This window comes from Rhodoferax sp. (assembly GCF_028714215.1).
In the GTDB taxonomy this organism is placed as follows: domain Bacteria; phylum Pseudomonadota; class Gammaproteobacteria; order Burkholderiales; family Burkholderiaceae_C; genus Rhodoferax.
The window spans coordinates 57,672-114,970 of sequence record NZ_JAQTMS010000006.1 but is presented as its reverse complement, the minus strand read 5'-3'; the positions used below and the strand labels follow the sequence as shown (position 1 = coordinate 114,970).

The 57,299-nt window shown below is 59.3% G+C and carries 54 protein-coding genes and 1 tRNA gene (2 of these 55 cut by a window edge); 32 read left to right on the top strand and 23 right to left on the bottom strand.

The window, feature by feature from the left end:
- The 6 genes from PHS32_RS04625 to PHS32_RS04600 form a co-directional block, all read right to left on the bottom strand.
- Nucleotides 1-1,824, bottom strand: the start of a protein-coding gene (locus PHS32_RS04625) for an Hpt domain-containing protein (protein ID WP_301077673.1). The gene continues 3,477 nt to the left of window position 1, outside the view; only the first 1,824 of its 5,301 coding nucleotides appear in the window; its start codon is at nt 1,822-1,824; its stop codon lies off the left edge, out of view.
- Nucleotides 1,825-1,871: 47 nt separating this feature from the next.
- On the bottom strand, nt 1,872-4,031 hold the full coding sequence (locus tag PHS32_RS04620; protein WP_301077672.1) for a methyl-accepting chemotaxis protein: 2,160 nt from the start codon (nt 4,029-4,031) through the stop codon (nt 1,872-1,874).
- 21 nt (nt 4,032-4,052) lie between these two features.
- Nucleotides 4,053-4,583, bottom strand: coding sequence for a chemotaxis protein CheW (locus PHS32_RS04615; protein ID WP_301077671.1), 531 nt, complete (start codon nt 4,581-4,583; stop codon nt 4,053-4,055).
- Nucleotides 4,584-4,586: 3 nt separating this feature from the next.
- Entirely contained in the window at nt 4,587-4,952 is a 366-nt protein-coding gene (locus tag PHS32_RS04610) for a response regulator (RefSeq protein WP_301077670.1), read from the bottom strand.
- Nucleotides 4,952-5,350 (bottom strand): response regulator, encoded by a 399-nt coding sequence (locus tag PHS32_RS04605; RefSeq protein ID WP_301077669.1) that lies wholly within the window; start codon nt 5,348-5,350, stop codon nt 4,952-4,954. The genes PHS32_RS04610 and PHS32_RS04605 overlap by 1 nt, the downstream gene beginning before the upstream one ends.
- Nucleotides 5,351-5,411: 61 nt before the next feature.
- Nucleotides 5,412-5,585: a rubredoxin gene (locus tag PHS32_RS04600; protein ID WP_301077668.1), complete on the bottom strand. Its 174-nt coding sequence runs from the start codon at nt 5,583-5,585 to the stop codon at nt 5,412-5,414.
- Nucleotides 5,586-5,818: 233 nt separating this feature from the next.
- Between PHS32_RS04600 and hemL the strand changes: the two genes are divergently transcribed.
- Entirely contained in the window at nt 5,819-7,123 is a 1,305-nt protein-coding gene (hemL, locus tag PHS32_RS04595) for a glutamate-1-semialdehyde 2,1-aminomutase (protein WP_301077667.1), read from the top strand.
- Nucleotides 7,124-7,660: 537 nt separating this feature from the next.
- Here the strand turns inward: hemL and purH are convergent.
- From purH to dusB, 3 genes are read right to left on the bottom strand one after another with little or no spacing between them, the layout of a single operon-like run.
- Complete coding sequence (gene purH / locus PHS32_RS04590; protein WP_301077707.1) at nt 7,661-9,262, bottom strand: bifunctional phosphoribosylaminoimidazolecarboxamide formyltransferase/IMP cyclohydrolase; 1,602 nt, start codon at nt 9,260-9,262, stop codon at nt 7,661-7,663.
- 50 nt (nt 9,263-9,312) lie between these two features.
- Nucleotides 9,313-9,549 (bottom strand): helix-turn-helix domain-containing protein, encoded by a 237-nt coding sequence (locus PHS32_RS04585; RefSeq protein WP_301077666.1) that lies wholly within the window; start codon nt 9,547-9,549, stop codon nt 9,313-9,315.
- On the bottom strand, nt 9,546-10,598 hold the full coding sequence (gene dusB / locus PHS32_RS04580; protein ID WP_301077665.1) for a tRNA dihydrouridine synthase DusB: 1,053 nt from the start codon (nt 10,596-10,598) through the stop codon (nt 9,546-9,548). Before dusB ends, PHS32_RS04585 begins: the two co-directional genes overlap by 4 nt.
- 66 nt (nt 10,599-10,664) lie before the next feature.
- Here dusB and PHS32_RS04575 point away from each other — a divergent pair, with 66 nt between their 5' ends.
- Entirely contained in the window at nt 10,665-11,135 is a 471-nt protein-coding gene (locus PHS32_RS04575; RefSeq protein ID WP_301077664.1) for a YqaA family protein, read from the top strand.
- On the opposite strand, the gene ychF is transcribed toward PHS32_RS04575, so the two are convergent.
- A complete protein-coding gene (gene ychF / locus PHS32_RS04570; protein ID WP_301077705.1) occupies nt 11,125-12,216 on the bottom strand; it encodes a redox-regulated ATPase YchF in 1,092 nt (363 codons plus the stop codon). The two genes, PHS32_RS04575 and ychF, sit on opposite strands and share 11 nt — an antisense overlap.
- A 171-nt stretch (nt 12,217-12,387) precedes the next feature.
- On the opposite strand from ychF, the gene PHS32_RS04565 reads away from it, so the two are divergent.
- From PHS32_RS04565 to PHS32_RS04540, 6 genes are all read left to right on the top strand, one after another.
- The gene (locus PHS32_RS04565) at nt 12,388-12,885 is read left to right on the top strand and encodes a hypothetical protein (protein ID WP_301077662.1); all 498 of its coding nucleotides are present in this window, start codon (nt 12,388-12,390) and stop codon (nt 12,883-12,885) included.
- A gap of 139 nt (nt 12,886-13,024) precedes the next feature.
- On the top strand, nt 13,025-14,149 hold the full coding sequence (locus tag PHS32_RS04560) for an FAD-dependent monooxygenase (RefSeq protein ID WP_301077660.1): 1,125 nt from the start codon (nt 13,025-13,027) through the stop codon (nt 14,147-14,149).
- 21 nt (nt 14,150-14,170) lie between these two features.
- Nucleotides 14,171-14,884 (top strand): DsbC family protein, encoded by a 714-nt coding sequence (locus tag PHS32_RS04555; RefSeq protein WP_301077659.1) that lies wholly within the window; start codon nt 14,171-14,173, stop codon nt 14,882-14,884.
- The gene (locus tag PHS32_RS04550; protein WP_301077658.1) at nt 14,884-16,698 is read left to right on the top strand and encodes a peptidase M61; all 1,815 of its coding nucleotides are present in this window, start codon (nt 14,884-14,886) and stop codon (nt 16,696-16,698) included. The genes PHS32_RS04555 and PHS32_RS04550 overlap by 1 nt, the downstream gene beginning before the upstream one ends.
- A gap of 13 nt (nt 16,699-16,711) precedes the next feature.
- The gene (locus PHS32_RS04545) at nt 16,712-17,491 is read left to right on the top strand and encodes an enoyl-CoA hydratase (RefSeq protein WP_301077656.1); all 780 of its coding nucleotides are present in this window, start codon (nt 16,712-16,714) and stop codon (nt 17,489-17,491) included.
- Nucleotides 17,492-17,540: 49 nt separating this feature from the next.
- A tRNA-Met gene (locus PHS32_RS04540) sits at nt 17,541-17,617 on the top strand.
- A gap of 105 nt (nt 17,618-17,722) precedes the next feature.
- Here the strand turns inward: PHS32_RS04540 and PHS32_RS04535 are convergent.
- The 10 genes from PHS32_RS04535 to PHS32_RS04490 form a co-directional block, all read right to left on the bottom strand.
- On the bottom strand, nt 17,723-20,188 hold the full coding sequence (locus PHS32_RS04535; RefSeq protein ID WP_301077655.1) for a type II/IV secretion system protein: 2,466 nt from the start codon (nt 20,186-20,188) through the stop codon (nt 17,723-17,725).
- 238 nt (nt 20,189-20,426) lie between these two features.
- Nucleotides 20,427-21,329 carry a CoA ester lyase gene (locus PHS32_RS04530; RefSeq protein ID WP_301077654.1) on the bottom strand — a complete coding sequence of 301 codons (903 nt, stop codon included), beginning with the start codon at nt 21,327-21,329 and terminating at the stop codon, nt 20,427-20,429.
- A complete protein-coding gene (locus tag PHS32_RS04525; protein ID WP_301077653.1) occupies nt 21,329-21,790 on the bottom strand; it encodes a MaoC family dehydratase in 462 nt (153 codons plus the stop codon). The genes PHS32_RS04530 and PHS32_RS04525 overlap by 1 nt, the downstream gene beginning before the upstream one ends.
- Complete coding sequence (locus PHS32_RS04520; protein ID WP_301077652.1) at nt 21,791-23,830, bottom strand: biotin carboxylase N-terminal domain-containing protein; 2,040 nt, start codon at nt 23,828-23,830, stop codon at nt 21,791-21,793.
- A 4-nt stretch (nt 23,831-23,834) separates the two neighbouring features.
- On the bottom strand, nt 23,835-25,433 hold the full coding sequence (locus tag PHS32_RS04515) for a carboxyl transferase domain-containing protein (RefSeq protein WP_301077651.1): 1,599 nt from the start codon (nt 25,431-25,433) through the stop codon (nt 23,835-23,837).
- A gap of 2 nt (nt 25,434-25,435) precedes the next feature.
- Nucleotides 25,436-26,122 carry a TetR/AcrR family transcriptional regulator gene (locus PHS32_RS04510; RefSeq protein WP_301077650.1) on the bottom strand — a complete coding sequence of 229 codons (687 nt, stop codon included), beginning with the start codon at nt 26,120-26,122 and terminating at the stop codon, nt 25,436-25,438.
- A gap of 9 nt (nt 26,123-26,131) precedes the next feature.
- Nucleotides 26,132-27,298, bottom strand: coding sequence for an acyl-CoA dehydrogenase family protein (locus PHS32_RS04505; RefSeq protein WP_301077649.1), 1,167 nt, complete (start codon nt 27,296-27,298; stop codon nt 26,132-26,134).
- 112 nt (nt 27,299-27,410) lie between these two features.
- Nucleotides 27,411-27,893 (bottom strand): D-glycero-beta-D-manno-heptose 1-phosphate adenylyltransferase, encoded by a 483-nt coding sequence (gene rfaE2, locus PHS32_RS04500; RefSeq protein WP_301077703.1) that lies wholly within the window; start codon nt 27,891-27,893, stop codon nt 27,411-27,413.
- A gap of 50 nt (nt 27,894-27,943) precedes the next feature.
- Complete coding sequence (locus tag PHS32_RS04495) at nt 27,944-28,147, bottom strand: hypothetical protein (protein ID WP_301077648.1); 204 nt, start codon at nt 28,145-28,147, stop codon at nt 27,944-27,946.
- A gap of 109 nt (nt 28,148-28,256) precedes the next feature.
- Nucleotides 28,257-28,871 (bottom strand): glutathione S-transferase C-terminal domain-containing protein, encoded by a 615-nt coding sequence (locus tag PHS32_RS04490; protein WP_301077647.1) that lies wholly within the window; start codon nt 28,869-28,871, stop codon nt 28,257-28,259.
- A gap of 96 nt (nt 28,872-28,967) precedes the next feature.
- On the opposite strand from PHS32_RS04490, the gene purB reads away from it, so the two are divergent.
- A complete protein-coding gene (purB, locus tag PHS32_RS04485) occupies nt 28,968-30,347 on the top strand; it encodes an adenylosuccinate lyase (RefSeq protein WP_301077646.1) in 1,380 nt (459 codons plus the stop codon).
- Complete coding sequence (locus PHS32_RS04480; protein WP_301077645.1) at nt 30,347-30,907, top strand: YaeQ family protein; 561 nt, start codon at nt 30,347-30,349, stop codon at nt 30,905-30,907. Before purB ends, PHS32_RS04480 begins: the two co-directional genes overlap by 1 nt.
- Before the next feature lie 44 nt (nt 30,908-30,951).
- Here the strand turns inward: PHS32_RS04480 and PHS32_RS04475 are convergent, their stop codons facing one another.
- Nucleotides 30,952-31,410, bottom strand: a complete 459-nt coding sequence (locus PHS32_RS04475) for a DUF3717 domain-containing protein (RefSeq protein ID WP_301077644.1) — start codon at nt 31,408-31,410, stop codon at nt 30,952-30,954.
- A 61-nt stretch (nt 31,411-31,471) separates the two neighbouring features.
- Between PHS32_RS04475 and PHS32_RS04470 the strand changes: the two genes are divergently transcribed.
- A complete protein-coding gene (locus tag PHS32_RS04470) occupies nt 31,472-31,825 on the top strand; it encodes a phage holin family protein (protein ID WP_301077643.1) in 354 nt (117 codons plus the stop codon).
- On the opposite strand, the gene PHS32_RS04465 is transcribed toward PHS32_RS04470, so the two are convergent.
- Nucleotides 31,793-33,292 carry a M48 family metalloprotease gene (locus PHS32_RS04465; protein ID WP_301077701.1) on the bottom strand — a complete coding sequence of 500 codons (1,500 nt, stop codon included), beginning with the start codon at nt 33,290-33,292 and terminating at the stop codon, nt 31,793-31,795. The genes PHS32_RS04470 and PHS32_RS04465 overlap by 33 nt on opposite strands.
- A 261-nt stretch (nt 33,293-33,553) precedes the next feature.
- On the opposite strand from PHS32_RS04465, the gene moaC reads away from it, so the two are divergent.
- Nucleotides 33,554-34,042: a cyclic pyranopterin monophosphate synthase MoaC gene (moaC, locus tag PHS32_RS04460; RefSeq protein WP_301077642.1), complete on the top strand. Its 489-nt coding sequence runs from the start codon at nt 33,554-33,556 to the stop codon at nt 34,040-34,042.
- A 9-nt stretch (nt 34,043-34,051) separates the two neighbouring features.
- Here the strand turns inward: moaC and PHS32_RS04455 are convergent, their stop codons facing one another.
- Nucleotides 34,052-35,572, bottom strand: a complete 1,521-nt coding sequence (locus PHS32_RS04455) for a Wzy polymerase domain-containing protein (RefSeq protein ID WP_301077641.1) — start codon at nt 35,570-35,572, stop codon at nt 34,052-34,054.
- Nucleotides 35,573-35,697: 125 nt separating this feature from the next.
- On the opposite strand from PHS32_RS04455, the gene PHS32_RS04450 reads away from it, so the two are divergent.
- The 20 genes from PHS32_RS04450 to epsI form a co-directional block, all read left to right on the top strand.
- Entirely contained in the window at nt 35,698-36,168 is a 471-nt protein-coding gene (locus PHS32_RS04450; RefSeq protein WP_301077640.1) for a hypothetical protein, read from the top strand.
- 26 nt (nt 36,169-36,194) lie between these two features.
- Complete coding sequence (locus tag PHS32_RS04445) at nt 36,195-36,836, top strand: hypothetical protein (protein WP_301077638.1); 642 nt, start codon at nt 36,195-36,197, stop codon at nt 36,834-36,836.
- The gene (bcsQ, locus tag PHS32_RS04440; protein WP_301077637.1) at nt 36,833-37,597 is read left to right on the top strand and encodes a cellulose biosynthesis protein BcsQ; all 765 of its coding nucleotides are present in this window, start codon (nt 36,833-36,835) and stop codon (nt 37,595-37,597) included. Before PHS32_RS04445 ends, bcsQ (PHS32_RS04440) begins: the two co-directional genes overlap by 4 nt.
- Nucleotides 37,570-39,777, top strand: a complete 2,208-nt coding sequence (locus tag PHS32_RS04435; protein ID WP_301077636.1) for a glycosyltransferase — start codon at nt 37,570-37,572, stop codon at nt 39,775-39,777. The genes bcsQ (PHS32_RS04440) and PHS32_RS04435 overlap by 28 nt, the downstream gene beginning before the upstream one ends.
- Nucleotides 39,759-42,074: a cellulose biosynthesis cyclic di-GMP-binding regulatory protein BcsB gene (gene bcsB, locus PHS32_RS04430; protein WP_301077635.1), complete on the top strand. Its 2,316-nt coding sequence runs from the start codon at nt 39,759-39,761 to the stop codon at nt 42,072-42,074. Before PHS32_RS04435 ends, bcsB begins: the two co-directional genes overlap by 19 nt.
- A gap of 7 nt (nt 42,075-42,081) precedes the next feature.
- Nucleotides 42,082-42,687 carry a tetratricopeptide repeat protein gene (locus PHS32_RS04425; protein ID WP_301077633.1) on the top strand — a complete coding sequence of 202 codons (606 nt, stop codon included), beginning with the start codon at nt 42,082-42,084 and terminating at the stop codon, nt 42,685-42,687.
- Nucleotides 42,688-42,765: 78 nt separating this feature from the next.
- Nucleotides 42,766-43,515, top strand: coding sequence for a cellulose biosynthesis protein BcsQ (gene bcsQ, locus PHS32_RS04420; RefSeq protein WP_301077632.1), 750 nt, complete (start codon nt 42,766-42,768; stop codon nt 43,513-43,515).
- A complete protein-coding gene (locus PHS32_RS04415) occupies nt 43,512-44,648 on the top strand; it encodes a glycosyl hydrolase family 18 protein (protein ID WP_301077631.1) in 1,137 nt (378 codons plus the stop codon). Before bcsQ (PHS32_RS04420) ends, PHS32_RS04415 begins: the two co-directional genes overlap by 4 nt.
- A gap of 36 nt (nt 44,649-44,684) precedes the next feature.
- On the top strand, nt 44,685-46,070 hold the full coding sequence (locus PHS32_RS04410; RefSeq protein WP_301077630.1) for an MBOAT family protein: 1,386 nt from the start codon (nt 44,685-44,687) through the stop codon (nt 46,068-46,070).
- 7 nt (nt 46,071-46,077) lie between these two features.
- Entirely contained in the window at nt 46,078-47,214 is a 1,137-nt protein-coding gene (locus PHS32_RS04405; protein ID WP_301077629.1) for a hypothetical protein, read from the top strand.
- 106 nt (nt 47,215-47,320) lie between these two features.
- Nucleotides 47,321-47,836 (top strand): FxDxF family PEP-CTERM protein, encoded by a 516-nt coding sequence (locus tag PHS32_RS04400; RefSeq protein ID WP_301077628.1) that lies wholly within the window; start codon nt 47,321-47,323, stop codon nt 47,834-47,836.
- Between the two features lie 202 nt (nt 47,837-48,038).
- Nucleotides 48,039-48,830, top strand: a complete 792-nt coding sequence (gene epsA / locus PHS32_RS04395; RefSeq protein ID WP_301077627.1) for an XrtB/PEP-CTERM-associated transcriptional regulator EpsA — start codon at nt 48,039-48,041, stop codon at nt 48,828-48,830.
- Nucleotides 48,724-50,244: an undecaprenyl-phosphate glucose phosphotransferase gene (locus PHS32_RS04390; RefSeq protein WP_301077626.1), complete on the top strand. Its 1,521-nt coding sequence runs from the start codon at nt 48,724-48,726 to the stop codon at nt 50,242-50,244. The genes epsA and PHS32_RS04390 overlap by 107 nt, the downstream gene beginning before the upstream one ends.
- A 2-nt stretch (nt 50,245-50,246) precedes the next feature.
- Nucleotides 50,247-51,455 (top strand): XrtB/PEP-CTERM-associated polysaccharide biosynthesis outer membrane protein EpsL, encoded by a 1,209-nt coding sequence (gene epsL / locus PHS32_RS04385; protein ID WP_301077624.1) that lies wholly within the window; start codon nt 50,247-50,249, stop codon nt 51,453-51,455.
- A gap of 12 nt (nt 51,456-51,467) precedes the next feature.
- Entirely contained in the window at nt 51,468-52,466 is a 999-nt protein-coding gene (locus PHS32_RS04380) for an EpsD family peptidyl-prolyl cis-trans isomerase (protein WP_301077623.1), read from the top strand.
- Between the two features lie 54 nt (nt 52,467-52,520).
- Nucleotides 52,521-53,342 carry a polysaccharide export protein EpsE gene (gene epsE, locus PHS32_RS04375; RefSeq protein ID WP_301077622.1) on the top strand — a complete coding sequence of 274 codons (822 nt, stop codon included), beginning with the start codon at nt 52,521-52,523 and terminating at the stop codon, nt 53,340-53,342.
- Nucleotides 53,343-53,510: 168 nt separating this feature from the next.
- Nucleotides 53,511-54,890 (top strand): chain length determinant protein EpsF, encoded by a 1,380-nt coding sequence (gene epsF / locus PHS32_RS04370; protein ID WP_301077621.1) that lies wholly within the window; start codon nt 53,511-53,513, stop codon nt 54,888-54,890.
- Nucleotides 54,887-55,753, top strand: a complete 867-nt coding sequence (epsG, locus tag PHS32_RS04365) for a chain length determinant protein tyrosine kinase EpsG (RefSeq protein WP_301077620.1) — start codon at nt 54,887-54,889, stop codon at nt 55,751-55,753. The genes epsF and epsG overlap by 4 nt, the downstream gene beginning before the upstream one ends.
- Complete coding sequence (xrtB, locus tag PHS32_RS04360) at nt 55,743-56,636, top strand: exosortase B (protein WP_301077619.1); 894 nt, start codon at nt 55,743-55,745, stop codon at nt 56,634-56,636. Before epsG ends, xrtB begins: the two co-directional genes overlap by 11 nt.
- Nucleotides 56,637-56,648: 12 nt before the next feature.
- Nucleotides 56,649-57,299 carry the 5' portion of an exosortase-associated protein EpsI, B-type gene (epsI, locus tag PHS32_RS04355; RefSeq protein WP_301077618.1) on the top strand. It continues 42 nt past the right edge of the window, so the window shows 651 of its 693 coding nt (coding positions 1-651); the start codon lies at nt 56,649-56,651; its stop codon lies beyond the right edge, outside the window.

The window sequence follows — 57,299 nt, the reverse complement described above, 5'->3', positions numbered from 1 at the left end:
CGCCGCCATTGGCGCCGGCGCTTCAGGTTCGATAGCCGGCACGGCGCTGGTCTGGGGTGCTCTTTTCTCGATTCCCATCAAGGGCGTGAATTCACTCGAATCCTCGTCGTAGACGAACAGATTTTTCGCCAGCTCGCGCTGATAGCTCAGGGTATCGATCAAAAACCCGATGGCGCCCAGACTGTTGCCAAGCTTCAAAAAAATACCGCTGCGAGCGGACTCCACATCGATATCGTCGACCAGGAATTTTTCAACCGTGTCGCGCATGCGCAGCGCCGCCAGTGCCGCCTGATCCAGTCCCAGGACCGAAAAGACGCCGCGCATCTGAGCCAGTTGGCTGGGCGCCTCATGCAGGGGTACTTTGTCCAGAGGATTGCGAAAGAACTGGTCCAGAGACTTTTCCAGCTGCCCCAATGTCTTGCGCAATTCATCGACCACGCTGCCCATGACCTGTCGATCGCTGACACGGCGATACAAGTCTTCCATCCACTTCTCAAGCGGCTCGGGCAGGCCTCCGGCATTGACACGATCCAGACGCCTGGCCAGACTGGCCCCACGCTCGGTCAGGTTCAGTTCCGTTGCATCGAGGTCTTCGTAGATCGCCTCCAGATACAGCACGACGGTGGCCACCTCCAGGGCAAGAGACGGCGCCGGTGCCGCGCCGGACTGCACCGTTGCCTCCACCGTTCGGGTCAAGGCGCGCGCCAGATCGCCGCTTTGCGGGTGCAGTTTCACCACCGAATCACCAACCAGGGCGAATTGATCGCCGGCGAGTTTCAACCGGTTGGTATCGCCGCCGGCGAGTGCCGACCAGCTCTCGGCGGCAGCCGCGATGCGCTTGCGGGCTTGCGCCAGCAGCACCGGATCAAAGCGGCCGAAGCGGGGGGTTTCGTAATCAACGGCTTGCGTCTGGGTCAAGCCGTAGGTCGAGCGCACGGCCGTGAGGACCGACGCATCGGCGCCGGATTGCGGCACCGCCTGGGCACAAAAAAACAGCAAGTCCAGCAGCAAACGCTCGGAGATTGCGGTCTCGCCACGCGCCAGCGTCCGATCCTGCAGAAGAATTTGGGATGCCGCCCGTTTGCAGTAGACATCGGGCGGGCAAAGACCCAGTGCCACGGCTTCAAAATAAGCGGCACAAAGGGTCCAGAAAACGCGCCCTTGCAGCGTCTCTTGTGCCGCCGCAAAACCCAGACTGATGCTGCGCATGGCGATGGCGGCGGCTACGTCCCCCGACTTGACGACCTTCAGAACAGACCGATCGACACGCGCTTGCAGCGCCGCGTCGCAGACCAGCGCCGGCACCTGTTCCGGCAGCGCAACCTCGATCCAGCGCCATTCCATGGGCCACAGATCGGCCGGATGCACGCGCTCATCGCCGACCAGCAACAGCAGTTCCCGGTACTGCGGAAACAAGGCCACGGGCGACGCCTCTTTGCCCTTCAGAACAGCTTCCAGATACTCGGTCAGGGCACTGCTGGCACGCTCCATCTTGCTGGCGGCTTCTTCGCTGCAAGCCTCGGGGCGTTGCACAAAACTCTGGGCCAGTGCCTCCATGGCACGCAACACCTTGGCCGGCATTGCCATCCCGACCATTTCCAGGGCCCCTACCGCCTGGTGCAGTTGCTGACGGGCGATGCGCAACTGGCTGGCATCGAGCGCGGCCAGATCTGCGCCGCGCGCCAATTCGGCATCGCGCACAAAGCGGCGCAACGATTTGGTCGCGCCATCGAGCGATTTGCGCAACTCGTCAAGTACCCAGGCCAAGGGCCCAAGATCCTTGGCCGAGCGCTCGGCACCAGTCAGGGCAGCGTCTACTCGCATGGGTTGGTGCACTCTTGCTTCATGAGAACTTCAGTCTGTCAAGGGCATCAGGCAATCTTGAAGCGCGACACCGACTGGCGCAGCTCTTCAGACATTTTGGAGAGCTCCCGGACTTGCGCCGCGGTAGCGCGGGTACCCTCGCCGGCTTGCTCGGTCACCGCAAAAATATGCTGAATATTGCCAGCCACCACATTGGCCAGGTTGGCTTCCCGTGAGGTCGAACTGGAAATCTGCTCGATCAACTCGGCCAGGCGTCGCGACACCTGGTCCATCTCGGTCAGGGCGGAGCCGGCGCTATCGGACAGCTTGGCTCCCTCCACCACCCCATGGGTGGAACGTTCCATGGCACCAACCGCATCCTGAGTGTCGGTTTGAATCGCTTTGACGAGCGCGGAAATCTGGCGCGTCGCGTCCGCCGATCTCTCCGCCAGCCGCTGCACTTCCTCGGCCACCACCGAAAAGCCGCGTCCCGCCTCACCTGCGGAAGCGGCCTGAATGGCGGCGTTGAGTGCCAGTACGTTGGTCTGCTCGGTAATGTCGGAGATCAGCTCCGTGATTTCGCCAATTTCCTGCGACGATTCACCCAGACGCTTGATCCGCTTGGAGGTTTCCTGAATCTGGTCGCGGATTGAATTCATGCCGCCAATGGTATTTTGCACTGCCTGCAAACCGACCTCGGCGGCTTGCAGCGACTGTCTGGCCACCGACGCCGATTCCTGCGCCTGCACCGACACTTCATTGATTCTGGACGCCATCTCCAACACCGAGCGCCCGGTTTCCCGAATTTCGTGCAATTGTTCGTTGGAAGCCGCTAGCAGATCGGCCGAAGTGGCATCTACCTCGGCCGTGGTCTGCGCCACCCGGCCGGCCGTGTTTTGCACGCTGCCGACCAGCGACCGCAATTCCTCCACCGTGTAGTTGACGGAGTCGGCAATGGCGCCCGTGATGTCCTCCGTGACGGTAGCCTCCTGCGTCAAATCGCCCTCCGCGACCGCCTGCAACTCGTTCATCAAACGCAAAATGGCCGCCTGGTTGGCGTCGTTCACACGGCTCACCTCCTGTTCCTGCTGCTCGGCCGTCATACGCCGCGCCTCCGCCGCCTGTTGACGCTTGCGGCTGCCCTGCAACTGGACATAGGACAGGCCACCTGCGCACACCAAGGCCAGCAAGGCTGACACCACCAACAGCGCCAGGGTAACCGCGCCGAGACCGGAATGCGAGGCCAGCATGCCTTGCAGTTCTTCCAGTTCCCGGCGCAGCGGTTCACTGTCCGCAATGATGGAAGCCTGAGCCTCGCGCGCCGAGAGCAAGACTTTTGGATTGCCCAGAATAACGGCGGCCTGGGCGCGCGTCTCTTCGAACAGCTTAAGCAGCGTCTGCAGTTGCTCATGGGTCTGCGGATCCCGGGTGGCGCTCAGGCGCAACTCGGGGCTGCCCGCCAGCAAACCCTGGGCAATTTCCTTGAACAAATTCAAATCCTTGCCAAGCAAGGACACAGCCTCTGCGCCGGCACCCTGGGGCGTCAGGAACTCACTGGCTGACTTTCCAATACGCTGCGTCAACATGACCAACTGGCCGGCCGCCGCGATCTCGGTCGCGGCGGCGCCTTGCTGCAACTTGAGGGCTGCCACGCTCTCCGCCGCTTTCAGCAGATCGGAAGACTGGCGATGGATGAGGCGCAGCGCCACCCCTGCCGGGGTCAGAATTTTCAGCTGCGACACCACAATGCCGGCATTTTTTTCGGCGCGCAGCATCAGGGGCATGATCTTGTCCAACTCCGGCTGGTAGCTTGTGCTTACCGGATCAAGATGCATTGGGGTGTCGCCGTCTTTCAGGCCGCGCACCGATCTGGACAGAACAGCCGAGCTTTCGGCGACATCGGCAAACTCCTTGTCACCCCCCACCAGCGCTTGCGAAACCAATTTCGCCAGACGTTGCGACTGCATCAGCGACTGCCCGGTAGCGCCCAGCTGCTGCGCCACCCGATCCGCCTGCTTTAGCGCAAACAAGGTTACCAGCGCCAACAAAACCAGCGCCAGGCCCAGCCCGATCGACAACCACCGCTGATGCGCCAGCACCGTTCTTTTGCCAAGCAGCGGGAGCGCGATCCGGCCACCCGCTTCTTCATCAAACTTATCGCCTTCGCCCAGTACCGACTCGGGCGCTGATTGGGTAAACAGATTCTTCAATGGGTCGACAACGGACATGATGAGGCCTTGGAGTGAAACTCAAGCGCAAATGTTGAGAAATTCGGGGAATTGAGATAGAGACTGCAGGTTGATCTCCTGCCAGCAGACCCCATGGAGGTCAACCAACCGGCTGCCAAAATAAACTGGCGAACCTTCCGCTGGCGCCACGGCGTCGGCGAACGCTTCACGCTTGCGCAGTCCCGCCAGCGTATCCACCAGCAGCGCGCAATTGAGTTCCAGCGCCGCATTGAAGGTCAGGACGCTGGCCTGTGCCAGCGTTTGTTCGGTTCTGGAGTTGAGCGCCGCGCCCGCCATGAATCCGGCCAGATCGACCACGCCAAAAAGGCCGCCACGAAGATTGGTCACCCCGACGAACCAGGGTCGGCAATAAGGCACCGCTTGCACATTGGGAAGCGGGAAGATTTCGCCCGCCTGCTCCAGGGGAAAGAGGTAATTGGCCTGGCCCGCCGTGACCGCCAGCCAGGAGGCCGACACCACCCCTGAACGAGCCGCCTGCAAGCGGCTGGCAAGGCGGGTTTGCAGTTCCCTGAGGGCTTCCCGATTGGCCATGCCTCAGCCCAGGGCCCTGATCTTGAGCAGCAGTTCGGCCGCGTCGACGGGTTTGGTGATGTAGTCGCGCGCGCCCTGACGCATGCCCCACACCCGGTCGGTCTCCAGATTCTTGCTGGTGCACATGAAGATGGGAATATCCGAGTACTCCGGGTTGCGGCTGATGGCACGTGTCAATTGAAACCCGTTTTTCCCGGGCATCACGACATCCATCAGGATCAGATCGGGTTTTTCTTCCGACAGTTGGCGCAACGCTTCGTCGCCGGACTCCGCGGTGCGGACCGCCAGTCCGCTCTTCTGCAACAAGTCGGCAAGAAACATCAACTCGGTTTTTGAATCGTCAACGATCAATACTTTTTCTATCGACATCAATCTACTCCCTGCGCTACCGCGCCAAACTGCTGCACGGCCTGCAATAGCTGGTCTTTGGTGAACGGTTTTGTCAAATAATGCTGGGCGCCGACCATGCGTCCGCGGGCGCGGTCAAAAACGCCATCCTTGGAAGACAGCATCACCACCGGCACCGCCGAGAACCTGGCATTGCGCTTGATGATGGCACAGGTCTGGTAGCCATCGAGCCTGGGCATCAGAATATCGCAAAAAATCAGCTGCGGCTGGTAGTCATTCACTTTTGCCAAGGCATCAAAGCCGTCCTCGGCAAGCATGACTTCGTGCCCCCCCTGCTTGAGAAAAATTTCCGCGCTACGCCGAATGGTGTTGCTATCGTCAACCACCAGAACCTTGAAAGTCGATCCAGTCGTATTCACCAAACAATGCTCCTGAACTGACGTTTTACCAAAGCCAAGGTGCCCAACAGAGCGCCAAGGCCTATATTTGCACCATTTCGAAATCCTCCTTGCGAGCGCCACATTCCGGGCAGGTCCAGTTGACCGGGACAGCGCTCCACGGCGTCCCGGCGGCAACCCCATGCTCCGGGTCGCCCGTGGCTTCGTCATAAATCCAGCCACAAATCAGACACATCCAGGTTTTCGTTGGGCTCACAGCTTAAAGTGCCTTCTAATAGAATGTAACCATTGAATATGGACCACGATTGCAACAAATGCAAAACTCGTAACAATCGTTACATTCTGCCTCAAGAAAAGCAACAGCAAGCTCATGGTCTCCGTCAAAAGCTTTCCCGGCAATTGAAGTCCGATCAGGGAACAGTTCAGACACCAAGCGCAACGAGCTAGACTCCAACCCCGTCCCCATCACCCTCCTCTATCGACCTCTTCATGACACACACCACTGACCACAACCTAGCTCTGTTCGAGCGCGCCAAACTGGTAATCCCCGGCGGCGTCAACTCCCCGGTCAGAGCCTTCAAGGCGGTCGGCGGCACACCCCGTTTTGTCAAGCGTGCCCAGGGTGCCTATTTCTGGGACGCCAACGACAGTCGTTACATCGACTACATCGGCTCCTGGGGCCCGATGATTCTGGGCCATGGTCATCCAGCCGTCGTCAAGGCGGTGCAGGAGGCAGTGCTGGAAGGCTTTTCCTTTGGCGCACCGACCGAACGCGAAATTGAGCTGGTGGAAGAAATTCTGCGGCTGGTGCCGTCCATGGACATGGTGCGTTTGGTCAGTTCCGGCACCGAGGCGGCGATGAGCGCCATCCGGCTGGCTCGCGGCGCCACCGGCCGCAGCAAGCTGATCAAGTTCGAAGGCTGCTACCACGGCCATGCCGACGCCCTGCTGGTGAAAGCTGGCTCCGGTCTGGCAACCTTCGGCAACGCCACCAGCGCCGGCGTGCCGCCCGAGGTGGTGCAGCACACGCTGGTACTCGAATACAACAACGTGGCGCAACTCGAAGAAGCTTTCACCCTGCATGGCAAGGAGATCGCCTGCCTGATGATAGAGCCGATTGCCGGCAACATGAACTTTGTGCGCGCGTCGGTACCCTTCGTGAAGCGCTGCCGTGAACTGTGCAGCCAATATGACGCACTGCTGGTGTTCGACGAGGTCATGAACGGCTTTCGGGTGGCGCTGGGCAGTGCGCAAAGCGTCTACGCCCGACAAATTCCGGGCTTTGAACCCGACATGACGGTGATGGGCAAAGTCATTGGCGGCGGCATGCCGTTGGCGGCCTTTGGCGCCAAGCGCAAAGTCATGGAACAGCTGGCGCCACTCGGTGCGGTGTACCAGGCCGGCACCCTGTCGGGCAACCCGGTGGCCACCGCCTGTGGCTTGGCCACTCTGCGCGAGATCAGCAAACCCGGCTTTTTTGAAGACCTGTCGCGCAAGACCCGCTCCCTGGTGGACGGCCTCAAGGCGGCCGCCGCCGCCGAAGGCGTGCCGTTCAGCGCCGACAGCGAAGGCGGCATGTTCGGCTTCTTCCTGCTCGCCGAGCTGCCGCAAAACTATCCCCAGGTCATGAAGACCGACAGCGGGCGCTTCAATCAATTGTTCCACGGCTTGCTGGACCGCGGCGTCTACATCGCCCCGGCCCTGTACGAAGCCGGGTTTGTCAGCGCGGCCCACAGCGACGCAGACATCGCCGCCACCGTGGCGGCGGCGCGCGAAGTTTTCAAACTGCTGTAACGAGAGGAGCTGCATACGCCTGCCTCATCTCGCGCAAGGCGGGCGGTGCGGCTTGCGGACTCCGGCCCACGCTCGCGGCGAATGACGTGACAGGCCGCCGTTACGACACCAACAACACGGTTGACACGCCCACTCTGTGGTGGCCGCGAATGGGGCCTGCGCTCGCAAGCCGCACCACCCACCTTGGGTTACGGGTTGCCCGACAAGTTGCCTCGAACCAGCCGGGTTGAAGCAACCTGCGCCGTGTCACCAACTACTGCTTCTGCCAAGGCGCAGTTCAGATGGCAATCTTCACCGCCCACGATGGACCTGATTTGAGTTCGGCGTACCCATCACCTTGTTGGGTGGGTGGATCGGGTGTCCGGGCGTCGGCCCCATTCGCGGTCACTACAGCGCCGGATAAGCAGCCAGTAAGTTGAGGTCGCACCGTTGGCAAACCAGGCAAGCAGGCCCGCGAGCGTGGGCCAGAGAACGGATACCCGGTCCGCCCGCCCCACCACCATTCGACCAGGATCGGGCGTTGGACTTGTTTGCGCGTCAGTGCCGGAAATGCCGCACGCCGCTGAACACCATGGCGATGCCGCGCTCATCGGCGGCGGCAATCACTTCCTGGTCGCGCATCGAGCCGCCGGGCTGGATGATGCAACTGGCACCGGCGTCCACCACCACGTCCAGGCCGTCGCGGAACGGAAAGAAGGCGTCGCTCGCCGCCGCCGTGCCGGCCAACGACAGGCCGGCGTGCTGGGCCTTGATGCTGGCAATGCTGGCGGAGTCAACCCGGCTCATCTGACCGGCGCCTACGCCCATGGTCATGCCGCCCTTGCAGAACACGATGGCGTTGCTCTTGACGAACTTGGCCACGTTCCAGGCGAACAACAGGTCCTGCAACTGTTCCGCCGTCGGTTGCACCTTGGTCACCACTTTCAAATCCGCCAGGGTGAGCTGGTGGTTGTCGGCGGTCTGCAGCAGCAGGCCGGAGCCGACGCGTTTGATGTCCACCGCATTGCGGCCATTGTCCCAGTCGCTGGCGCCGCCGGCCGGCAACGCGATCTTCAGAATGCGCACGTTGACCTTGCTCTTGAACACCGCCAGCGCCTCGGGCGTGTAGTCGGGGGCCATCAGCACTTCGACGAACTGCTTGGAGATTTGCAGCGCGGCCGCTTCGTCCAGCGTCCGGTTCAGGGCAATGATGCCGCCAAAAGCGGAGGTGGGATCGGTCTTGAAAGCCTTGCTGTAGGCTTCCAGCGGGTCGGCGCCGACGGCCACGCCGCAGGGGTTGGCGTGTTTGACGATGACGCAGGCGGCGCCGCTGCTGCTGCGATCGAAGCTCTTGACGCATTCCCAGGCGGCATCGGCATCGCCGATGTTGTTGTAGCTCAGTTCCTTGCCCTGCAATTGCTGCGCCGTGACCAGCGATCCGGGCGCCGGCTGCAGGTCGCGGTAGAAGGCGGCTTGCTGGTGCGGGTTTTCGCCATAGCGCAAATCCTGCAGCTTGACGAAGCAATTGTTCGACTGGTCCGGGAACAACTTTTTGGCAGGCGTGTTGTTGCCTTCCTCGAAGTTGAGCGACGACAGGTGATTGCTGATGGCAGCGTCGTACTGGCTGATGCGGTTGAAGGCCGCCACCGACAAGGCAAATTTGCTCTTCAGCGTCAGGCCGCCGGCTTTGAGCTCCGCCAGCACGCCGGCGTATTGCGAAGCATCGGTCAACACCACCACGTCTTTCCAGTTCTTGGCGGCGCTGCGCACCATGGCCGGGCCACCGATATCGATGTTCTCGATCGCGTCTTCCAGGGTGCAGCCGGGCTTCGCGACGGTCGCCTCGAACGGGTACAAATTAACCACCAGCAAGTCGATGGTTTCGATGGCGTAGGCTTTCAGCGCTGCCATGTGCGCCGGCACATCGCGGCGCGCCAGCAGGCCGCCATGCACCTTGGGGTGCAGGGTCTTGACGCGGCCATCCAGCATTTCGGGAAAGCCCGTCAGCTCGGCCACTTCGGTCACCGGCAAGCCTTTGTCGGCCAGCAGCTTGGCGGTGCCGCCAGTGGAAATGAGCTTGATGCCCAGGGCGTGCAGGGCTTGCGCCAATTCAACGATGCCGGTTTTGTCGGAGACGGATAGGAGTGCGTTCATGGGTATTGAAAATTTGTTCGGTGAATAAGGTCCGGCCGGCCAAGCAGCCGGCTCTGCTACTTGGCAATCTTGTGTTCCAGCAACTTCTTGCGCAAGGTGTTGCGATTCAGGCCCAGCCATTGCGCGGCTTTGGATTGGTTGTTGTCGGCATGGCGCATGACCACTTCAAGCAAGGGTTTTTCCACCACATTGACCATCATGTTGTACATGCCATCGGGCTCGGTCCCGCGCAAATCCCGGAGGTAAGTCTCCAGGCTGGTGCGCACGCACTCCTCTATGTATTTTTTGCTCATGCTGTCGTCTCCACATACTTATCTTCATGGTCTGCAAAATCAGGCGCAACGACGTCCCCGATGCGATCCCAGCGCTCATTCAACTGGTCAAAATATTCGGCCACCGCGGCCCCTTGCTGGTCGCAGTCTTCAATCGAATTCATGCGTTGGCGAAAGTCCTCGCCGCCGGGCAGGGTCTTGACGTACCAGCCAATGTGCTTGCGCGCGCTGCGCACGCCCAGAAACTCACCATACAGCGCGTAATGATCCTGCAGATGGTCCAACGCCAGGTGCTTGACCTCCGCCACCAAGGGCGGTGCCAGATGGCTGCCAGTGGCCAGAAAATGCGCAATCTCGCGAAAAATCCAGGGACGCCCCTGCGCCGCGCGGCCAACCATCAGTGCGTCGGCCCCGGTCACGGCCAGCACGGCGCGGGCTTTTTCGGGTGAATCAATATCGCCATTGGCGACTACCGGCACGCGCACGGCCGCCTTGACAGCGGCAATCGTGTCGTACTCGGCCACACCGGCATAGCCCTGCTCGCGGGTGCGTCCGTGCACCGTGATCATCTGCACCCCGGCGCGCTCTGCCGCCTGCGCCAGACGCACCGCGTTTTTGTTTGACTGACTCCAACCGGTGCGCATCTTCAACGTCACCGGCACGCCGTGCGGCGCGCAAGCGGCGACCACGGCCTCGATGATGCGCAGTGCCAGAGCCTCGTCCTGCATCAGTGCCGAGCCGGCCCATTTGTTGCACACCTTCCTGGCCGGGCAACCCATGTTGATGTCAATGATCTGCGCACCCTGATCGATGTTGTGGGCGGCGGCCTCGTACATCATCGGCGGCTCGGTCCCCGCGATCTGCACCGCAATCGGTCCGGGCTCACCCAGGTGGTTGGCGCGGCGAGCCGTTTTTGGCGTGTTCCGCAGGTCTGTCCGGCTGCTGATCATTTCGCTCACCGCATAGCCGGCCCCCAGCTTTTTGCAAAGCAGCCGGAAAGGCCGGTCCGTCACTCCCGCCATGGGCGCGACAAAGAACGGATTAGGGAGGATGAAGGGGCCGATATTCATGCGAGCTGCTGATTCTAGCTGCCCAAAATTTCAGCAATTGAAACGCAAACCTATACTCGGACACCGATGGACGCCTGGCTTGAACAACTGCTGGTGATACTCGCTCTGCCCAAGTTTGGACTGAGTACGGTGTTTGTCGTGTCCTTCATTTCCGCCACGCTGCTTCCGCTGGGCTCGGAGCCCGTGGTGTTTGGCTTGGTGACGCTCAATCCGAACCTCTTTTGGCCGGCGGTCGGAGTTGCCACGGTCGGCAACACCTTGGGCGGCGCCCTCACTTGGGCGATGGGTCTGGCCTCGCACAAAGTGGTTGATAGATACCAGCATTCGAAGCACCACCTCAGGGCGCTGGACTGGCTGGAGCGTCTGGGGCCGAAAGCCTGCCTGCTGGCGTGGCTGCCGATCGTTGGCGACCCGTTGTGCGCTGTTGCAGGCTGGCTGAAATTGCCGTTTTGGCCCTGCCTGGCCTACATGGCAGTTGGCAAGTTTGGCCGCTACGTGGTGATGACGACGGCTCTGGTAGGTGTATTCAGGAACTGAACAGGAAGTTCATCACATCGCCGTCCTTGACCACGTAGTCCTTGCCTTCGCTGCGCATCTTGCCGGCATCCTTGGCGCCTTGTTCACCCTTGTAGGCGATGAAGTCCTCAAAGGCGATGGTCTGGGCCCGGATGTAGCCCTTTTCGAAATCGGTATGGATAACGCCAGCGGCTTGCGGGCCGGTGTCGCCAATGTGAATGGTCCAGGCGCGCACCTCCTTCACGCCGGCCGTGAAATAGGTTTGCAGGCCCAGCAACTTATAGGCGGCAACGATCAGGCGGTTCAGCCCGGGTTCGTCCTGGCCGATCTCGGCGAGGAACATTTTCTTGTCCTCTTCCTCCATGTCCGCCATTTCAGCTTCCATCTTGGCACAGATCGCCACCACCGGCGCCTTTTGCGCGCTGGCGTAAGCACTCAGCCGATCCAGGAAAGGGTTGTTCTGAAAACCGTCTTCGGCCACATTCGCGACGAACATGGCAGGCTTGGCGGTAATCAGGAAAAACTGCTTCAGCAGCGGCAGTTCCTCCTTGCTGAAGTCCAGCGTGCGCACCGGCTTCGCTTCGTTCAGCGCGGCCTGGCATTTTTCCAGAATGGCCACCAGCTTGAGGGACTCCTTGTCGCCCGAACGTGCGGTCTTGGTGACGCGGTGCAAGGCCTTCTCGACCGCTTGCAGATCAGCCAGGCACAGCTCGGTCTGAATCACCTCCATGTCGGAGATCGGATCGACCTTGCCGGCCACGTGAACCACGTTCTCGTCTTCAAAACAGCGCACCACGTTGACAATGGCGTCGGTCTCGCGGATGTGGGCCAGAAACTTGTTGCCCAGGCCTTCACCGGTGCTAGCACCGGCCACCAAACCCGCAATGTCGACGAACTCGACGATGGCGCGCTGCACTTTTTGCGGTTTGACGATGGCGGAGAGCGCATCCAGCCGTGCGTCCGGCACTTCGACGATGCCCACATTGGGCTCGATGGTGCAAAAAGGATAGTTTTCGGCCGCGATGCCGGCCTTGGTCAGGGCGTTGAACAGGGTCGATTTGCCGACGTTGGGCAAGCCCACGATGCCACACTTCATAAAAATCCTTATAAATCAATATCCAAATTGCACTGTCGAGTCCCGCGTGGGCATCCTCGAAGTGCCGGGCCAGCGCCAAATGGCGTGGTCGGCCAAGATCAAAGCAAACCGGCGTAAACGCTGCATGGCCGCAAGGTTTTGTCCGCGCTTTGTCCTGGGAGATTGCCGTCAATTGTAATGATCGGCAAATTCCCGCTTCAAGGGGCGAGCGCCTCAGCCGGACGCATCCCGCATGACCGTGTCCCGAGTGGCATTGGCGTGCGGTTGCTGACGTATCGCGCATTCGGTGCATCGATTGAGAATTCTCAACTTCATGGCCAACCCTTCATCCAGAATTTGTGCCGGGGGGTTACTTCATTAGGCATCGCCGGCAAGCCGAGTGGCAAGACCATCACCAGCGAGGATCTTCAAATGAGCTTCACCGTACTCAGCATTGCAATATTTCTACCCGTTGCCAGCATCTTTGCCGCAATGGCCTTGATGCGCCTGTTTGACGTGAAAGACGCCACCGCGGAACAGACCCAAGTCGAGGCCGAAAAGCTGCTGGCGCAGGTCAACCGGGAAGTACAGAGACGCCACCACGTTCGGGCCGGGCCGCCAAGCAACCCGACTTTGACCGAAGTCCCGCGCTTCGCCTCCCTGAGCGCGATCCGGATCAGATTCCCCTCGGCCTGACTCGGGTGCAACAGAAGGTGCCGGCATACGGCGCCAGGGCAATCTGCCCAGCCAAATAGCGGGATTCGATCCGTCCCACCAACCATCTGCAAAACCCGGCCGCCATCGCTTTCGCTGCCTGCCTCCTACAATTCAGGGCATGACTCAAGCTTTTGATATTTGCATACGTGGCGGCGGCATTGTGGGGCGCACGCTGGCCCTCTTGCTGGCGCGCGAGCGCCTTCGCGTCGGTCTGGTGGCAGCGCCGCCGGCAGCCTCCCAAAACGACTCGCCCGCGACCGGTGATGTGCGCGCCTACGCCTTGAATGCCAAATCCCGGGCCTTGCTTGAATCGCTGCGTTGCTGGCCCGATGCCCTGCATGCGACCGAAGTACTGGCCATGCAGGTCAAGGGTGACGATGGTGGCGAGGTGAATTTTTCCGCCGCCGAACTCAAGGTGCCCGGCTTGACCTGGATTGTCGATGTGCCGGCGCTGGAAACCCAACTGGCCGAGGCGGTGCGGTTTCAGCCCCAAATCGAGTTGCTGGCCGCCCCCCAGGCCGCCACCTTGACCGTCATCTGCGAAGGCCGGACCAGTAGCACGCGCTCCGAGTTGGGCATTGATTTCGACGTTCGGCCCTACCCCCAGACGGCGATCGCGGCACGCTTGAGCTGCGAGACGGCCCATGCGCAGACCGCTTACCAATGGTTTTCCCAGGGTGAGATCCTGGCTTTTTTGCCGCTGGAAGGGCCGCAGGGGAACTCTGTCGCGATTGTGTGGTCTGTACTTAGGGAGCGAGCCGATGCCCTGCTCAATGAGAATGCCGCCGCGTTCTGCCAACAACTGGAGCTTGCCAGTGAAAAGCGCTTGGGCAGACTCGATCTGATCAGTGCGCGCAGCGCCTGGCCCTTGCAGAGCGCGCAGGCACGGCGTTGGGCTGGCCGTCACGCGGGTGGCGCCTGGGTGCTGGCGGGGGATGCGGCGCACAACGTGCATCCGCTGGCCGGGCAGGGCCTGAATTTGGGTCTGGCGGACGTGGCGACGCTGGCTGAAATTTTGCATGGGCGCGAGTACTGGCGCCAGGTCGGCGATGAAAAACTGTTGCGCCGCTATGAGCGCACGCGCAAGGCGGAGTTGTTGATCATGGACACCGCGATGGATGGTTTGCAAGGTCTTTTCTCTCGGCACGGAGGCAACTGGCAGGCGGCCCGCAACTGGGGCATGAAGGGGTTCGAACACAGCGGCTTGGTCAAACAGTGGGTGGCACGACAGGCCATGGGTTAATTGGTTATTGAACGGATGACAATGAAATCGACAAAAATCGCCATGCTGGCCACGGCCTTGCTGCTTGCCTTGAACGCCAGCGCGCAGGAAGCGACGATTCGCAAGAATCTGGCCGAACGCATCCCGCAATTGCAGAAAATCGACGAGGTCGGCAAAAGCGCCATGCCGGGCCTCTATGAAATTCGCGTCAACGGCACGGAAATCTATTACACCGACGCCGAAGGCAATTTCTTGCTGCAAGGCAATCTGATCGATACCAAACTGCGCCGTAACCTGACCGAAGAACGGGTTGACAAGCTGACCGCCATCAGTTTCGACGCCCTGCCGTTCAAGGACTCCTTCAGCATCGTGCGCGGCAATGGCAAACGCAAACTGGCGGTCTTTGAAGACCCCAACTGTGGCTACTGCAAGCGCTTCGAGCGCGACCTGCAAAAAGTCGACAACATAACCATCAGCATGTTCCTCTACCCGATCCTGAGCGCCGACTCGAACGAGAAGTCGAAACACATCTGGTGCGCCAAGGACAAGGCCAAGGCCTGGCAGGACTGGATGGTGCGTGACAAGCCGGCGGCGGTGGCGAGTTGTGACACGAGTGCCCTTGAGCGCAACACCGAAATCGGTCGCAAGCACAAAATTACCGGAACGCCGACGCTGATCTTCGCGGACGGTACCCGGGTCCCCGGCGCCATTGCCGCCGCCCAGGTCGAAAAATACCTGGCTGGCGGCAAAAACTGATGTCGACCGCTGCCATTGGCTACACAGTGCGGGTGCAGAACCCGCAGGCCCATTTGTTTGCCGTCACCCTGACCATCGCACGCCCGGCCGCGCAGCAGCTGGTGAGCCTGCCGGTCTGGATTCCGGGCAGCTACCTGGTACGCGAGTTCTCCAAAAACCTGCAGCAGTTGCAGGCCCGTCAGGGCGCCAGGACGGTGGCTCTGGCGCAGCTCGACAAATGCACCTGGCAGGTCCAATGCGCGGCCGACAAACCGCTGCAGCTGAGCTACCAGATTTATGCCTTTGACAGCTCAGTGCGCACCGCCTGGCTGGACGCCCAGCGCGGCTTCTTCAATGGCACCAGTCTGTTGCTGCAAGTGCATGGCCAGGAAGACTCACCCCACGCACTGGAGCTGGTGGCCGGCAAGACCTTGCCCGGCTGGCAGGTGGCAACCGGCTTGACAGCGCAAAAAATCACCGGGAGCGGCTTTGGCCGCTACCTGGCCGCCAGCTACGACGAACTGGTGGACGCACCGGTGGAGATGGGCCGCTTCTGGAGCGGCTCTTTTGTGGCGCGCGGCGTGCCACACCGTTTTGTGGTGGCCGGCGCGCCACCCGGCTTTGACGGCCAGCGGCTGCTGGCCGACACGCAGGCAATTTGCGAAACGGAAATCCAGTTCTGGCATGGTGCCAAGGCCGGCTCCCGCTTGAGCACCAAACCGCCGCACAAGAACTACCTTTTCATGCTCAACGCCGTGGATGACGGTTATGGTGGTCTGGAGCATCACAACTCGACGGCGCTGATCTGCAAACGCCAGGATCTGCCGCGCCTGGATCAGCCGGCGTTGACGCCCCAGGCAATTCCGCCGACCGGCACAAAAGCCCGGCCAACAGAAGGCTACACCAAGCTGTTGGGCCTCATCAGCCATGAGTATTTTCATACCTGGAACGTCAAGCGGCTGCGCCCGGCCGAATTCGACCGTTACGACTATGGCGGCGAAAACTACACGCAACTGCTGTGGTTTTTTGAAGGCTTCACCAGCTATTACGACGACCTGCTGCTGCGGCGCGCCGGACTGATCGACGACGCCGGCTATCTGAAACTGCTCGGCGACACCATCAACCAGGTGCTGCAGACGCCCGGGCGGGAGGTGCAAAGCGTCGCCCAAGCCAGTTTCGACGCCTGGGTTAAGTACTACCGGCAGGATGAAAACACGCCCAATGCCACGGTGAGCTATTACACCAAGGGGTCGCTGGTGGCACTGTGTCTTGATCTGACCCTGCGCCAGGAAGGAAAGACCACGCTCGATGCCGTGATGCGTGCCTTGTGGCTGCGCTGTCAAGGCGGACCGATGCTGGAGAGCGACCTGTCCACCGTGCTGGCGGAATTCGCTGGCCGGTCCTTTGCCGGAGAGATCGCGCGCTGGGTCCACGGTACCGCGGAGCTGCCACTCAAGGCCTTGCTGGAGCGCCAGGGTATCACGGTACTGGAACAGCCGGCCCAACTGGCGCCGCGCCTGGGTCTGCGTGTCAATGACGACAACGGGATTCGGATCAAAACCGTGTTGCGCGGCGGCGCGGCAGAGAAAGCCGGTTTCGCTGCCGGGGATGAATGGCTGGGCCTGGAGACCGGCAGCGGCAAAACCAGTTCCAGTTGGCGTCTCGGCAAACTCGATGACTTGCTGCTTTATGCCGGAACGGCCTTGAAAATCGGCGCCCTGGTGGAACGCGACAAACGCCTTTTGAAACTGTCGCTGACGCTGCCTACTGCCGTCACCAGTTGGCGTCTGGCGGTACACGACAAAAAACTCGTTGCCCAATGGCTCAACCCATAACCTGGAGAAACCCATGAATTTCGAAATGATCAATGTCCGCACCGAGGCCGGCAAAGTAGGCGTCATCAGCCTGAACCGGCCCAAACAGCTCAATGCGCTGAACGACCAGTTGATGACCGAGCTGGGCAGCGCCCTGAAAGCCTTTGACGCCGACCCGGCGATCGGCTGCATGATCATTACCGGCAGTGAAAAAGCTTTTGCCGCCGGCGCCGATATTGGTGCCATGGCCAGCTACAACTTCGCCGATGTCTACAAGGGCGACTTCATCAGCCGCAACTGGGAACAGATTCGCGGCATCCGCAAACCGGTCATTGCGGCGGTCAGTGGCTTCTGTCTCGGCGGCGGCTGCGAACTGGCGATGATGTGCGACTTCATCATCGCGGCCGACAACGCCCGCTTCGGCCAACCCGAAATCAAGCTGGGCATCATCCCCGGCGCCGGTGGTACGCAGCGGCTGCCGCGCGCCGTCGGCAAAGCCAAGGCCATGGAAATGGCGCTGACCGGCCGCATGATGGACGCCCTGGAGGCCGAGCGAGCGGGGCTGGTGAGCCGGGTGGTGGCGCTGGACAAACTGATGGAAGAAGCTCTGGCCGCTGCCCTGCTGATCAGTGAGCATTCGCAAATTGCCACCATGGCGGCCAAGGAATCGGTGAACCGGGCTTTTGAGAGTGCGCTGAGCGACGGCATCATGTTCGAACGCCGTATGTTCCATGCCATGTTTGCCACTGCCGACCAGAAAGAAGGCATGGATGCTTTCATCAACAAACGCAAAGCCAACTTCAAGCATCAGTAGGGCGGCGCTAAGCACCCGCCTCTGGACTTTTGGTTATAATTCGCGGCTCGGCGCTTTAGCTCAGTCGGTTAGAGCGATGGAATCATAATCCACAGGTCCGCGGTTCGAATCCGTGAAGCGCCACCAGTCAAGCCCCTATGGGATATGGAAAGCCTGCTACTTTATTGCTAGCGGGCTTTTTTGATTGGCTGGATGCAAGAGCCGATTCTTGAAGACCGAGGTGCGGTCCGATCAGCTGAAAGCGCCGCGCGCGCTCGCGAGGTCGATCTCCCCCCGCAGCACTTTCTCGATACCGTCCTGCCGGAGCAGTGTCATGCCATCGGCAATCGCACCTTCTGCAATCTGCGCCGCCGTGGCATGCTCGTGAATCAACTGCTTGATGCGCGGGGTCGCCACCAACAGTTCATGCAGTCCCACCCGCCCCTTGTAGCCGGCGTTGCAGGCTGGGCATCCCATTGCGTCGGCTGCGTAAAGCTCCAGTTGTCCCGCCTCACCGAAGGTCGCGCGCCACGCCGTTAGCGTCGCGGCGATTTCCAGTCCGGTGCCGGCGCAATATTCGCGCGCGAGTTCGCTGATTTCGGCGTCACCCGCCAGATGCGGACGCCTGCACTTTGCGCAAAGCTTGGGTGCCAGCCGCTGCGACAGTATCCCGATCAGGGCATCGGCGAAGTTGAAGGGATCCATGCCCAAGTCGAGCAGCCGCACGATGCTCTCCGCGGCGCTGTTGGTATGCAGGGTCGAGAGAACCAGATGTCCGGTGAGGGAGGCCTCGATGCCGATCTTGGTCGTTTCCTCGTCACGCATCTCGCCGACCATGATCACATCCGGGTCCGCACGCAGAAACGCACGCATGGCGGCGGCGAAGGTCCAACCGATTTTTGCGTTGACCTGGACCTGCCTCAGGCCCGGCTGGGTGATCTCGATCGGATCTTCGGCGGTCCAGATCTTGGTGTCGCGCTGGTTGATGTGGCGCAGCACCGAGTGCAGCGTGGTCGTCTTGCCGGAACCGGTCGGACCGCACACCAGAATCAGGCCATAGCTGCGGGCCACCATTTTCTTCAGTTCATCCAGGTTGCGGCAGCTTAGCCCCAGCCGGTCCAGCGGCAGCGGCTCGGCCCCGGCAAGAATGCGCAGCACCACGTCCTCGAGATTGTTCGCCGTTGGAATCACCGCCACCCGCAACTCGATCGGAATTCCTCCATGGCGGCTGAAATCGATCTTGCCATCCTGCGCATGTCGGCGCTCCGAGATGTCCAGATCGGCCATGATCTTGATGCGCGAAACCAGGGAACTGCGATAGGCCGGCTCCAGTTCCAGATAGTCCACCAAGGCGCCGTCCTTGCGAAAGCGAATGAGCAGATTGCGGTTGCCCGGGTTGGCCTCGATATGGATGTCTGAAGCACCCTGCGAGTACGCATCCATGATCATCTTGTTGACCAGGCGCACCAGCGTACTTTCGCTGACGCGAGTCGTCGACTCGTCGGCCTGCGCCGGCTCGACCGGCCGCGGAGCTTCCTGCGCGAGCTTGATGGCCAGATCCCGCATCTCGACCATTTCGAGGCCGTCGCTCGACTGAGCCTCGGACTTCAGCGGCTTGTCCGCCGTACCGAACGCCACGGCATCCCAGTCGACAGGCGCGTTCCAACCTTCCAGTCCGGCGTACTCCTTCACGATGCGCGCCTTGAGTTCGCTGGCTGTGGCCATCACCGGCACGATCGACAAGCCGGTTGCAAAGCGCATTTCCCGCAAAAAATCGACCGCCAGTGGATTCTCGACCGCAACCACCAGCGCGCGCTCGGAGCGAATCAGAGGTAGCACTTGATACTGCTTCGCGTAGGCCGGCTGCACCAGCCTCAGCGCCTCGGCATCCACTTTGAACTCGCGCACATCGATGAACGGAATGCCCAGCTTCATGGCCAGCGCTTCCTGGATCTGCTGACGCGACACTGCGCCCATGTCCACCAGGATCTCCCCCAGCGGCCGGCTGCGGTTGGCCTTCTGAGCCGCCAACGCCTGATCTAGCTGCTCCTGTGATATCAGATTGGCCTCCATCAGCACCTGCCCCAGCCGCACGTTCGGGCGCCGCTGCTGCTCCTTGAGCGCCTCTGCCAGCGCCAGCGGCGACACAATGGCACGCTTACGCAGGAATTCGCCCAGCGGTTCGGCGCGCAGGGCAGCCTGTTTGTCCAGGGCCGCAGCCAGCGTACCGGGCGCGACTACGTTGTTCGCGGCCAGCGCCTCCCCCAGCAGTCGCCCGATCCTGACTTCCCTCAGCGCCGGCGCGGGAATGAAGCAGGAGACCGTGGTGCCGGCGCTACCGTCAACGGGAAACAGAAACAGCCCGGACGCCTCCTTGACGAACCCGCGTGTCTTGCCGGAGAACTCGCCACCGTCGGCGAAGCGGACGCGGAAGTCCTTTTCCTCGACCACTTGCGCGTGGACACCGCCAACACCTTCTATCGCGGCGGTGTCGGGCTGCAACAGCAGCGGCTGAACGAGCCTGATCAGGCGCACCTTGTCGATGGAGAACTGCATCAGTTCCCCCGACTCGGCGGCCTTGAGCGCGATCTCACCGCGGCCGGGTTCGAACTGTGCCAATGCGCCTGCCACAACCCGCCGGTCGGCCAGTTCCACCACGCAATCGTGACCTTGCACACCCATCGCCTGCCCTTCGGCCGGCGTGTAAAACGGCGGCATCGGCCAGTGCAAATCGATTGTTGTCATAGCTTATCGCCCTTCTTTCCAGCACGCCCGCCTCTGTTGTCGACCTGAATCGAACTGCGCCACCCGTCGTGGGCCGGCACTTCGTCAATCTACGCCTGTGCCATCGATCCAATTTGATGATCCTCAAGAGCTGGCGGATCCGAATGGGCCAGAAGGCTCGGCTTGGGGCGAAATTACGCTGCGGCAGAAAACCATTTCATTGGTGTCGCCTCTATTTTTTCAGAGCCCCCAGGCGCGCCAGAGAGGCCTGAATGTGCAGGGCAGCTTTCAGATGCGGTTGATCGACCATGGCACCGCGCACGCGCCCGGAAGCCTTGGCGCCGTTTTCCAGTTCGGCAAGCACCTCCGCAGCCCAGGCCACATCGTCCGGGCTGGGTTGCAGGGCCTGATGTATCACTGCAATTTGGGCTGGATGAATCGCCGCCTTGGCCGTGAATCCGAGGGCGGCATGGGCCCGCGTTTCTTCCGCCAGCCCCACCGGGTCATCCAGTCCGGTGTAAACCGCATCGATCGCCGCAACGCCGCAGGCATGGCTGGCCAACAAGGCCGCATCGCGGGCCTGCCGGGCGGGTGACAGGTAATGGCCTTGCCGATCCCGCAGGCTGCGCAGTCCCAGACTGGCGGCCAAGTCTTCGGCACCCCACAGGATGCCCGCCAGACGTGGCATGGCCTGGTCAAAAGTATGAATGCGTTGCAGGGCACGCGCGCTTTCGGTGGCAATCACCAGCACCTGGACCGAACCGGGAGGGCGGCCGGCGGCCCGCTCGATTTCAGCGATCGAGCGATCAAAACTCAGCAAGTCCTCTGCGCCCTCGCACTTGGGCAGCATCAGCCCGGTCGGGCTTGCCCGCAGCAGGAGTTGCAGATCATCACGATGCCATTGGCTGCTTGCCGGGTTGACCCGAATCCAGATCGGCAGCGGGGCTGCAACGGTCTCCAGCCAATGCGTCACCGCTTCCCGCGCCAGCTCTTTTTCGGCCGCTGGCACGCTGTCTTCAAGGTCCAGAATCAGCGCATCGGCACCACTGGCCAGCGCCTTGGCAAAACGCTCCGGCCGGTTGCCCGGTACAAACAGGTAGGAGCGGGCTGCCGCTGGGGGGACGGCCCCTTGCATCACGCGGCTTTCGCAGGGCGCTTGTGCATCAGCGCCTGACGCACACAGACAGCGACCACCTGCTGGTGCTGATTACGGGCCACGTGTTCAAACTCCACGATGCCGGCGGTGGGCCTTGATTTGCTTTCGCGCGCAGCCTTGACGCTGCTGCGGACCCGGATCGTGTCGCCATGAAAAAGCGGCTTCGGAAAGCGCACATCGCTCATGCCAAGATTGGCGATGGTAGTGCCCAATGTGGTGTCGTTGACCGTCATGCCGATCATCAGTCCCAGCGTGAACAAGCTGTTGACCAAGGGCTTGCCCCATTCGGTTTTGGCGGCGAACTCGGCATCGATGTGCAGCGGCTGCACATTCAGGGTGAGGCAGGAGAACAGGATGTTGTCCGACTCCGTGATGGTGCGCCCCCAGGGGTGCTCAAAGACCTGGCCGACATGAAAATCTTCCCAGTACAAACCTGCCATTCAGTTCTCCTTGGTTTGGGCCAAAAGCGGCTCATCAATCTCACGCCCCAGCTCAAGCAGCAACTGACCATGCGCCACAATGTCGCCTTCCGTGACATGGATCCGGTCAATTTGTCCGGTCAATGGCGCAGCCAGTGTGTGGTACAGCTTCATCGCTTCCAGGGTCAGCAGCGGGGCACCGGCAAGCACCAGTTCGCCCTCGCGCACCAGCACCTCGGAAATGCGGCCCGGCAGCGTTGCCGACAGACTTCTATCCTGGTTTTTCTCGCTGCCCACATGCAGGCTGTGCTCCAGTTCATGTTCCACGTCCCACACCAGGCTGCGTCCCAGCACCCAACTGAACCAGCGTTGCGGCACAGTGTTTCTTATGTGAGCAGTGACGTCAACATCTTGGTGGTCTGTGATGTGTACCCGCCAGCCCTGCGGATCGGATTGCACATTGGCCCGCAGCGCCGGCCTGGCCGCCAGCCAATAGGCGTCACCCGCGCTCAGCAATGGCACCGCTTCGGCAGCCGATGCGGCCGACACATCGCTCAAGCGCAAGTCAACCGGAACGCCCTGGTTGACAGGTCCGGTCAGCCGAAAAGTGCGCAAGGCACCCCATACGCCTGGCGCCACTGGCTGGCCGGCAGCCCAGGCAGCGGCAACCGCCAGCGTGTGAAGGAGGCGGATACTGGGTTCCGGCTGCGGACCGTGAGGGAAATTCCGTTCCAGAAAGCGCGTCGTCAGCACCGCGTTGAAATCCGGATGCCGCAAGATTTGCAACAGCAAGGCGGCGTTGCTGGCCACCCCCTCGATGCGCAGGGATTCGATGCCGGCGCAAGCTCGTGCAACGGCCTCGCCGCGTGAGTTGCCATAACCGATCACTTTGGCCAGCATGGAATCGTAATAGGGTGAGACCTGGCTCCGTGCATGCAGCCCACTGTCGATGCGTATCCCGGCTGAGCCTGCGGGTTCGGCATAACCCAGCAGCGGGCCTAGGCTGGCACGGAAATCATGCTCCGGCTGTTCTGCATTGAGCCGGCATTCGATGGCCCAGCCACGGCGGTGAATTTCATGCTGCAACAGTGGCAGCGCTTCGCCGCAGGCGACCCGCAACTGCCACTCGACCAGATCGACGCCGGTGGTCATTTCAGTCACCGGGTGCTCCACCTGCAAGCGGGTGTTGACTTCCAGAAAATAAGCGGTGTCATTGGAATCCGCATCGAGCACAAATTCGACCGTGCCGGCATTGTCGTAAGCCATCGCCTGGCCCAGCCGCAACGCGGCCTCATAAAGCCCGGTCGCCAGCGCCGCCGGCAAGTGCTGGGCCGGCGCCTCTTCAATGATCTTCTGAAAGCGCCGCTGGATGGAACACTCACGCTCGAACAGATGCACCAAACCACCGTGCCGGTCGCCCACGATCTGCACTTCCAGGTGGCGCGGATTGACGATGTACTTTTCCAGCAAGACCCGCTCATCGCCAAAGGCCGAGAGTGCCTCCTTGCGCGCCAGCGCCAGCATGGCTGGAAACTCTTCGGCCGCGTTGACGCGTCGCATGCCCTTGCCGCCACCGCCGGCACTGGCCTTGATCAACAACGGAAAACCGATGCGTTGCGCTTCCTCCAGCAACCGTGCCGGCGTCTGATCGTCCTCGTCGTAACCTGGCAGGCAGACCACGCCGGCCGCGCGCGCCAGGCGTTTGCTTTCGATCTTCGAACCCATGGCCTGGATCGCGCGCCGGTTCGGGCCGACAAAAACAATCCCGTGCCCAGCGCAAGCATCCAGCAATTCGAGTTTCTCCGACAGGAAGCCGTAACCCGGATGGATGGCCTGCGCACCGCTGGCCAGTGCGGCCGCCACGATGCGATCGGCCCGCAGGTAGGATTCAGCGGCACTGGCGGCGCCAATCGGAACGGCGAAGTCGGCCTCGGCGACGTGGCGACTGCCGCTATCGGCCTCGGAATAGACCGCCACCGTCTCTATCTCCAGGCGGCGACAGCTGCGCATGATGCGGCAGGCAATTTCGCCGCGATTGGCGATCAGGATTCTTTTGAACATGGCATCACATCCGGAAAACCGGTGACGCTCCGGTGGCACGCGGGTTTGACTGTGCCAGCAATTGCAGACACAGGCCTAACACATCACGGGTTTGCGCCGGCTCGATAATGCCGTCGTCCCAAAGGCGGGCGCTGGCGTAGAAGGGATCGCTCTGGCGTGTGAACTGCTCCGTGGTTTCGCGCGCCAATGCAGCCAGTTGCTCGTCGGCGCTGTCGCCCTTGAGCGAGCTTTTGCGCAACTCGGTCAGCACTGTGGTCGCCACTTCCGGGCTCATGGTCGCAATTCGGGAATTCGGCCAGGCAAACAAGAAATGGGGCGCGAAACCACGGCCGCACATGCCGTAGTTACCGGCACCGTAGGAGCCACCAATCAGCACTGTCAGGCGAGGCACCCGTGCCGTCGACATCGCGTAAACCAGTTTGGCGGAATGCTTGGCAATGCCGCCCCGCTCGGCCTCGGTGCCGACCATGAAGCCGGTAATGTTCTGCAAAAACAGCAGCGGGATATTGCGCTGGTTGCACAACTCGATGAAGTGCGCGCCCTTGACCGAGGATTCCGAAAACAAGACACCGTTGTTGGCCAGAATGCCCACCGGGTAACCATGAAGGCGGGCACTGGCACACACCAGGGTGGTGCCGTACTCGGGTTTGAACTCCTGCAATTCGCTGTCATCGACCAGCCGCAGCAAAACCTCACGCACATCGTAGGGCTGCTTCATGTCACATCCCACAATGCCGGGGATTTCCGACGCATCGAAGCGCGGTGGCCGCTCCGCACCGACGGTGAAAGGCTCGGAGGGGGGCAGGTTCAGATGTCGCACAATCTGGCGCAGCTTGGCCAGCGCCTGCCGCTCATCCGCCGCCAGGTAATCGGTGACACCCGAAACACGGGTATGCATGGCCGCGCCACCCAGCGTTTCGCCGTCGACGATTTCGTTGATCGCGGCTTTCACGATGGGCGGCCCGCCGAGGTGGATGCGGCCGGTCCCCTGAACGATGATCGCCTCGTCCGACAAGGCCGGAATATAGGCACCACCGGCGGTGCAGCCACCAAACACGGCAGAGAGTTGCGGCAATCCTTCTGCACTCATGCGGCACTGGTTGTAGAACGTGGTGCCGAAATGGCCCCAGTCGGGAAAAACCTGATCCTGCTCCGGCAAGTAAGCCCCGCCACAGTCGACCAGGTACAGGCAGGGCAGGCGGTTCTGCGCCGCGATGTCTTGGGCCCGCACATGCTTGCGCACCGTTTCGCGAAAAAAGCTGCCACCCTTGACCGTCGCGTCATTGGCGATGATCATGCAGTGCACACCTTCCACCAGGCCGATGCCGGCCACCAGCCCCGCCGCCGGCACTTCGTTGTCGTACATGCCCCAGGCGGCCAGCGGCGCAATTTCGAGGAAAGGCGAGCCGACGTCCAGCAGCAGGTCGATGCGCTGGCGCACCGGCAGCTTGCCGCGTTCGATGTGCCGCTGCATCAACCGGTCGCCGCCGCCCCGGACCGCCCAGGCCATGCGCTCCCTCAGGGTCGTCAGCAAGTCAGCGTAACGCTGCGCATTGCGCGCAAAGTCATCGCTTCGAGAATCGATTTTCGACACTATCGCCATTCTTAACTCACCTGCTTTTTTCGCTGTTTGGGTCTGAGCTCAGGGCTGGCGCGTTCAGGCGCGGCCTGCAAACCAAGCACCACCAGGTCCGCCATCTGGTTGGCCACCAGTTTCAGGTCGAATCGTTTGTCGTCGTACCACTCGGTGGCCCAATTCATGGCGCCGAACAGGAAATAGACTGTTTGCTGCAAGTCAGCCTCGGCCCGGATGGCTCCGTCGCGCTGCAATTGCTCCAGCATCTCGCGCCAGTAGTTTTCATAGGCCCGGCGCAACATCCGATGCGACTCGCGCACCGGAGCTGGAACCTGTCCGAAGATCCGGATATTGGCCGACGTGAAGTCATGCGCGTGCAACAGCGCGCGCAAATGCGCTTCGATGGCGCAGTGCAGAGTGGCACCAAGGGTGGCACCCGGAGCCAGCGCCTGGACCGCCGATTTGACTGAATCGAACACCTTTTGCACGCCGATATCGAGCACTTCACTGACAATCTGGTCTTTCGATTCAAAGTGGTAGTAAAGACTGCCCGCCTTCATGTTGCAGGCGGCTGCAATCGCCCGTAGCGAAGTCGCGGCGTAGCCTTCGTGGCGAAATATGCGGGCCGCGGTTTCGAGAATCAGGTGCCGTGATCCGGCGCCTGCCGTTTCACCGGGCAACTTGGTCAACGCTGACTTGGCGGTATTTTTGAGCATGGCGGCTGCTCAGCGCATGCGCTTGGCAATCTCGTCGAGCATCACTTCTGTGGCGCCGCCGCCAATCGACTGAATGCGGGCGTCGCGCGTCATCCGCTCGATGGCGGTCTCACGGATGTAACCCATGCCGCCATGAAACTGCAGGCAGTCGTACATGACCTCATTCACCAGTTCGCCGCACAGCGCCTTCAACATCGACGCCTCCGACACCACCACCTGCTTTTGTGCATCGCGCCAGGCCGTGTTGTAAATCAGCGCCTTCGCGGCCGAAACGCGCGCTTGCAACATGGCAAGGCGGTGTCGAACCGCCTGCTTATCCCACAAGGTGGCGCCAAACGCCTTGCGCTGGGTGACCCAGTCCAGTGTCAACTCGATCGCCTTGGAGGCCTCGCCCATGGCTTGGGCGGCCAGCACGATGCGCTCGTTTTGCAGGTTCTTGACCAGGGCATAGAAACCCTTGTTCTCCTCGCCCAGCAGATTGCTGGCCGGAATCAGGCAATGGTCGAATACCAGTTCCGCCGTGTCACTGCAGAGCCAACCGTGTTTTTTCAACGGCCGTGCCACGGCAAACCCGGGCGTCCCTTTTTCCACGATGAACATCGAGACCTGATGGTTGCGGCCGGTCTCACCGGTTTTTGCCGCAACAAAAAAGATATCGCCGTGGACCCCGTTGGTAATGAACATTTTCGAGCCATTGAGCTCCCAGTGCTGGCCCACCCGGCGCGCCGTGGTGCGCATGGACGCCAGGTCTGATCCGGCGTCGGGCTCGGTCATCGCCACCGCCGCAATCTTGCGACCCGACACGATATCGGCCATGAAACGCTTTTTTTGCTCGGCATTGCCGGCATGGTGCAGGTGCGGCGCGGCCATGTCGGTGTGCACCAGCACGGTGACCGCGAAACCACCGAAAGTTGAACGCCCCAACTCTTCGGCCAGCACCACCGTCGACAAGGTGTCGAGCTCGCTGCCACCGTATTCCGATTCGAAGCGGATGCCCAGCAGCCCGAGTTCACCCATTTCCCGCAACACGGCGCGTGGCACCATGCCGGCGTCTTCCCAGTCGTGCGCGAAAGGGGCCACTCGCTCCGCCACCAACCGGCGGACGGTCTGGCGCAGCATTTCGTGCTCGCTGGTGAAATAGGGAAAATTGTGCTGTAGCGCGGTATCAGGGTTCATGTTAAATCTACCTAACATTTGTTAGATTATTAGAACACAAGCCGAATGGCAGCGCAATAGTGGCAAACGACAGCGCTTGATGAGAAAGGTTTTGAGTTGACGACCGGCGTCTTTAACGGGAACCTTGGCGAACCTTCTGCACCAGCGCGGTGGTGGAATAGCCGTCCACAAAAGACAGCGCCAGCGCGCGCCCACCGTAGGCTTCGACCAGCCGTGTCTCCGCCAGCTTGGCCATGTCGTAGTCGCCACCCTTGACCAGAATGTCGGGTTTGATCTCGGCAATCAACTGCAGGGGCGTGTCTTCATCGAACCAGGTCACCAGACTGGTGCAGGCCAGAGCGGCCAAGACAAAAGCCCGGTCGGCTTCGTTGTTGAGAGGTCGGTCCGGCCCCTTGCCGAGTCTGCGGGCCGACGCATCGGTGTTGAGCGCCACCAGCAAACTCGCTCCCAGCGCGCGCGCCTGGGCCAGGTACATCACGTGGCCGCGGTGCAGCACATCAAATACCCCGTTGGTAAACACCAGCGGTCGGGGTAAGCAGGCAAGCCGGGCGGCAAGCTCGGCACGCGGACAGATTTTGTCCGCTATGTCAGCCATGACGGCTAGGTCTTTCATGCCGCCAATGCTAGCAGACCCAGCGCGCCATCTCAGCCAAAAGTACTGTGGGATTGAAGCTCCGGCGTACGCCGGGGTTGCCACCAGGCACGGACCGTGGCAAACACATTTCTACAGCCGGTACAGCGGTACTGACCGGTCGGCAACAGGGCGCCATTTTGCGCCCGGTCGATCACGCGCTGGTAGCTGGTGGCACCGCATTCACGGCATTTGTAGATGGTCTTGAAGGTGGCCATGGCGTACAACTCTAATGCCGAAAGCTGGGTTTACCGCCTCGAATCGTGTAAGACGATGTAAATGATGTATCGGCCCGGCCTCCGCCCGGCCGGGGAGTCCGCTTGCCAATCAAGCCGGCTGCGTCTCCGCAAAGCTGGGGCGCAACGCCAGTTTGTCATGCAGCTTTTGCAGATTCGGGTAGTCGGTTCGCCAGTCAATCTGTGGAAACCGAAAGTCCAGGTAGCCCAGGACGCAGCCGACGGCGATATCGGCCAGGCTGAGATGAATGCCGGCACAATAAGGCTTTTCACCCAGGCCTTTGCTCATCGCCTTCAGGGAGGCATCAATTTTCCCCTGTTGCCGGTCAATCCAGGCCTGACTGCGTTGCGCGTTGGTACGCCCGGCCCAAGTGGCTTCCAGCCGCGCCAGGATAGCGGCATCCAGTACGCCATCGGCCAGCGCTTCCCAGGTCTTGATCTCGGCCCGCTCGCGGCCCACCGAAGGAATCAGTTTCCCCACTGGCGACAAAGTGTCCAGGTATTCGACAATCACGCGCGAATCAAACAGCGCTTCGCCACCTTCCATGATCAGGCAGGGGACTTTACCCAAAGGGTTGGTTTCCGAAATCGTGGTTTGCGCCGCCCACACGTCCTCCGGTACAAAAACATAGTCAAGTTTTTTTTCGACCATGACGACGCGCACTTTGCGTACATAGGGGCTGGTGTTGGATCCGAGTAATTTCATGGGAAATCTGATGTTACAGAAGCTTTCATTCTATACAGCAGCTTGCCGCTAGCCCCTCTTGACACCAAGCCGTTGTGTGCATCCTACAATCCGCTCATGAATTTCTCTGCAATCTCAGCCCTTTCCCCGCTGGATGGCCGCTATGCCGCCAAGCTGGCCAAACTCCGTCCTGCCATGAGTGAGCAGGGCTATATGCAACGCCGCGTGCAGGTCGAGGTCGCTTGGCTGATCGCCCTGAGCGACTGCGGCTTTGCCGAATTCAAACCGCTGTCTCCCGGTGCGCGCACTTACCTGCTGGGCTTGGTGAAACATTTCTCGGAAGCGGATGGCGAAGCCATCAAAGCCATTGAGAAAGTCACCAACCATGATGTCAAGGCGGTCGAATACTGGATCAAGTCCAAGTTTGAAGCACGGCCGGAATTACTGGCTGCCGGCGAGTTCGTACACTTTGCCTGCACCAGCGAGGACATCAATAACACCAGCCACGCGCTGCAACTCAAGACCGGGCGCGATCAAGTGCTGCTGCCGGCACTGGACAACATCATCAACAAGCTGCGCGACATGGCCCATGCGTTTGCCGAGGTGCCCATGCTCAGCCGCACCCATGGCCAAACCGCCAGCCCGACCACCGTGGGCAAGGAAATCGCCAATGTGGTGGTGCGCCTGGCGACGGCCCGTGAAAAAATTGCCGGCATCAAGCTGCTGGCGAAGATGAATGGCGCGGTCGGCAACTACAACGCCCACCTCTCGGCCTGGCCCGACTTTGATTGGGAAGCGTTCGCTCGCAAGGTGGTGGAAACGCCAGAGCCGCTGGGTCTGGGACTGACCTTCCAGCCCTACAGCATTCAGATCGAGCCGCACGACTACATGGCTGAGTTGTTCGATGCGGTGGCACGCGCCAACACCATCCTGATTGACTGGTCACGCGACGTCTGGGGCTATGTGTCACTGGGCTATTTCAAACAAAAACTGCGCGACGGCGAGGTCGGCTCTTCGACCATGCCGCACAAGGTCAACCCGATTGATTTCGAGAATGCGGAGGGCAATCTGGGCTTGGCCAACGCTTTGCTCAAACACCTGAGCGAGAAGCTGCCCATCAGTCGCTGGCAGCGCGATTTGTCCGACAGCACCGTGCTGCGCAACATGGGCGTGGCGCTGGGCTACGCGGTGCTGGCCTACCAAGCGCTGGGAACCGGCCTGGGGAAACTGGAAATCAACGAGACCGTGATTGCCACCGATCTGGATACCGCCTGGGAAGTGCTGGCCGAGCCGATTCAAACCGTGATGCGCCGCTTTGGACTGCCCAAGCCCTACGAACAACTGAAAGCCTTCACACGAGGTGCGCCCATGACGCGCGAACTGATGCAGGGTTTTATCGCCAAGCTGGAGATTCCGGAAATCGAAAAAGCACGCTTGCTGGCCTTGACGCCAGGCAGCTATATCGGCAAGGCGGCCGAATTAGCGCGCCGAGTCTGATGGCCACCAAATCGACCATCTTCAAGGCCAGTCTGCAAATCGCCGATATTGACCACGGTTTTTACGCCGACCACACGCTCACTTTGGCACGTCACCCGAGTGAAACCGACGAACGCATGATGGTGCGCTTATGCGCCCTGGCACTGCAGGCGCACAAACTGCAAACCGTGTGCGGCGGCGATGGCACACTGGCGTTTGGCGCCGGTCTTTCGGACCCCGACGAACCGGACGTATGGCTGCGCGACTTCACCGGACTGACCCGACTCTGGATCGAAGTCGGTCAACCCGAGGACAAACCGCTGATCAAAGCCTGCGGCCGCGCCGATGAGGTGGTGCTGTATTGCTACAACCAAGCGGCCGAGGTCTGGTGGCGCAGCATGGAGGCCAAGCTCTCGCGCCCGCAAAATCTGACGGTTTTCCGGCTGCCAACCAACGCCTCACAAGCGCTCATCCCGATGGCCCAGCGCAGCATGCAGTTGCAAGCCACCATTCAGGAAGGTGTGTTGATGCTGGGTGATGGCCGGCTCCATGTCGACATCGAGCCCGTGCGCTGGAAATAGGCCGGTCTGCGCCACCACGCCGGACCGCCATGGCGGCGCCCCGGTCAAGCCCGCGCCGAACCCCGCTCCGCGAGCGGGGACGACGGTGACGCACTACCGCCCTCCGCCGCCCGCTCGGCATACTTGTTAAAACGCCAGGAACTGCCTTCCATCGTGATGCGCCGCCAGGTCTGGCGTTTTTCGGCCGGGCGCATCTCGGTCCAATGTTGCACCTCGGCAAAACTGCGCCCGCAGCCTTTGCATTGCGCGTCACCCTGACTGGTGGAACAAATCGCTATGCACGGCGTATCGGGCGTCGTGGCATACCAGGCCAGCCAGGCTTGCAGCGCAGCCGCCGGCATCAAGAACTCTTCGATCTCCAGCACCTGATCGAAAACCATCAAGGCATAGAGTTCAGCCAGCACCCGGGTTGGGGCCGTCAGCGAAAAACCGTCTGGCGAGGGTGTCTTGTCACGCCAGTAGTTGATGGCCGATTCGATGTCGGTGATGTGAATGCCTGCCATGGGGAACGGATCATAGTCCGGCGCCTAACCGCGCGCCGGCGCAGCGTGCTATTCTTTGGTCATGAAAACTATCGTGAAATGGCTGCTCAGTGCCACCGCCCTGCTGGCCGTTGCCTATCTCTACAGCGGGGTGCAGGTCACCAGCTTTGGCGCCGCCTTGATTGCGGCTTTTGTCATCGGCTTGTTCAACCTGGTTCTGCGCCCCCTGTTGGTGGTGCTGACGCTGCCCGTCACCATCGTCACGCTAGGGCTTTTTCTGTTCATCATCAACGCCCTGATGTTCTGGGCCGCGGCGGAGATACTGGAGGGATTTCGTGTACAAGGTTTTGGCGCCGCGCTGCTGGGCTCGCTGATTTACTCGGCGTTTGGCGTGCTGATCGATTCAGCGATCGAGCGACTGTTCTTTAAACAGTAATTCGACCTGACGTTTGCGGGTGTCAACGATCGACGCCTCGATGTAATCCACTGCCCAGTTGTTGGCTCGCCTCTCGCGAACCAGTTCCTGTGCCGCCTTGAAGCGGTCCAGCGCCGCAGCGTAATCCAGCCGTGCCACTTGGTTCTCGGCATCGGCGCGAACAGCGCTCAGGGTCTGACCTTGCGCCGCATAGGCGCTGGAGAGCAATTGCCAGGCTTGCGCGTCACGCGGATGCGCAGCCAACCAAACTTGCAGGCGCTGCGCCACCTCGCGAAGGGCCGGATCCGGGCCGCCCCGACCCATCGACGTGGCAATCTGCGCCGCCAGGAACAACTCGGGACGCCGTGCGAGAGAGACGTCATCAGCGTGCCCTCCTTCAGTCATCCGCAACACCGAAGCAGCGCGCGGTGCGTCCTGTTCGGCCAGGGCAACTTCAGCTGCCAGCAAACGGGACAAGCGCGCTGCCGACGCATCAGAACGAACCAGCGCAGTCAAACGCTCCTGGTATTCCTTGGCGTGGGAAAAATCGCGCAACTGGCTGGCGGCCAGGACCGCACCATACAACACCCCAACCCGCCGGGCCGACGCCAAGGTCGCAAATTGGTTGCCACCTGCCTCGGCAATGAAGGCCCGCAAAGCATCGACTCCGGGATTGGACAAGACCCGCGCCCGGGCTGCAATCATGGCATGTTCAGGGGTCAAGGTATCGCTGCCAGAGCCCGCGACCGCCAGCGATTGCCGTGTCTGCATGTCGGCGATCCGCTCGGTCGTGAGCGGGTGACTGCGCAGGTAGGGATAAGCACCGTTGTCATTGAGACGAGAGGCCTGTTGCAGCTTGTCGAACATCGATACAAAGCCATGCCCATCAAAGCCGGCCTGCGTCATGACGCCAAACCCCACACGATCCGCTTCACGCTCCATATCGCGGGAAAAATTAAGTTGACTTTGGGCCGCAACCGCTTGGCCGCCCACAATCAGGGCATTGCCGGCGTCGGCATTCTTGCTGGCCGCCAACACGCCCAAGATCATGGCGCCGAGCATCCATGGTGTTTGCTGACTCTGTTTGCTGATCAAACGCGAAATGTGCCGCTGCGTGACATGGCTGAGCTCGTGCCCAAGCACCGAAGCCAGTTCGTCCCGGCTGCTGACAACCGCAATCAAACCGAGATGCACGCCAAAGTAACCCCCCGGCAAGGCAAAGGCATTTACCGTGCGGTCCCGTCCCAACACGATCTCCCAGGCAAAACGCTCTTCAAGTTCGCTGGAGAGATCTCCGCGCAGGCGTGCCGCCGCCAGCAGAGGCTGCCAGACACCTTGCACATATTCGGCCAATACCGGGTCGTCAATATAGTCCGGGTCCCGGTAGAGTTCGCGCGCAATGCGCTCGCCCAGACGTCGCTCCGCGCTGCTGCTCATGGCGGCGCCATCACCCAGCGTCGGCAACTGGGCGCTGCCGCTGGCCGCCATGGGAGTGCCGGTCTGAGCCACCAGTGGCACCGGAGAGGCACTGCCAAGCGCTGCCAGAACAGCAGTCATCAAGGCTTTGCGTGCGGTCGCCAGCGTACTCAGGGATTTCAACAATTTAGTCAAGATAATGGTCGCTGGTCAGGCTGTAGGCGTTTCCACAAAGGATATCAAGAGTTGGTGGCCACGTATGATGCACGGTGGATATGAACATTCTGTAAATTTGGCGTGTACCAGCGACCGTTGAACTGTAACGAATTCCCCATGAGCACTCTTACCCATTTTGATGCCCAGGGCCAGGCCCACATGGTGGATGTAGCCGCCAAGGCCAGCACCCATCGCATCGCCGTTGCCGGTGGGCGCATAGAAATGCAACCCGCCACACTGACCATCATAGAAGCCGGCACTGCCAAAAAAGGCGACGTGCTGGGCATTGCCCGCATCGCCGGCATCATGGCGGCCAAGAAAACTAGCGAATTGATCCCCCTGTGCCATCCGCTGGCGTTAACCCGCATCGCTATCGATTTCGAAGTAACCACGGCAAACGCCCCTGACACTGCAAGCATAAATTGCACTGCAACGGTGGAAACCGTAGGCCCCACCGGGGTCGAAATGGAAGCGCTGACGGCGCTGCAAGTGGCACTGCTCACGATCTACGACATGTGCAAGGCGGTGGACCGTGGCATGACCATCACCGGCGTCAAATTGCTGGAGAAACAGGGCGGAAAATCGGGTCATTTCGTGGCCGGCTAGAGCCCGGATCTAATCCGCTTCCAATGGCCCGTGCGTGGTCGCCCAGAGTGCATAACTGTCGGGGAATGCAGCCTGATAACGGACCCGGTAGAACCGGGCCTCGTCCTTCAACCCCAGCAGGGTAGCGCTCTCAACGAGCTTTTCGATCACACGTGCCTCCGGTGAAAAATGCAGCAAGTCGGTGGCCAGTGCATGAACATGACTGGCGTTATCAAGCGTCAATGGCGCAGTGGTGAGTTCGGCAAAGTGGACTTGATTCTGGAACAACCACGAATCGCCAACTTTCTCCAGGGTGTTATCGCGATAGGCCTCCGAGCGCATTGCTGGAACGCGGTAGATCTGGCTGACACGCTGATAATCCCAGCCGGCATAAGCCACCAGGGCCAACAGGGAAATACTTACCAGCGCCGCTGGCCAGGCGACAACCGGCCCCAAGCCTTCCGATTCTTTCAAAAAGCGATCCGGCGCTCGCCCTAGCAACCAGATACTCAGGCCAAACGCCATCTGGAACGGTCCGTACCAGAGCGGATATTCCAGCAGGCTGTGCAACAGGATGACAGCCAGCACCGCCCACGCCAGTTGCCGCGTCCGGTCTGTTTCTAGCCAGGGCTTGGCGCGCCCTACCAGCCAGACAAAGGCAGCGCAAACCGCCAGGGCCAGTGGCAGGCCCAACTCCACTGCCAGATGCAGGGGCAGGTTATGGGCATTGTCCAGAATGTCGCAAAACCGCTCGCCCGGATAGAGGGTAATGAAATGGGCGTAATCGAGCTCTCCCCAACCCCAGCCAAGCCATGGTCGTTGGACAATCAGGTGCCACACGTTGGACCATAAAGTCATGCGACCGGTGCACTGCGGGCCAGCGTCGTGCAAGCGCGCCAGTATGCCGTTGGCATGCGGATCAAGGCCGACCCAAACTGGCAGTGCGAAGGCCGCGATCGCGTAAGCCAGCAAGGTCACCAGCAGAACCCGTCGCAGCTCAAACCACTGCTGCGGCCTTCCCCGCGGGCGCCAGATCCAGGCCAGCGCCAGCAGCAGCAGCAATTGCACCATTCCGGTACGGGAAGAGGATGCCGCGTTGCCCAGCGCCAGCAGCACTGCCGCCGCCAACGCAGCCCGGGTGCGCCAGCGGGTCGAAGCAAACCACGCCCCGTTGGCGGCAAAAACCGGTCTCAATTGACTACTGGGAAACCACCACAGCAAAGCCGCCACACCGATATTGGTCAGAGTCGCAAATTGATTGCGTTGCCGCAGGTTGGCAAAGGCCTCTCCAACGTCGGTATGGTTAACCCATGGCCCCAGCCAAGCGGTGGCGCCGAAATACTGTAGCAAACCCAACATGCTGCTCAATAGCGCGGCTACCAGCCAGGCGCCGGGCGCCACATCGGCCAAGCGGACCCGCGCCAGCCACGGCAGTGCAAATGCCAAACTGGCCAGCGTAACCAGCCATGGCACCACGGCAGGCGAGGGTCCGAAGGAAAACGGATTTAGCCAAGGTAGCGCGATAAAGAAGAAAACGGCAAGTGACTGCATAAGAATGACCAAAATTTGCCACCGAATTATTGTTGGACAATATGGTCAAATCTTCTACAGGCCGCAAAATCATGGGGGGATTTACGCTTCATTGGTTATGATCAACTTTTATAAGAGTATTAGCGATGGAAAACGACAAACTACAGAACTATTTCAGAGGACAACAAGTATCTCTACAGTGGTTGCCGGTGCTGCGCGCTTTGGCTTTTGAAATGTCTGCCCAAGCGGAAGCCAAAGACTTGCGGCTTCTTTTCTTCAAAATTGGCGAGCACTTTGCCAATGATACGGAAGATCGCTTTCAAGGTGTGCAGACTCTTGCTCAACTGGAGGAGAGTCTTAACGATTTTTGGTCGCAGATCAACTGGGGTTGGGTCGATTTCAAGGAAGTAAAAGGCTACATCGATATCACACACCAGGCCGCCCCGTTGGCGGAAGCCTTTGGCGATGAGGCGCTGGGCTGGAGCGTTGGCTTGCTGGAAGGCTTTTACCAGACCATATTCAAGGTGCTCGGTGCCAGCGATTCAATGATCGTGCAAGGCGTTGGTGAATCCTCAAACGGCATGGATATCCATTTGCGCTTTGGTCGTCAAGATTAGCAACATATAGAAAAAGGAGCGAAGGCATGGCCAAACTTGGAGACGAACCCTCCACACTGTTCCGATCACTCAGGCCTGACAATGCAAATTTTCAGGCCAGCACAACTGCGGCGGCACGCGAGGCGGAACAGCGATGGCCTCTTTTCAAGGCAGTGTCTCCCAAAAAACCGCAACCAACGCCGGCCCTGTCGGCCCAGGAAAGACAGCGTTGGAGCAGCCAGGACAGACCCGATGTGAGCGAACGCAAGCCAGCCTTGTCGCTGCCTGGCGTGAGCTCCAAGCTGGCCCAGGGTCTGAGCAAAATGTCCGGACGGACGGCCACGGAACGGCCAACCGAGCGAGCCGAGCGAGCCGAGCGGGAAAAATCGTCGAACGAGGTGCCGCACAGCGCCGCCAAATTCTCGCCAGAGATTCCAACAGAAAATCGCAGCTCGCTCTTCTCAAGAGTCTCGGCAGTTGATGCCGGCGAGGAAGCATCAAACTACGGCGTCGGTCTGTCCCGCAATAGGGTGACGCAGCCGGTGGCGACCGAGCCCGAGGTATCGACTGTGGCCGGCGCCGACGACTCACTCGCGAGCATTTTCAATCGCCTTGAAGGCAAAGAAAAAGTCGCCGACAAACCGGCCAGCAGACGGACTTCATTTTTGGGACGACTAGGAAGACGATGAGCGTTATTGGCATTGTTTCGATGAAGGGCGGGGTAGGTAAAACGTCCGTCACAGCCAACCTCGCTGCAGCAATGTCGACCAAACTTGGGCCGGGTCGGGTCTCTGTCGTCGATCTCGATCCGCAGAACGCCTTGCACTGGCATTTCGGTCTGGAAGACCCGCAAACAGAAGGTGTTTGCCGGCAATCCTTGCGTGGCGAAGATTGGAGTGGCGTCGCACTGACTAACGAATTCGACGTCGTTTGCCTGCCCTACGGCATGGCCAGTGAATCTGATCGGGAAGCGTTTGAGACACTGCTGGCAGACGAACCCGATTGGATAGGTGAGCAAATCAGACGCACCGGACTCGACAACGACAGTGTCGTGCTGATCGACACGCCGCCGGGCTCTTCGGTTTATTTGAAACAGGCTTTCGCTTGCGCCGATCTGGTGCTGATCGTGTTGCTGGCGGACGCCGGCTCGTATGCCACGATTCCAGCAATGGAGTCGTGGCTGGACGAAATGTCGGTTCTCTATCCCCGTCTTCGAAGCGTGTATGTGCTGAATCAGGTTGACAGGAGCGATTCGTTCAATCGCGACGTAGCCGACCTGCTGCAGCAACATCTCGGCGATCGGTTGGCCCCCATCGGCATTCATTGCGACGAGGCTGTCAGCGAGGCACTTGCCTTCCAGCAGCCGGTACTGGCTTACGACCCGCATGGGCAAGCCAGCCATGACCTTGCTCGACTCGCGGCATGGATGATAGATACCTTGAATCGATGAATCCGCGACTACTGCTAAGGCTTTGGCGCGAACGCTGGGATAAATCTGTCGGCAATACTCTTGCCACCCCCTATCTTCAGGGTCAAATCAATCTATGGGGTAACCGGCTGACGCGCCTGTCTGTCTGGTCGCTGCCGGGCGTGGCGATCCTCACTTCGCTGCTGTGCCTTCTGCTTTTTGTTTTTCTGCTGACAGTCCGGTTTACCTTGAACGGTCAAATCGTATTTTCTGTTTTTTTGGTTTGCCTCGGCCTTTATGTCCGCCGCTATGCCGGCAGACTTGTAACACTGGTGCTGCTCGGACTGGCCCTCATTGTGTCGATGCGCTACCTGTACTGGCGCTTCGACGCGACTCTGATACCGGATACCAATTCTGATTTTGTTTTGGGTTTTTGCCTGTGCGTTGCAGAGGTCCATCTTTGGCTGCTGATAAGCCTCAAGTCGATACAAGCCATTTGGCCCTTGAAGCAGCCGCATATACCGCTGCCAAGCGAGTCCGCCAAATGGCCAACGGTGGATATTTTCATCCCCTGCGACGACCAGCCGCCTGCCGCGATCAGGTCAGCCGCGCTGGCAGCCCTTGCGCTCGATTGGCCCAAGAATAAATTAAAGACTTATCTTCTCGACGACAGCCATAAGGATGACGTCCAGGCACTGGCCGACTCGATCGGAGCCACCTATTTGACGTGTCCGGACCATTCCGATGGGAAGGTAGGCAACATCAATCATGCATTACCCGGGACGGAAGGCGAATTGATCGCCATCCTGGACTGTGATCGGCCCGCGGATGCCGATTTTTTGAAAATGACGGTCGGCTGGTTTGTACAGGATACGAAACTGGGGATGCTGCAAACGCCGCGGCATTTTCTGGCACCTGCGCCCTCAGAACGCAGTCTGGAAATATTGAGTGGGTCTGACTTTGCCAAGTCTGGCGCCATACTGCGTCGTTCCATGTTGGTTGAAGTGGGCGGGGTGGAAACACAAGCCGTGACCAGGCAAGTCCACACCGCACTCAAATTGCAGGCGGGGGGATACCGCACGGCGTATTTTGGTTTCACCGACGAAGCCAGTCACGCGGCCGAGAGACCAAGAGTAAAGGTGGACCGACGGGCAGAATCCGCAGCGGTGATTTTTCAGGTGGCCAGCCCTTTTGAGGATAAATCGCTGCTCTGGAGGCAGCGGCTGGCCTTTCTGAGAGCCATGTTGCAGTTTTATTATCCGGTTCCACGTCTGATTTTTTTTTCCGCTCCGCTGATTTTTCTGCTGGCTGATGTTCAGCTTATTCAAACTTCGGCCGAGCTCTTCGCCGCCTATGCCCTGCCGCACTTGATACAAGGCCACATTGCCCGGCAGAGAATGAGGGGGGATTACCGGTTGACGGTGGGAGCCGATGTCCGCGAAACGGCGCTCGCCTGGTACTTGTTGTTGGCAACCACGCTGACACTCATCCGTACCGAATTCAGCCGCTACAGGAATCCATTCAAGATCGGTAAAGTTAAAAAGGAAACATCTTTCGACTGGAAGCTTTCCTTGCCCTACGTGATCATCTTCACCTTGAGCCTGATGGGGGTGATCGTCGGCACGAACCGCTTGCGCCTGCCGAACACCCAGGAGCAGGAAGTTGTTGTCATTCTTTTTCTCTTGTGGGCTGTTTACAACTTGATGATTCTCGCAGCCATGTTCGCAGTTGCACAGGAGAGCGGGGATGTGCGCCAACACATACGCTTGCTACGGCAGTTGCCGGCGATGATCAAGTTACCGTCTGGCCGCACCGTATCCTGCATGACTGAGAATTTTCCTGAAATCGCTCTTGCCCTCAAACTCCCGGCGCCCATGACCATCGAGAACGGGCTGACGGTAGGTATTTCCATTTTTTACCGGAACCGCGAGTTTTCTTTTCCTGCGCAGGTAGCATTGGAGCAGGACAGCGTCTTGCGCGCCACCATCGATGGCCCAGCGCAAAATGTTTACCATGCTCTGGGCGTTGCGGCATACTCCCGCGGACAGGATTGGCCAAAATGGTTGCCCGCTCAAGATGCCGATCAGCCCGTTCCCTTGTGGATACCCAGGGCTTTCACCGTCTTGCGCAGCGCTGCTCTGGGTTTTGTGACGGACTTCGGCAAGTTTGCGCGCTGGCCGCGCTTCGGTAGTTGGATGCAAATATGGAAAAAGAAGAAATGACCAAACAAGAATATTGGTTGCGTCGACCAAATTTGACCTTCATTTTGACGGTTCTTTTTTTAGCGCTCTCGACCCTGTTGATGGCAACACCGGCTGAATCGAAGTCGCGCAGCAGCAAAGCCGACAAAGTCAAAGCAGAGCAGGAAGCAGCGGCCGAGAGTGAGACTCGAAAGAGCCAACCCAAGGAACGTGTTGTATCGCTCACTTTCAGGCAGATGGGGGCCTGGTCAGCGATCAAGTTGCGTGGTGTCGATGGATCACAGACCCTGTCGTTTCCGATTCGGGCCGACGAGGTTGTAGTAGCCGCGAAACTGAGAATAGCCTACGACTACTCGCCGGCCCTGATTCCGGAGCTGAGTCACCTCAAGATTTCACTCAACGAGCGCTTCGCCACCGTTCTGGCGCTACCTAAAGACAAGGGGGTTGGCAATGCGCGCGAAATCGACCTGGACCCACGCTGGTTCTTCGATGTCAACTATCTTCGGTTCAAACTGATCGGACATTACACCCGCGACTGTGAAGACCCGTTCCACTCTTCGCTATGGCTGACCTTGAGTGATCTGGGTCGCCTGGAATTGACCTTGGCTCCTTTGTCCACGGTTAACGACTTGAAGAGTTTGCCTGCACCATTTTTTGACAAGCGGGACAGCGGAACACTAAGCCTGCCCTTTGTTTTCACCAGCAATCCTTCTTTTGGCACGCTCAAAGCGGCCGGTGTCCTGGCCTCCTGGTTCGGCCATCAAGCTGGCTCCCGGGGTGCTCAATTCCCGGTTTCACTCAACGCTCTGCCGGAAGGCAATGCAGTCGTCTTCATGCAGGGTGGCAAGACCATCGAGGGGATCAAGGGCACAACCGCCGCAACTGTTTCGATCCAGCCCCATCCGGCCAATCCGCAGGCCAAATTATTGGTGCTAAGCGGTGGCAGTGATGAAGATCTGGCGCGTGCGGTGCGCGCCATCGCACTGTTCGCTCCGACACTCGCAGGCCCGTCAGTTACCGTGACCAAGGAAACCGAGGCGGCGCCGCGTAAACCCTATGATGCGCCAGCCTGGATTCCAGTTGATCGTCCGGTGCGATTCGGCGAGTTGGCAAGGCCGGAAGAACTGCGTACACAGGGCTATTTTCCGGAAGTGATTCGCCTCAACTATCGCGTTACGCCGGATCTGTTCACCTGGCGCTCGGCGGGCCCGCCACTCAAGCTGAAATACCGCGCGACGCGCTTGGCAATTCACAAGAGCTCAAGCCTGAACGTGGGAATCAACTCCAATTTCATCCAGGCCCTAGCTCTTGATGATCCGTACAAGAAGACCAACGAGGTGGATCGCGCCAAGAACAGCATGATGCCACGGGAGGAGTTGTTGTTTATACCGCCCTACGCCGTGGGCGGGCGTGATCAACTGCAGTTCAGCTACTACTTTGATTTCCTCAAGGAGGGTGCCTGCAAAAACATGCCGCCGGACAATTTTCAGGGGGCCATAGACCCTGAATCAACCATTGATTTCAGCGGTTTCCCGCATTACGTCGCGCTGCCCAATCTGGCCTATTTTTCGAATCTGGGCTTTCCCTTTACACGCCTGGCCGATCTGTCTGAAACGGCCGTGGTCCTGCCGGAAAGCCCGAATCCGGACGAACTCGGTTTGTACTTGACGCTGATGGGCCGAATGGGTGAGGCGACAGCCTATCCCGCGCTACGCCATGCACTGATACCGACCTCCGAAGTGGAAAAAATGTCGGCCAAGGATCTGATAGTCATTGGGTCAGCGAAAAGCCAAAGTTTGATGACCAAATGGGCCGATCGCTTGCCGATGGTTCAAAGTAACGGCGATCGCTACCTGCGCGAACCCGATGCGATCTGGCGCCCCACTTACCGCTGGGAACAGCAGGATGTTCAGCAAGCGCCCCAACCCAAGGGCAGTCTGACTCTGACCGGGATCGGCAATCTGGCCGCCGTGATGGCCTTTGAGTCGCCTTTGCAGCCGACCCGCAGCGCGGTCTTTTTATACGCTGACAAGGCGGCCGATTTACGAAAAATCTCCGACGTGTTGACCGACCCGGAGCGGATTTCCTCGATTCAGGGTGATTTCGTCGTGGTCGACGACAAAAACGTCAGTCACGCCAAGGTCAGTCCAAGCTACTACGTGGGCGCCCTGCCCTTATTCAGTAAATTGCGTTGGTTTTTTTCCGATCAACCGCTGTTGCTGGGTCTCATCGGAATTCTCATTTGCGTGCTGATGGCCACTGTCGTTTACCGAAAATTGCAGCACGTGAACTCCGGGCAGGTCAAGAAGACCTTCTGATCCTGCTATGCAAAACGTGGAGAAGATGGCATGGCTCGCGCTGCTGGCCGTGGCCTCGTTCATCCAACCGGCGGCGGCTGGCGATGATCTGATAACGAGCCAATGGGTAGACCAGGCACGTTACTGGCAACAGAAGAATCGTGACGATATCGCCGCCGACCTCTGGCGCAAGCTGTTGCGCTCGGACCCAAGGCACCTGGAGGCGCTGATCAAACTCGGCACCATCGAGGCCCGCGCGGGCAATCTCAACGAGGCCGAGGCCCTCTATAATCGCGCCACTCAGCTAGCCACACCGGCAGCCGGATTGAGCGAGTTGTCCAGGGCGATAACGGCAGCAAAAGGTCTGCGAAAAGACTTGCCAACACCATCCGTCTTGCCAGAACCAGCAAAACCGGGACCGGAAAAGACAAAAACCAAACGTGATAAAGGTCCTGCAACCACGATGGTCACCCCGCCCACCATCCAAACGCCACCGAGTGCGCCAGCTAAACCGGCCAAGGTCGCAAACCCTACGATCAGCACGAATGAAGGCAGCATGAATACGGCAACAGGCAACCCGAAATTGAAATTCTCTACCTCACTGGACCCTGTCAATGTCAAACCGCGTCCCTGAAACCCGTGTTTTCTTGATGGCGTATTGGATAGCGCCGAACTGTCAGTGACATCTGAAATTTGTTTGTAGAAAAGGTTTATGCAAGTAATCGCATTCGTTTCCGGTAAAGGCGGGGTTGGCAAGACCACTCTTGCGGTCAACGTCGCGGTGGCGCTGGCCCAGCGGAAGATGCGCGTGTTACTGATCGACCTGGATCCGCAGAATGCACAACGCCTGCACCTGGGAATGAACCCGGATGAGATTGCCGGTCTGACGCGCGAGGGAATTGCGGACACCTCCATATTCGAAAGCCCCTTTGGCATTAAATTTATTCCATTTGGGCGCGTCAGCGAGGCCGAACTGGAAGATTTCGAAGCTGAACTCAAACTGCATCCGAACTGGGTGACCGATGGAATCGACTCCCTCACCCCCGGTTGTTTCGATTTCATCATTCTGGACACGCCACCCGGTCCCACGGTCTTCCTGCACCAGGCATTGCTGGCGGCGCATCGCGCGTTGGTTGTCGTGCTGGCCGATGCCGCGTCCTACGCAACGATACCGACGATCACCTCCCTGATTGAGCAATACACGGCCGGGCGTTCCGACTTTTTCGGCATGAACCTGTTGATCAACCAAATGCCGATACACAGCAAACTGGGGCATCAGGTACGCTCAGCGCTGTATGCGAACTATGCCGAGCTGCTTGTTCCGATCGCCGTGCACAAAGACCCGCGCGTGTCGCAAGCACTCGGCTTCGAGAGACCGGTACTCCAGTACGAGCCCGGCTGCAAGGCCAGTCTGGACATTCAAAGCGTAGCCGATTGGCTGCTCGACAGCATTGAACAATGATCTTGCGGTGTCTGCATCTGGGATTTTTTCTTGCCGCCCTCCTGTTTCAGTCACTGGCGATAGCAGAGGCACCCAAAGCCTGGGGCTACGTTGGCTGGTGGTTACCAGACGGTTGGCGCAGCGTGCCCTTGGGGGAAATTGATCGACTCCTGTTCATCGAAATAAAGGTCGACTCCGGCGGGAAAATCAGTGAGCGCAATGGCTGGCCGGAGGACTGGACCGACTTGCGACGCGCAGTCGAGCAGCACAAAACGCCGCTCGACCTGACACTGACGCTGGAAGATCCCGCCACCTTCGATAACTTGTTTTCCTCAGTTGATGCAACGCAACGCTTGCTTGATGAAGCCACTTCCCTGGCAAGTCAAAACGGTGTTGCCGGACTCCAACTCGATATCGAAATATACAGTCTGGCGCGACCAGAAGCGATCAAGCGCTACCAGAGCTTTGTCCATGAGCTGGCAAAACGACTGCACCAATATTCGCCGGCAAGAAATCTTTCGATCTTTTTCCCCATCGGCGGTGAATCCCAACTCTATGACGCCACCACCCTACAGCAGTTGGACCAGGTCGTGTTGCAAGGCTATGACGCGCATTGGCCGAACAGCAAAACGGCGGGTCCGGTAGCACCGCTGACCGGCGATGAAGCCATAAGCTGGAAAAAGGCGGTAATCCTGGGAACAGCGCTTGGCATACCGAAAGAGCGTCTATTGCTCGGCTTCCCGCTATTTGGCTACGAGTGGCAAGTCAAGGGATCGAAACTGCACGGTGCAACGGTGGGAAAGGGTGTCAGCACCACCTTTGGCCCCGTTGCCCCCGGTCTGCTGCCGGAGATGCAATTCAATGTTCAGGACCGGGTCGAACAATACGGCGCTTCCCATGATCCATTGACCGGGTCGTCCTACTACCAATTCAAAAGAGAAGACGGGCAATTTATTGAAGGCTGGTTCGAAGACTGGTGGAGTCTGCGGCGCAAGAGCGACTACCTGGCAGATGAGAAGCTCGGTGGCATTGCTTTTTTTCTGCTTGGCTACGATGGTGGTCAACTGGTCGATTACTTCTTGAAGCGAAGAGGGCCAAGAAGTCGGGAAGACGTTGCCAATCGAGTCCGGAAGATCCTTGACGCAGCGCCCTGAACAGGGCGAAGCAATTGAAAATCTGCGGGATGCGTTATGGTTTTTAGCTCCAATATCTTTCTCTTTGCCTTTCTCCCGCTGTTTCTTGCCTGTTACTACCTGACCCCCTGGCGTGCAAAGTCGGCCCTCATTTTGGCTTTCAGTTATGCGTTCTACGCATGGTGGCGGCCTGACTTTTTGGGCTTGCTGGTCGGCGTCACCAGCGTCAGTTACGGTTTTGCCCTGGCAATTGGAGCAAGCACCGATGAAACCCGACGTCACCGCTTACTGAGTGCCGGGGTGACCTTGAACTTGCTGGCCCTAGGCTACTTCAAGTATGCCAACTTCGGCATCGAGAGCCTCAACCTGGCGTTGACCGGACTTGGTTTCAATGCCATGGAATTCACCCGTGTACTGCTGCCCATCGGCCTGTCGTTCTATATTTTTCACGCCATCAGCTACCTTGTTGATATTTACCGGCGTGAGGCAGCGCCGGCACGAAATTTTGTCGACTTTGCAGCCTTCATCGCGCTATTTCCCCATTTGGTGGCAGGGCCGGTACTGCGCTACCACCTGTTGGCGCAGCAATTCAGAAGCCGGACTCACTCGCTGGCCCGATTTTCGCGCGGCTGTGCTGTATTCATGGTCGGTTTTTGCAAGAAGGTGTTGATCGCCGACACGGTGGCACCGCTGGTGGAGGCAGCCTTCTCGGCCCCCGTGCCGACCCTGGCCGATGCCTGGCTTGGCGCTGTCGCTTACACGATTCAGTTATTTTTCGATTTCAGTGGCTACACCGATATGGCCATTGGGCTGGCGCTCATGATTGGATTTGTGTTTCCCGAGAATTTCAACGATCCCTATGTATCGCGCTCCATTACCGAATTTTGGAAACGCTGGCACATGTCACTGTCGAACTGGCTGCGCGAGTACCTTTATATTTCCTTGGGCGGGAATCGCAAAGGACTGTTGCGGACCTACATCAATCTGTTTCTGACCATGCTACTGGGCGGCCTGTGGCACGGTGCCAACTGGACCTTTGTGCTGTGGGGCGCCTGGCATGGCGGCATCCTGATACTGGAGCGGTACTGGGAACAGCATTGGGGCAAACCCCTGCTGCCCGCCTGGCTGCGGGTATTCAAAACCATGCTGCTGGTTATCCTGGGTTGGGTCTTGTTTCGCGCCGCCAACATGGCTGGGGCCGGACGCATGTTTGAGGGCATGCTGGGGTTCAATGGCGTCGCCTTCAGTCCAGCAGTCGAATGGCAGGTAACGCCTGACAGGCTTATCGTTTTGCTGCTGGGTAGCGGGCTGGTCTATGCGATGCCATGGCTTAAACGCGCCGGTGGCGCGCACCTGCGTTACCTGCTGCCACCGCTTTTTCTGTGGGCGGTGGCAACGCTGTCGGCGCAATCTTTCACGCCTTTCTTGTATTTTCAGTTCTGAGGTCGCCATGCCGAACAAGGAATGCCAGGTCAATGACGCTCCCCCGCCGTCCCTCTTCGCCGCCTTGGTAGCGTTGACGTTTTCGTGCGTCATGGTTATAGGTGCCTGGCAGGTCATTGCAGCCGCTCTGTACTCTGGCGGGCTGGAATTTCCGCGCACCTGGATCGATTTCCGCGAAGGTCGCAGCACCGGCGCCATCGAAAAACAACTGGACCAGAAACTGCCCGCGCGCAGCGCCCTGATTGCGGTCGCCAATAGCGTGCACTATTTGTTGACCGGTGGCGCAGGTGAACAGGTGCGAACCGGCCGGGACGGGTGGTTGTTTCTCACCGACGAATTGCGCTTTGAGGTTGAAGGAAACGCTCATTTGCAGGTACGCGCCGGGTTATTGGGCAGCACCGCACGCCTGCTCGACCAGCAGGGCGTCAAACTGGTCGTGGCACTGGTTCCCGACAAGGCTCGCGTGTATTCCAGCAGGTTGGCAAGTGGCCACTACCCCGAATACAACAGTTCGCGTTATCAGGATGCGCTCAGCGCTTTACAAATACAGGGCGTAACGGTCGTCGACCTGCTCAAGCCACTTGCCCTCGCCGCAACCCAGGGGGACGTTTATTACCGTACTGACACACACTGGAACCAGAGTGGGGCGCAGGTGGCTGCTGAAGCTGTGGCACGGGAGGTACAGAGAATAGGACTCGAACTGGAAAAAACCACATTCAGCAGCAGCACCGTCGGTACTCCGGTTGAGCGATCCGGCGATCTGATCCGCCTGATGGGGCTTGAGGGTGCGCCCAAAGCGCTAGGCCCGCGACCCGACGTGGAGGCACTCGTTGTCACACGCCAAACCAGTGCTGACAACGCCGTCGGGCTGTTTGGCGACAGCCTTGTTCCGGTCGTTCTGGCCGGTACCTCCTACTCCTTGCGCGGCAATTTCCACGGCTTTTTACAGCAGGCGCTTTCAGCCAAAGTCCTCAATGCGGCCAAAGACGGGGGTGGCTTTTTACAAGCGACGACGCAGTACCTGAATGACGAGGCGTTCCGCTCGGCCAAACCGAAAGTGCTGGTATGGGAAATACCAGAACGCTTTTTGCCAAGCAAATTGGACGAAGAGCAGAAATGGTTGGGTAAAGTGGGCCTGCAGTGAACAAATTCGAATTTTTCGGGTTTCCCCTTAGTCCGAACGGGCTATAGACAACAATCGGGTGCCCCCCTAACATCGCGGCTATGTACCTAGTCTGCAGGAGAGTTCCATGAAGATCAAAAAACTGATTGTTATCTCGGCTGTTGCCGTGATTAGCGCCGTCAGTAACTTTGCGGTTGCTGCTCCCGGTAACACCGATCTCGGCGCGCTGACCTCTTATAACGACGGTCATTATTTCGGGGGTGGAGCATCCCCCACCTATACCGGCGCCTTTGATGACACGTACACCTTCACCTTGGATCCGGGGACGACATTCAATGCCCTCGTCACCGGCTGGTGGGGCATTAATCAAAGTGATTTCGCAGCCACATTGAATGGTACCGCCCTGAGCTTCAGCGCGACCAGCACACCCGGCACATCCTATTTGGCGCTCAATAACGTAACCGGATCTTCCTCCTATACCTTGCATATCACTGGGTCGGCTGACCCGTCCGGTTCATCGTATAACGTCGCGTTGAATAGCGTAGTTGCGGTGCCTGAACCCGAAACCTTCGCCATGCTGCTGGCAGGTTTGGGTTTGATTGGCATGGTGGCTCGCCGTCGCAACAAAGTCAGCACAGCTTGAGCCGCAAATAAGAGCTCACTTTTAGTCAAAGGGGATTGCGTGGCAATCCCCTTTTTTTGGTTCGTTTTGCAGGCCGTGCAACGCAGAAATCACCCCAAGATGATTTCTGGCTGAGTAGCTCTTCTGACCCAGGGTTTACTCCTAAAATGTACCAACTGCTTTACGTTGAGCGCCACTTAGCCGTCGATTGAATTTGACCCCCATGGTTTTTCTGCCCTCGCTGTCACCGGAAGAACTTCGCCATTACCACTGCGTTATCACGCACGCGGAGCGGGTGCACAGCCATTTTGATGTACTGGTGTGGTTACAAGGCGACATGCAACACTACCTGCGGCATGACATCCTGCTCGCCGCCTGGGGTAATTTTCAATCTGGCGCCATCCATCACGACTTTATTTCAACCCTTGCGGGCGTACGCTCGCAGGACTCAGATCCGGCCATCGTCACGCCCCTGCTGCTTGATCTGTTCGCACGCTGGACCGACTGTGGTCATAGACCCGTTTCCATCCACTCGGGGACGGATGGCTTCTTACAAAACAACCCCAAGTCCGAATGTGTTTTCAGCAACACTTTCCAGACAATGCGCTTCGCCATGGCGCACGGTATCAGCGATAAGCGTGCCAGCCACGACTGTCTTTACGTCACTTTCCGCGCCAAACAAAATTACAGCGAAACTGAACTGAGCGCCTTGTCTGCCCTGACACCTTGCATTGATGCAGTGCTGCGTCAAGTCGAGCTTCTGCCGCACCAGGCATCAACGCCAATCGACATTTCCGACCTGCACAACCCAGTTCACGCGTGGCACTTGTCCGACCGGGAATGGGAAGTTTTGCAATGGGTCAGTCAGGGTAAAACGAACCCCGAGATCGGCAACATCCTGAAGTTAAGTGAGTTTACGGTCAAGAATCACCTGCAGCGTATCTTCAAGAAGCTCGATGTCAGCAATCGTGCACAGGCGGTTGGCAAGATCAAGATGCAGGTCAGCAATGTCTAGAGCGCCCTTGGGTCTGTCGGCCGCCGCCCTGAGCAAACGCTCAAAACCGGTTTCATTGGGCACAGACAACCTGCTCAGCTTTTTCGAAACATTCATTGGCCCCAGTTCTTTCATTCTCTCTTTGTGGGGGCTGGCCTACTACTACGAGGGCGCGATCCAGTCGCCCTATCTCATTTTGTCGATCCTGGTTTTTGCACTCAGCTTTCCGGGCCACACCAAATTACAGTCCGTCTTTTTTTCCGAAGTATTCCATATCGTCATGAATTGGGCCTGGCTCGCCGGCATGCTGCTGATTATTGGCTTCGCCTCAGGCTACATTCACGATTTTTCGAAACCCGTTTTATACGCTTGGCTATGGGTAGCGCCACTCACCAAAATCGGCGCCTGTCTTGTGCTGCGTGGTGCCGCCCCGGCATTGCTCAAGCTGCAAGGCCCGCCGCGACGTGCCCTTATCGTGGGCATGAACGAGCAGGGCCTGGCCCTTGCCACCAGAATCGGTGATGCACCCTACTCCCGGCTGGAACTCGTTGGTTTTGTGGACAACCGCAGTTCCGAGCGCCTCAAGCCTGCCAGTCCGCACCAATTATTGGGCAACCTGGAGCAACTGCTCGGTCTGATCCTGCGTGAACGCATCCAGATCATTTACCTGTCGCTGCCCATGACGTCGCAGCCACGCATTCTGCATATCCTCGAAGAGCTCAAAGACACGACCGTTTCGATTTATTTCGTCCCCGACATGTTTGTCACGGACCTGATTCAGTCGCATCCAGACTCGGTGTGCGGCATGCCTGTGATCTCGGTCTGCGAATCTCCCTTCCAAGGTATCGATGGCGTTATCAAACGTCTAAGCGACATTGTTTTGTCGCTGCTGATCCTGATCATGATATTTCCGCTGCTGCTGGTCATTGCAGTTGCCGTCAAGATCGGGTCCGCGGGCCCGGTTATTTTCAAGCAACGGCGCTGCGGTGAAGACGGCAAGGAAATCGTGATCTACAAATTCCGCTCCATGAGCGTCACCGAGGATGGCGACACCATTGAGCAGGCCAAACAAAATGACGCTCGCGTTACGAGGGTGGGCGCGTTTTTGCGCCGAACTTCGCTCGATGAGCTACCTCAATTTATCAACGTTCTTCAAGGCCGCATGAGCATCGTCGGTCCACGCCCGCACGCCATTGCGCACAACGAGCTTTACCGCAAGCTGATCAAGGGCTACATGGTGCGGCACAAAGTCAAGCCGGGTATCACGGGCTGGGCACAAGTCAACGGCTACCGGGGTGAAACCAGGACGCTAGACAAAATGCAAGGCCGCATCGACTATGACCTTGACTATCTGCGCAACTGGTCGCTCCAGTTGGATCTCCTCATCATTCTCAAAACCGTCCGCCTTCTGCTCAAGGATCAGAAGGCCTACTGAGCATGTTGACGCAGTGCCGCTCCTGGCTGATTCCAGGCCTGCTGGTAATGTGCGGTGCGGCCCCCACCTGGGCCCAAAGCAACGACACGCTGACGCTCAAAGCCGAATCGTCGTTGCGCTTCGATAACAACCTGTTTCGCCTGCCCGCCAATACCAACACCGAGGCCTTGATCGGTCAACCCAGCGCAGCAGAAAGAATCAACATCAGTTCACTCAGCTTGAATTTCAGCACCACACTGAGCCTGCAAAAATTAGAGCTGGCCGTCAACCTGACCAATTACCGATACCAGAATTTCAGCTATCTGAGCTTCGTTGCCCACAATTACAACGCCGCCTGGCGCTGGGCGCTGACGCCGCAGTTGCATGGCAACCTTGAAAGCCAGCGCCAGCAAACTCTCAACAACTTCGCAGACTACCGGGGTTTCAATGTGCAGAACCTGCGCACCAACAGCAACACCCGGGTGGATACCGCTTATCAGCTTGACGGTACCTGGGGTGTGCTGGCTGGCGTATCGCAATCAACCCAAACCAACCAGCAAACCTTGACGGCCGAGAGCGACTACAGCGACAAGTCCACCAACCTTGGTCTGCTCTACACCCTTGCCTCAGGCAGCGCGCTGACCTATACACACAGGAACACCAGCGGCAGCTACCCCAACAACCAGTTGCCTTCAGCCGGCCTCTACGATGATGGTTTCAAGCAACTAGACAACGAGCTTAGACTGCACTGGACCGTCACCGGTAAGAGTACGGCGGACCTGAGCGCGGCCCGCATCAGCCGCAGCCATCCGCACTATCCCCAGCGCGACTACAGCGGGCTCAATGCCGGGGTCAATTACAACTGGAGCCTCACGGGCAAATCAGCACTGGCTGCGAGTTGGGTGCGCGAACTCTCCAGCTACCAGACCAATAGCTCGAACTACAGCCAGACCGATCGTGTTTCACTGGCCCCAGTTTGGCAACTCAGTCCCAAGGCAGTGGTGCGCCTGCGCTATGAAGTAGCGCGGAGCGACTACCTGGGCTCTCCCATGGGAGCACTCGGACCCCAGCGCAGCGACAGCACCAGCGATGCCAGCCTCTCATTGATCTGGCAAGCTCACAAACACCTTACTCTCAGCACCTCGCTGGAAAATACCAGCCGCAATTCCAACTTGGCAGGCCTTGACTATGAGAGCAAAATGGCCACTGTTTCGGCCCAATTCAGTTACTGATTCTTTAGCAACATGACCACTTCGCACCTTCGTTGTTCCCACCCCCTTCTGAAGCACGGCATTTTGGCCATCCTGCTGTTACTTGGCCTCTCAGCCTGCGGCAACAAAGACGAAAAGAAGGCTGCCACCCAGGTTGCTGCAAAGGTCGGCTCAGAGGAAATCTCGGTACACCAAATCAACCAGATACTTAGCCGCGCCAATACCGCTGGCGCCTCGCCCCAGGCGGCCCAAGCCATGGCTCGTGAGGTGCTTGAAAAACTCATAGACCAACAGCTTGCGGTGGAGCAGGCCACAGAAAACAAGCTGCATCGCTCGCCCGAAGTGGTGGCCCAAATTGAAGCCGCCCGGCGCGACATTCTGGCCCGCGCCTACATGCAAAAAATTGCCGGAGCCCTGCCTAAACCCAGCGCAGAAGATGTCAAGAAATACTACGCTGAACACCCGCAGTTGTTTTCAGCGCGGCGTATTTTCAATGTGCAGGAAATTGTCGTATCCACGGCACCTGGTTTGGCCGCGCAACTGCGCAGTTTTGTGGATGCAGGCAAACCCATCACAGAAGTGGCAACCTGGTTAAAAAGCAAAGACATCAGATTTGACGGCGGCAGCGCCACCCGCGCTGCCGAACAGATTCCACTGGAGCGACTGGCGCAGATCCACGCCCTGAAAGACGGCCAGAGCCTGGTGATTGAAGGCCCCCAGGCCATCACCCTGCTGCGCGTGGCATCGTCACAATCGTCGCCAGTGGCCGAGGCCGCCGCTTTGCCGCGCATCGAGCAGTTTTTGACCAACCAACGTGCCACCGAGGCGGTGGCCGCGAATCTCAAGCAACTGCGTGCCGCCGCCAAGATAAGCTACATGGGTGAGTTTGCCAAGGCCGATGGCAGCAGTACTGTCAACGCGCCCGGTACGCCGGTTTCTGCTGCAAGCGTGCCCGCTGTCACTACGACATCACCGGCCACAGAAGACAAAAACCAGACCGCCATCGAAAAAGGCGTGGCCGGGCTCAAATAGTATCGGCGCACAAACTGCAACCACGCACACAACGTTTACCCGGACCCCAATTCCATGACTCAGCGACTGTTTCGCATACCGTATCTTCTGCTAGCAGCCATGCTGGCATTTTCCAATCTGGTCGCACAGGCCCAGGCTCAAAGCCCAGCCACGGACTACCCGCTAGGCGCCGGCGACGCGATCCGGATCCAGGTATTTCAAAATCCCGACCTGACGATTGAAACCCGCGTCTCCGAGAACGGTTCCATCACCTACCCGCTGATCGGTGCGGTGCAACTCGGTGGTCTGTCGATTGCCGTGGCGGAGAAGAAAATTGCCGATGCGCTGCAAACCGGTGGCTTCATCCAAAACCCGCAGGTCAACATCGTGCTGATGCAAATCCGCGGCAATCAGGTGTCGGTGCTGGGCCAAGTCAACCGACCCGGTCGCTTTCCGCTGGAAACCGCCAACACGCGCCTGAGCGACATGCTGGCCAATGCCGGCGGTGCCACTGCGGGGGGTGACGATATTGCCATCGTCGTCGGGGTGCGCAACGGCAAACAGTTTCGCAAGCAAATCGACATCCCGTCCATCTTTCTGGATGACAAACTGCAAGACAACATCGTGCTGCAAGGCGGCGACAGCATTTATGTACACCGGGCGCCCGTGTTCTACATCTACGGTGAAGCCCAGCGCCCCGGTGCGTTTCGCGTCGAGCGCGACATGACCATCATGCAGGCACTGGCGCAAGGCGGTGGCCCCACTGCCCGTGGCAGCGAAAAACGCCTGCGCCTGCACCGCAGAGCTGCCGACGGCAGCATTCAGCTCATTGAGCCACAGCTAACCGACCCGGTACTGCCCAATGACGTTATTTACGTCAAAGAAAGCATCTTCTGACCCAATGCTTTCCTTCTATCGTCACCTGTCGACCTGGCTTCACTCGTCCTCGACCCACCGCTCCATGTTGCCGGCTCACCCTCACTTGTTATTGCCCCTCTATCATTTGTTGTCATCCCGCCCTTACTTGTTGTCATCCCGGCGAAGGCCGGGATCCATGATCTCCTTATGACCCTTCAGCAATTTCTGCTCATCCTTCGTGCCCGATATCGTGTGGCACTGCTTGCCTTGGCAGTAACGGTGGCCGGCACTTTGATCGTCAGCCTGCTGCTCCCCAAGCAATACACTGCCAGCGCCGCCATGGTGGTGGACGTCAAGTCGCCTGACGCCGTCAGCGGCCTGCTGCTGCAGGGCATGATGGCACCGGGATACATGGCCACCCAAATCGACATCATCAACAGCGACCGTGTAGCCAAGGGCGTCGTCAAACTGCTGCGTATGGACGAAAGCGCTGTCATCAAGCAACAATGGCAGGAAGCCACCAAGGGCAAAGGCCAACTCATAGACTGGCTGGCCAACCTGCTGCAAAAAAATCTGGACGTCAAGCCCTCGCGCGAGAGCAACGTCATCAACATCAATTACACCGGTACCGACCCTGACTTTAGCGCCGCGGTAGCCAACGCTTACGCTCAGGCCTATATGGACGTCAACCTGGATTTGCGTCTCTCTCCAGCCCGCCAATACGCCACATTTTTTGATGCACAAACCAAGGCGGCGCGCGACAAGCTCGAAGTGGCCCAAAAAGCCTTGTCGGCCTACCAGCAAAAAAACGGCATCACTTCTATCGATGAACGACTGGACTTTGAGACCGCCAAGCTCAACGAAACATCGAGCCAACTCACCGGCATTGAGGGTCAGACCACTGACAGTCAAAGCAAGCGCAAAAATGCCAAGGCCGACACTATTGCTGAAGTCATGCAAAGCCCGCTGATCAACGGTCTGAAAGCCGATATTGCCCGACTGGAAGCCAAGCTCACCGAGAGCAACATCAACCTCGGCAAGAATCACCCCCAGACCCAGCGTACGGAGGCAGAGCTGGCCACACTGAAGGCCCAGCTGGAAGCAGAAACACGGAAAATCACAAGCTCTATTGAAACCACCTACCAAGTTGGAAAACAGCGCGAAAAACAACTCAAAAGCGCACTGTCAACCCAAAAGAGCCGTGTGCTGAAAATCAACAAACAGCGCGATGAACTTAACGTGCTGCGCCGTGACATTGAATCGGCCCAGCGGGCCTTTGAAATGGTCAGCCAGCGCGCCTCACAGACCAACATCGAAAGCCAGACCAACCAGACCAATATCCTGGTGCTTAACGCGGCCACTGTGCCGGCTGAGCCGTCCAAACCGCGCATACTTCTAAACCTGTTGGTTTCAATCTTCATAGGCACGCTGCTGGGCATAGGACTGGCGCTGATGATGGAGTTGGCCAAGCGTTACGTACGCTCGGCGCAAGACCTGGCGGATGCGCTGGACTTGCCGGTGCTGGGCATCATCACTTCGGCAGTGCCCCCGCCGCGCATGCGGTTTCGCTTCGGAGTGCGCGCATGACTACAGTCGTCCCTACGGGCGCTGCCCGCTCGATTGGCAACATCCTGGTGGAAGCCGGCCGCCTGAGCAGCGCGGATGCCGCACGCATCATGGAGCACCAGCAACAACACCAACTTCAGTTTGGCGACGCCGCCATTGCGCTCAAGCTACTGACCCCGGAAGACGTGGCCTTTGCCTTGTCCAAGCAGTTTGACTACGCCTACCTGAACCAGCAGGACAGCAGCCTGAGTCCGGAACTGGTGGCAGCCTACAAACCCTTTAGCGTGGTTGGTGAAAACCTGCGGGCCGTGCGCAGCCAGTTGATGCTGCGCTGGTTCAACACCGACCCCCTGCACAAAGTCATCGCGGTGGTAAGCGCTGGCAAAGGCGATGGCCGCACCTTCATTGCCGCCAACCTGGCTATTGTGTTTGCGCAACAAGGTCAGCGCACCCTACTGCTGGATGCCGACCTGCGCGCCGCACCGAACCAGGGGCAGCACAGTTTGTTCAAGCTGGGCAAGAGTGCCGGCTTGTCCGGCATCCTGGCCGACCGCGCGGGAATCGAAGCGGGTGTGCCGGTGCCCAGTCTGCCGGGCCTGAGCGTGCTGCCGGCAGGGGCTGTGCCGCCCAACCCGCAAGAGCTGTTGGGCCGCCCCGACTTTGGTCAACTGCTGGGCACTGCCGCCCAACAGTTTGACGTGATCGTCATCGACACCCCGGCCGGAGATGACTTTGCCGATGCCGAAATCATCGCCGCCCGCGCTGGCGCCGCGCTGATGGTGGCACGCAAGAATCAAAGTCTGCTGCCGAGCGTAGCCCTGCTGGCCCAGCGCCTGCGAGACGGCGGGGTAACGCTGGTAGGTTCAGTCCTCAATGATGCCTGAGCCCTGGTCATCGCGGGCGCAACCCTCACGCGCCGAATTGCTGGCATGGCTGCCGATCATGATTGGTCTGGCGGTGTTGTATGTGCCCAGCTTGTACGGCTTGGTTACCGGCATCTGGAGCTCGGACGAGCAGATGCACGGCCCCATTGTGCTGGGCATCTCGCTTTGGCTGCTGCACCGCAACTGGGGCGCGATGGAGATTGCGGCGCAAGGTCAAGCCGGCAGCCATTGGGGTTGGCCGATCTTCATTTTTGGTTTACTGCTGTACGCGGTGGGCCGGTCGCAAGACATCCTGATGTTCGAGATTGGCTCTGCCGTCTGGCTGCTGCTGGGGTTGCTGCTGCAGCAGCGCGGCAGCGCAGCCCTCAAAGCGCAGTGGTTTGCGCTTTTTTTCATGCTGTTCATGATTCCGCTGCCCGGCGTGGTCGTGGACACCGTCACCATGCCGATGAAGATGGCCGTGTCTTACGTGGCCGAAAACATCTTGTTCTGGGCCGGCTACCCGATCGGCCGCAACGGTGTCATTTTGCAGATTGGTCAATATATGCTGCTGGTGGCCGACGCCTGCGCCGGCCTGCACACCTTGCTGACGCTGGAAGCGCTGGGTCTGCTGTACCTTAACCTTGTGCGCCGTGATTCCTTCTTCAGAAACGTCGGCCTGGCGATTTTGATCGTGCCCATCTCGTTTACCGCGAACGTCATCCGTGTGATGGCACTAAGCCTCATCACCTACCATTTTGGCGACGCCGCCGGCCAGAGCTTTTTACACGGCTTTGCTGGCATGGTGCTGTTTTTGAGTGCGCTGTTGCTGATCATCAGCTTCGACACCGCCTTGCAAACCTTCGAGGCCTATCGCAATCAGCGCAAAGCGGGCGCCCGTTAGGCCTCTGCTCCCATGAAGCCCCATTTCAAAAGCATTTTGTTGATGGTGTTGATGCTCGCTTCGGCCGGACTGGCTCTCTCCATCCGGCCAACACACAAGATTGCCGATCAGACCCCAGTCCATCTGGAAAAAGTAGTTCCCGGGTCTTTTGGCGACTGGCACGAGATCAAACAAAGCGGCCAGCAAATCGTCAATCCCCAGGAGCAGCAAATGCTCGACGAGATCTACAGCCAGACCCTGTCAAAAACCTACGTTGACTCGACCGGCTACCGCATCATGCTGTCGATTGCCTACGGCGGCGATCAATCGCGCGACCTGCAAGTGCATCGCCCGGAAGTGTGCTATTCGGCACAAGGATTTAAACTTTCGCACCAGGAAAAGGTATCCCTCCAAATAGGCGACAGAAAAGTACCCGCCATGCGGCTGCAAACACAACTTGGCGCCCGCCTCGAACCGCTTACCTACTGGGTTCGAATCGGTAACAAAATCGTGCGCGGCAACCTGGAACAAGGATTTGCAAGACTTTCATACGGCATAAGAGGTCTGATAGCGGATGGTTTGCTGTTTCGTGTGTCGAGTATCGATTCCGATCCCGCCAACGCCTATGGCAAACAGGAAAAGTTTGTCGGCGATCTGACAAAGGCCATGCTGGAAAGGGACAAA

Bases quoted from the DNA above. Each gene is read 5' to 3' on its own strand.
- PHS32_RS04620 (WP_301077672.1), bottom strand. From the start codon at position 4,031: ATGTCCGTTGTCGACCCATTGAAGAATCTGTTTACCCAATCAGCGCCC.
- PHS32_RS04615 (WP_301077671.1), bottom strand. From the start codon at position 4,583: ATGGCCAATCGGGAAGCCCTCAGGGAACTGCAAACCCGCCTTGCCAGC.
- PHS32_RS04610 (WP_301077670.1), bottom strand. From the start codon at position 4,952: ATGTCGATAGAAAAAGTATTGATCGTTGACGATTCAAAAACCGAGTTG.
- hemL (WP_301077667.1), top strand. From the start codon at position 5,819: ATGACACACACCACTGACCACAACCTAGCTCTGTTCGAGCGCGCCAAA.
- PHS32_RS04585 (WP_301077666.1), bottom strand. From the start codon at position 9,549: ATGAGCAAAAAATACATAGAGGAGTGCGTGCGCACCAGCCTGGAGACT.
- dusB (WP_301077665.1), bottom strand. From the start codon at position 10,598: ATGAATATCGGCCCCTTCATCCTCCCTAATCCGTTCTTTGTCGCGCCC.
- PHS32_RS04575 (WP_301077664.1), top strand. From the start codon at position 10,665: ATGGACGCCTGGCTTGAACAACTGCTGGTGATACTCGCTCTGCCCAAG.
- PHS32_RS04565 (WP_301077662.1), top strand. From the start codon at position 12,388: ATGATCGGCAAATTCCCGCTTCAAGGGGCGAGCGCCTCAGCCGGACGC.
- PHS32_RS04560 (WP_301077660.1), top strand. From the start codon at position 13,025: ATGACTCAAGCTTTTGATATTTGCATACGTGGCGGCGGCATTGTGGGG.
- PHS32_RS04555 (WP_301077659.1), top strand. From the start codon at position 14,171: ATGAAATCGACAAAAATCGCCATGCTGGCCACGGCCTTGCTGCTTGCC.
- PHS32_RS04550 (WP_301077658.1), top strand. From the start codon at position 14,884: ATGTCGACCGCTGCCATTGGCTACACAGTGCGGGTGCAGAACCCGCAG.
- PHS32_RS04545 (WP_301077656.1), top strand. From the start codon at position 16,712: ATGAATTTCGAAATGATCAATGTCCGCACCGAGGCCGGCAAAGTAGGC.
- PHS32_RS04535 (WP_301077655.1), bottom strand. From the start codon at position 20,188: ATGCCGCCGTTTTACACGCCGGCCGAAGGGCAGGCGATGGGTGTGCAA.
- PHS32_RS04530 (WP_301077654.1), bottom strand. From the start codon at position 21,329: ATGCAAGGGGCCGTCCCCCCAGCGGCAGCCCGCTCCTACCTGTTTGTA.
- PHS32_RS04525 (WP_301077653.1), bottom strand. From the start codon at position 21,790: ATGGCAGGTTTGTACTGGGAAGATTTTCATGTCGGCCAGGTCTTTGAG.
- PHS32_RS04520 (WP_301077652.1), bottom strand. From the start codon at position 23,830: ATGTTCAAAAGAATCCTGATCGCCAATCGCGGCGAAATTGCCTGCCGC.
- PHS32_RS04515 (WP_301077651.1), bottom strand. From the start codon at position 25,433: ATGGCGATAGTGTCGAAAATCGATTCTCGAAGCGATGACTTTGCGCGC.
- PHS32_RS04510 (WP_301077650.1), bottom strand. From the start codon at position 26,122: ATGCTCAAAAATACCGCCAAGTCAGCGTTGACCAAGTTGCCCGGTGAA.
- PHS32_RS04505 (WP_301077649.1), bottom strand. From the start codon at position 27,298: ATGAACCCTGATACCGCGCTACAGCACAATTTTCCCTATTTCACCAGC.
- rfaE2 (WP_301077703.1), bottom strand. From the start codon at position 27,893: ATGGCTGACATAGCGGACAAAATCTGTCCGCGTGCCGAGCTTGCCGCC.
- PHS32_RS04495 (WP_301077648.1), bottom strand. From the start codon at position 28,147: ATGGCCACCTTCAAGACCATCTACAAATGCCGTGAATGCGGTGCCACC.
- PHS32_RS04490 (WP_301077647.1), bottom strand. From the start codon at position 28,871: ATGAAATTACTCGGATCCAACACCAGCCCCTATGTACGCAAAGTGCGC.
- purB (WP_301077646.1), top strand. From the start codon at position 28,968: ATGAATTTCTCTGCAATCTCAGCCCTTTCCCCGCTGGATGGCCGCTAT.
- PHS32_RS04480 (WP_301077645.1), top strand. From the start codon at position 30,347: ATGGCCACCAAATCGACCATCTTCAAGGCCAGTCTGCAAATCGCCGAT.
- PHS32_RS04475 (WP_301077644.1), bottom strand. From the start codon at position 31,410: ATGGCAGGCATTCACATCACCGACATCGAATCGGCCATCAACTACTGG.
- PHS32_RS04470 (WP_301077643.1), top strand. From the start codon at position 31,472: ATGAAAACTATCGTGAAATGGCTGCTCAGTGCCACCGCCCTGCTGGCC.
- PHS32_RS04465 (WP_301077701.1), bottom strand. From the start codon at position 33,292: ATGGCGGCCAGCGGCAGCGCCCAGTTGCCGACGCTGGGTGATGGCGCC.
- moaC (WP_301077642.1), top strand. From the start codon at position 33,554: ATGAGCACTCTTACCCATTTTGATGCCCAGGGCCAGGCCCACATGGTG.
- PHS32_RS04455 (WP_301077641.1), bottom strand. From the start codon at position 35,572: ATGCAGTCACTTGCCGTTTTCTTCTTTATCGCGCTACCTTGGCTAAAT.
- PHS32_RS04450 (WP_301077640.1), top strand. From the start codon at position 35,698: ATGGAAAACGACAAACTACAGAACTATTTCAGAGGACAACAAGTATCT.
- PHS32_RS04445 (WP_301077638.1), top strand. From the start codon at position 36,195: ATGGCCAAACTTGGAGACGAACCCTCCACACTGTTCCGATCACTCAGG.
- bcsQ (WP_301077637.1), top strand. From the start codon at position 36,833: ATGAGCGTTATTGGCATTGTTTCGATGAAGGGCGGGGTAGGTAAAACG.
- PHS32_RS04435 (WP_301077636.1), top strand. From the start codon at position 37,570: ATGGATGATAGATACCTTGAATCGATGAATCCGCGACTACTGCTAAGG.
- bcsB (WP_301077635.1), top strand. From the start codon at position 39,759: ATGGAAAAAGAAGAAATGACCAAACAAGAATATTGGTTGCGTCGACCA.
- PHS32_RS04425 (WP_301077633.1), top strand. From the start codon at position 42,082: ATGCAAAACGTGGAGAAGATGGCATGGCTCGCGCTGCTGGCCGTGGCC.
- bcsQ (WP_301077632.1), top strand. From the start codon at position 42,766: ATGCAAGTAATCGCATTCGTTTCCGGTAAAGGCGGGGTTGGCAAGACC.
- PHS32_RS04415 (WP_301077631.1), top strand. From the start codon at position 43,512: ATGATCTTGCGGTGTCTGCATCTGGGATTTTTTCTTGCCGCCCTCCTG.
- PHS32_RS04410 (WP_301077630.1), top strand. From the start codon at position 44,685: ATGGTTTTTAGCTCCAATATCTTTCTCTTTGCCTTTCTCCCGCTGTTT.
- PHS32_RS04405 (WP_301077629.1), top strand. From the start codon at position 46,078: ATGCCGAACAAGGAATGCCAGGTCAATGACGCTCCCCCGCCGTCCCTC.
- PHS32_RS04400 (WP_301077628.1), top strand. From the start codon at position 47,321: ATGAAGATCAAAAAACTGATTGTTATCTCGGCTGTTGCCGTGATTAGC.
- epsA (WP_301077627.1), top strand. From the start codon at position 48,039: ATGGTTTTTCTGCCCTCGCTGTCACCGGAAGAACTTCGCCATTACCAC.
- epsL (WP_301077624.1), top strand. From the start codon at position 50,247: ATGTTGACGCAGTGCCGCTCCTGGCTGATTCCAGGCCTGCTGGTAATG.
- PHS32_RS04380 (WP_301077623.1), top strand. From the start codon at position 51,468: ATGACCACTTCGCACCTTCGTTGTTCCCACCCCCTTCTGAAGCACGGC.
- epsE (WP_301077622.1), top strand. From the start codon at position 52,521: ATGACTCAGCGACTGTTTCGCATACCGTATCTTCTGCTAGCAGCCATG.
- epsF (WP_301077621.1), top strand. From the start codon at position 53,511: ATGACCCTTCAGCAATTTCTGCTCATCCTTCGTGCCCGATATCGTGTG.
- epsG (WP_301077620.1), top strand. From the start codon at position 54,887: ATGACTACAGTCGTCCCTACGGGCGCTGCCCGCTCGATTGGCAACATC.
- xrtB (WP_301077619.1), top strand. From the start codon at position 55,743: ATGATGCCTGAGCCCTGGTCATCGCGGGCGCAACCCTCACGCGCCGAA.